The sequence below is a fragment of the Pseudomonas sp. GZD-222 genome, assembly GCF_049310525.1.
Taxonomy (GTDB): Bacteria; Pseudomonadota; Gammaproteobacteria; order Pseudomonadales; family Pseudomonadaceae; genus Aquipseudomonas.
In genome coordinates, this window is the sequence record NZ_JBMOWO010000103.1 from 1 (window position 1) to 56,896 (window position 56,896).

51 protein-coding genes, 1 tRNA gene and 1 pseudogene (1 of these 53 cut by a window edge) are annotated in these 56,896 nt (G+C 61.6%); 18 read left to right on the forward strand and 35 right to left on the reverse strand.

Annotated features, from left to right (window positions below; translation table 11 throughout):
* Positions 1-125: 125 nt before the first annotated feature.
* The 4 genes from creD to ACO6VD_RS19165 all read right to left on the reverse strand — a co-directional run bounded on the left by creD (position 126) and on the right by ACO6VD_RS19165 (position 4,092).
* The gene (gene creD, locus ACO6VD_RS19150; RefSeq protein ID WP_422421316.1) at positions 126-1,460 is read right to left on the reverse strand and encodes a cell envelope integrity protein CreD; all 1,335 of its coding nucleotides are present in this window, start codon (positions 1,458-1,460) and stop codon (positions 126-128) included.
* 95 nt (positions 1,461-1,555) lie between these two features.
* Positions 1,556-2,989, reverse strand: a complete 1,434-nt coding sequence (gene creC / locus ACO6VD_RS19155) for a two-component system sensor histidine kinase CreC (RefSeq protein WP_422421318.1) — start codon at positions 2,987-2,989, stop codon at positions 1,556-1,558.
* Positions 2,989-3,672, reverse strand: coding sequence for a two-component system response regulator CreB (gene creB, locus ACO6VD_RS19160; protein ID WP_422421320.1), 684 nt, complete (start codon positions 3,670-3,672; stop codon positions 2,989-2,991). The genes creC and creB overlap by 1 nt, the downstream gene beginning before the upstream one ends.
* Positions 3,673-3,786: 114 nt before the next feature.
* A complete protein-coding gene (locus ACO6VD_RS19165) occupies positions 3,787-4,092 on the reverse strand; it encodes a hypothetical protein (RefSeq protein ID WP_422421322.1) in 306 nt (101 codons plus the stop codon).
* A 407-nt stretch (positions 4,093-4,499) separates the two neighbouring features.
* Between ACO6VD_RS19165 and ACO6VD_RS19170 the strand changes: the two genes are divergently transcribed.
* Positions 4,500-5,210 (forward strand): LexA family transcriptional regulator, encoded by a 711-nt coding sequence (locus ACO6VD_RS19170; protein WP_422421323.1) that lies wholly within the window; start codon positions 4,500-4,502, stop codon positions 5,208-5,210.
* Positions 5,211-5,462: 252 nt separating this feature from the next.
* Here the strand turns inward: ACO6VD_RS19170 and ACO6VD_RS19175 are convergent, their stop codons facing one another.
* A complete protein-coding gene (locus ACO6VD_RS19175) occupies positions 5,463-5,699 on the reverse strand; it encodes a hypothetical protein (RefSeq protein ID WP_422421324.1) in 237 nt (78 codons plus the stop codon).
* Positions 5,700-5,825: 126 nt separating this feature from the next.
* On the opposite strand from ACO6VD_RS19175, the gene ACO6VD_RS19180 reads away from it, so the two are divergent.
* Positions 5,826-6,698 (forward strand): WYL domain-containing protein, encoded by an 873-nt coding sequence (locus tag ACO6VD_RS19180; RefSeq protein ID WP_422421326.1) that lies wholly within the window; start codon positions 5,826-5,828, stop codon positions 6,696-6,698.
* 55 nt (positions 6,699-6,753) lie between these two features.
* On the opposite strand, the gene ACO6VD_RS19185 is transcribed toward ACO6VD_RS19180, so the two are convergent.
* From ACO6VD_RS19185 to ACO6VD_RS19215, 7 genes are all read right to left on the reverse strand, one after another.
* Positions 6,754-7,596, reverse strand: coding sequence for a hypothetical protein (locus tag ACO6VD_RS19185; protein WP_422421327.1), 843 nt, complete (start codon positions 7,594-7,596; stop codon positions 6,754-6,756).
* A gap of 56 nt (positions 7,597-7,652) precedes the next feature.
* Entirely contained in the window at positions 7,653-8,081 is a 429-nt protein-coding gene (locus ACO6VD_RS19190; RefSeq protein WP_422421328.1) for an outer membrane protein assembly factor BamE, read from the reverse strand.
* A gap of 75 nt (positions 8,082-8,156) precedes the next feature.
* Positions 8,157-12,674 (reverse strand): YadA-like family protein, encoded by a 4,518-nt coding sequence (locus ACO6VD_RS19195; RefSeq protein ID WP_422421330.1) that lies wholly within the window; start codon positions 12,672-12,674, stop codon positions 8,157-8,159.
* Between the two features lie 575 nt (positions 12,675-13,249).
* Positions 13,250-13,894 (reverse strand): response regulator, encoded by a 645-nt coding sequence (locus ACO6VD_RS19200; protein WP_422421331.1) that lies wholly within the window; start codon positions 13,892-13,894, stop codon positions 13,250-13,252.
* A gap of 70 nt (positions 13,895-13,964) precedes the next feature.
* Positions 13,965-18,296: an ATP-binding protein gene (locus tag ACO6VD_RS19205; protein ID WP_422421333.1), complete on the reverse strand. Its 4,332-nt coding sequence runs from the start codon at positions 18,294-18,296 to the stop codon at positions 13,965-13,967.
* 104 nt (positions 18,297-18,400) lie between these two features.
* A complete protein-coding gene (locus ACO6VD_RS19210) occupies positions 18,401-19,333 on the reverse strand; it encodes a carbon-nitrogen hydrolase family protein (RefSeq protein ID WP_422421335.1) in 933 nt (310 codons plus the stop codon).
* Positions 19,334-19,365: 32 nt separating this feature from the next.
* The gene (locus ACO6VD_RS19215; RefSeq protein ID WP_422421337.1) at positions 19,366-20,691 is read right to left on the reverse strand and encodes an MFS transporter; all 1,326 of its coding nucleotides are present in this window, start codon (positions 20,689-20,691) and stop codon (positions 19,366-19,368) included.
* A gap of 88 nt (positions 20,692-20,779) precedes the next feature.
* Here ACO6VD_RS19215 and ACO6VD_RS19220 point away from each other — a divergent pair, with 88 nt between their 5' ends.
* Positions 20,780-21,724, forward strand: a complete 945-nt coding sequence (locus ACO6VD_RS19220) for a LysR family transcriptional regulator (RefSeq protein WP_422421339.1) — start codon at positions 20,780-20,782, stop codon at positions 21,722-21,724.
* Here the strand turns inward: ACO6VD_RS19220 and ACO6VD_RS19225 are convergent.
* From ACO6VD_RS19225 to ACO6VD_RS19240, 4 genes are all read right to left on the reverse strand, one after another.
* A complete protein-coding gene (locus tag ACO6VD_RS19225) occupies positions 21,714-22,919 on the reverse strand; it encodes an RtcB family protein (RefSeq protein WP_422421341.1) in 1,206 nt (401 codons plus the stop codon). The genes ACO6VD_RS19220 and ACO6VD_RS19225 overlap by 11 nt on opposite strands.
* A gap of 255 nt (positions 22,920-23,174) precedes the next feature.
* The gene (locus ACO6VD_RS19230) at positions 23,175-24,380 is read right to left on the reverse strand and encodes an SGNH/GDSL hydrolase family protein (RefSeq protein ID WP_422421343.1); all 1,206 of its coding nucleotides are present in this window, start codon (positions 24,378-24,380) and stop codon (positions 23,175-23,177) included.
* A complete protein-coding gene (locus ACO6VD_RS19235) occupies positions 24,380-25,495 on the reverse strand; it encodes a DUF459 domain-containing protein (RefSeq protein WP_422421344.1) in 1,116 nt (371 codons plus the stop codon). Before ACO6VD_RS19235 ends, ACO6VD_RS19230 begins: the two co-directional genes overlap by 1 nt.
* Entirely contained in the window at positions 25,482-26,885 is a 1,404-nt protein-coding gene (locus ACO6VD_RS19240; RefSeq protein WP_422421346.1) for an MBOAT family O-acyltransferase, read from the reverse strand. The genes ACO6VD_RS19235 and ACO6VD_RS19240 overlap by 14 nt, the downstream gene beginning before the upstream one ends.
* A gap of 243 nt (positions 26,886-27,128) precedes the next feature.
* Between ACO6VD_RS19240 and ACO6VD_RS19245 the strand changes: the two genes are divergently transcribed.
* From ACO6VD_RS19245 to ACO6VD_RS19260, 4 genes are all read left to right on the forward strand, one after another.
* Complete coding sequence (locus ACO6VD_RS19245) at positions 27,129-27,371, forward strand: exodeoxyribonuclease VII small subunit (protein ID WP_045182568.1); 243 nt, start codon at positions 27,129-27,131, stop codon at positions 27,369-27,371.
* Positions 27,368-28,255, forward strand: a complete 888-nt coding sequence (gene ispA / locus ACO6VD_RS19250) for a (2E,6E)-farnesyl diphosphate synthase (protein ID WP_422421348.1) — start codon at positions 27,368-27,370, stop codon at positions 28,253-28,255. Before ACO6VD_RS19245 ends, ispA begins: the two co-directional genes overlap by 4 nt.
* 139 nt (positions 28,256-28,394) lie before the next feature.
* Positions 28,395-30,293, forward strand: a complete 1,899-nt coding sequence (gene dxs, locus ACO6VD_RS19255) for a 1-deoxy-D-xylulose-5-phosphate synthase (RefSeq protein WP_422421350.1) — start codon at positions 28,395-28,397, stop codon at positions 30,291-30,293.
* Positions 30,294-30,372: 79 nt separating this feature from the next.
* Positions 30,373-32,253, forward strand: a complete 1,881-nt coding sequence (locus tag ACO6VD_RS19260; RefSeq protein WP_422421351.1) for a TonB-dependent receptor domain-containing protein — start codon at positions 30,373-30,375, stop codon at positions 32,251-32,253.
* Here ACO6VD_RS19260 and ACO6VD_RS19265 read toward each other — a convergent pair.
* The 12 genes from ACO6VD_RS19265 to nrdR form a co-directional block, all read right to left on the reverse strand.
* A complete protein-coding gene (locus tag ACO6VD_RS19265; RefSeq protein ID WP_422421353.1) occupies positions 32,231-33,040 on the reverse strand; it encodes a cobalamin-binding protein in 810 nt (269 codons plus the stop codon). The two genes, ACO6VD_RS19260 and ACO6VD_RS19265, sit on opposite strands and share 23 nt — an antisense overlap.
* Positions 33,040-33,459 carry an MFS transporter gene (locus ACO6VD_RS19270; RefSeq protein ID WP_422421354.1) on the reverse strand — a complete coding sequence of 140 codons (420 nt, stop codon included), beginning with the start codon at positions 33,457-33,459 and terminating at the stop codon, positions 33,040-33,042. Before ACO6VD_RS19270 ends, ACO6VD_RS19265 begins: the two co-directional genes overlap by 1 nt.
* Positions 33,456-34,073, reverse strand: coding sequence for a GTP cyclohydrolase II (ribA, locus tag ACO6VD_RS19275; protein WP_045182558.1), 618 nt, complete (start codon positions 34,071-34,073; stop codon positions 33,456-33,458). The genes ACO6VD_RS19270 and ribA overlap by 4 nt, the downstream gene beginning before the upstream one ends.
* Positions 34,074-34,171: 98 nt before the next feature.
* Positions 34,172-34,942 carry a substrate-binding periplasmic protein gene (locus tag ACO6VD_RS19280; protein ID WP_422421356.1) on the reverse strand — a complete coding sequence of 257 codons (771 nt, stop codon included), beginning with the start codon at positions 34,940-34,942 and terminating at the stop codon, positions 34,172-34,174.
* Positions 34,943-34,954: 12 nt separating this feature from the next.
* Positions 34,955-35,458 carry a phosphatidylglycerophosphatase A gene (locus ACO6VD_RS19285; protein ID WP_038606274.1) on the reverse strand — a complete coding sequence of 168 codons (504 nt, stop codon included), beginning with the start codon at positions 35,456-35,458 and terminating at the stop codon, positions 34,955-34,957.
* Positions 35,455-36,420, reverse strand: coding sequence for a thiamine-phosphate kinase (gene thiL / locus ACO6VD_RS19290; RefSeq protein WP_422421358.1), 966 nt, complete (start codon positions 36,418-36,420; stop codon positions 35,455-35,457). The genes ACO6VD_RS19285 and thiL overlap by 4 nt, the downstream gene beginning before the upstream one ends.
* 18 nt (positions 36,421-36,438) lie before the next feature.
* Complete coding sequence (gene nusB / locus ACO6VD_RS19295; RefSeq protein ID WP_400171241.1) at positions 36,439-36,939, reverse strand: transcription antitermination factor NusB; 501 nt, start codon at positions 36,937-36,939, stop codon at positions 36,439-36,441.
* The gene (ribE, locus tag ACO6VD_RS19300; RefSeq protein WP_043861893.1) at positions 36,936-37,412 is read right to left on the reverse strand and encodes a 6,7-dimethyl-8-ribityllumazine synthase; all 477 of its coding nucleotides are present in this window, start codon (positions 37,410-37,412) and stop codon (positions 36,936-36,938) included. The genes nusB and ribE overlap by 4 nt, the downstream gene beginning before the upstream one ends.
* Before the next feature lie 91 nt (positions 37,413-37,503).
* On the reverse strand, positions 37,504-38,595 hold the full coding sequence (gene ribBA, locus ACO6VD_RS19305) for a bifunctional 3,4-dihydroxy-2-butanone-4-phosphate synthase/GTP cyclohydrolase II (protein WP_400171240.1): 1,092 nt from the start codon (positions 38,593-38,595) through the stop codon (positions 37,504-37,506).
* 18 nt (positions 38,596-38,613) lie between these two features.
* Positions 38,614-39,279 (reverse strand): riboflavin synthase, encoded by a 666-nt coding sequence (locus ACO6VD_RS19310; protein WP_400171239.1) that lies wholly within the window; start codon positions 39,277-39,279, stop codon positions 38,614-38,616.
* A 42-nt stretch (positions 39,280-39,321) separates the two neighbouring features.
* Positions 39,322-40,452, reverse strand: coding sequence for a bifunctional diaminohydroxyphosphoribosylaminopyrimidine deaminase/5-amino-6-(5-phosphoribosylamino)uracil reductase RibD (gene ribD, locus ACO6VD_RS19315; RefSeq protein ID WP_422421361.1), 1,131 nt, complete (start codon positions 40,450-40,452; stop codon positions 39,322-39,324).
* Between the two features lie 2 nt (positions 40,453-40,454).
* The gene (nrdR, locus tag ACO6VD_RS19320) at positions 40,455-40,919 is read right to left on the reverse strand and encodes a transcriptional regulator NrdR (RefSeq protein ID WP_038606259.1); all 465 of its coding nucleotides are present in this window, start codon (positions 40,917-40,919) and stop codon (positions 40,455-40,457) included.
* A 107-nt stretch (positions 40,920-41,026) separates the two neighbouring features.
* Here nrdR and ACO6VD_RS19325 point away from each other — a divergent pair, with 107 nt between their 5' ends.
* Genes ACO6VD_RS19325 through trxA form a run of 3 tightly spaced genes read left to right on the forward strand, consistent with a single transcriptional unit; the run spans position 41,027 to position 43,036 of the window.
* Positions 41,027-41,473, forward strand: a complete 447-nt coding sequence (locus ACO6VD_RS19325; protein ID WP_422421363.1) for a hypothetical protein — start codon at positions 41,027-41,029, stop codon at positions 41,471-41,473.
* Complete coding sequence (locus ACO6VD_RS19330; RefSeq protein ID WP_422421365.1) at positions 41,473-42,132, forward strand: class I SAM-dependent methyltransferase; 660 nt, start codon at positions 41,473-41,475, stop codon at positions 42,130-42,132. Before ACO6VD_RS19325 ends, ACO6VD_RS19330 begins: the two co-directional genes overlap by 1 nt.
* 31 nt (positions 42,133-42,163) lie before the next feature.
* On the forward strand, positions 42,164-43,036 hold the full coding sequence (gene trxA / locus ACO6VD_RS19335) for a thioredoxin (protein ID WP_422421366.1): 873 nt from the start codon (positions 42,164-42,166) through the stop codon (positions 43,034-43,036).
* A gap of 94 nt (positions 43,037-43,130) precedes the next feature.
* Here the strand turns inward: trxA and ACO6VD_RS19340 are convergent, their stop codons facing one another.
* Positions 43,131-43,478: a hypothetical protein gene (locus ACO6VD_RS19340; RefSeq protein WP_422421368.1), complete on the reverse strand. Its 348-nt coding sequence runs from the start codon at positions 43,476-43,478 to the stop codon at positions 43,131-43,133.
* A gap of 132 nt (positions 43,479-43,610) precedes the next feature.
* Here ACO6VD_RS19340 and ACO6VD_RS19345 point away from each other — a divergent pair, with 132 nt between their 5' ends.
* From ACO6VD_RS19345 to ACO6VD_RS19365, 5 genes are all read left to right on the forward strand, one after another.
* Positions 43,611-44,174: a DUF2796 domain-containing protein gene (locus tag ACO6VD_RS19345; protein ID WP_422421370.1), complete on the forward strand. Its 564-nt coding sequence runs from the start codon at positions 43,611-43,613 to the stop codon at positions 44,172-44,174.
* Positions 44,175-44,187: 13 nt separating this feature from the next.
* Entirely contained in the window at positions 44,188-44,907 is a 720-nt protein-coding gene (locus ACO6VD_RS19350) for an ABC transporter ATP-binding protein (protein WP_422421372.1), read from the forward strand.
* On the forward strand, positions 44,907-46,172 hold the full coding sequence (locus tag ACO6VD_RS19355; protein WP_422421374.1) for an ABC transporter permease: 1,266 nt from the start codon (positions 44,907-44,909) through the stop codon (positions 46,170-46,172). The genes ACO6VD_RS19350 and ACO6VD_RS19355 overlap by 1 nt, the downstream gene beginning before the upstream one ends.
* 8 nt (positions 46,173-46,180) lie before the next feature.
* Positions 46,181-46,696: a DUF3299 domain-containing protein gene (locus tag ACO6VD_RS19360; RefSeq protein ID WP_422421376.1), complete on the forward strand. Its 516-nt coding sequence runs from the start codon at positions 46,181-46,183 to the stop codon at positions 46,694-46,696.
* A gap of 109 nt (positions 46,697-46,805) precedes the next feature.
* On the forward strand, positions 46,806-47,489 hold the full coding sequence (locus ACO6VD_RS19365) for an OmpW family protein (RefSeq protein ID WP_400171229.1): 684 nt from the start codon (positions 46,806-46,808) through the stop codon (positions 47,487-47,489).
* Between the two features lie 90 nt (positions 47,490-47,579).
* Here ACO6VD_RS19365 and ACO6VD_RS19370 read toward each other — a convergent pair.
* Positions 47,580-48,506 (reverse strand): annotated as a pseudogene (locus ACO6VD_RS19370) (NAD-dependent epimerase/dehydratase family protein); the annotation flags it as partial.
* Complete coding sequence (locus ACO6VD_RS19375) at positions 48,499-49,383, reverse strand: sugar nucleotide-binding protein (protein WP_400171227.1); 885 nt, start codon at positions 49,381-49,383, stop codon at positions 48,499-48,501. The pseudogene ACO6VD_RS19370 and the gene ACO6VD_RS19375, both read right to left, overlap by 8 nt.
* Positions 49,384-49,536: 153 nt before the next feature.
* On the opposite strand from ACO6VD_RS19375, the gene ACO6VD_RS19380 reads away from it, so the two are divergent.
* Positions 49,537-50,382 (forward strand): alpha/beta hydrolase, encoded by an 846-nt coding sequence (locus tag ACO6VD_RS19380; protein ID WP_422421378.1) that lies wholly within the window; start codon positions 49,537-49,539, stop codon positions 50,380-50,382.
* On the opposite strand, the gene ACO6VD_RS19385 is transcribed toward ACO6VD_RS19380, so the two are convergent.
* The gene (locus tag ACO6VD_RS19385; RefSeq protein ID WP_422421380.1) at positions 50,383-51,201 is read right to left on the reverse strand and encodes a helix-turn-helix domain-containing protein; all 819 of its coding nucleotides are present in this window, start codon (positions 51,199-51,201) and stop codon (positions 50,383-50,385) included.
* A gap of 176 nt (positions 51,202-51,377) precedes the next feature.
* On the opposite strand from ACO6VD_RS19385, the gene ACO6VD_RS19390 reads away from it, so the two are divergent.
* Positions 51,378-52,820: an alanine/glycine:cation symporter family protein gene (locus ACO6VD_RS19390; RefSeq protein ID WP_422421381.1), complete on the forward strand. Its 1,443-nt coding sequence runs from the start codon at positions 51,378-51,380 to the stop codon at positions 52,818-52,820.
* 1 nt (position 52,821) lies between these two features.
* Entirely contained in the window at positions 52,822-53,814 is a 993-nt protein-coding gene (locus ACO6VD_RS19395; RefSeq protein ID WP_422421382.1) for an asparaginase, read from the forward strand.
* Positions 53,815-53,818: 4 nt separating this feature from the next.
* Here ACO6VD_RS19395 and ACO6VD_RS19400 read toward each other — a convergent pair.
* The 3 genes from ACO6VD_RS19400 to selA form a co-directional block, all read right to left on the reverse strand.
* Positions 53,819-53,914: transfer RNA gene (locus ACO6VD_RS19400), tRNA-Sec, on the reverse strand.
* A 6-nt stretch (positions 53,915-53,920) separates the two neighbouring features.
* On the reverse strand, positions 53,921-55,840 hold the full coding sequence (gene selB / locus ACO6VD_RS19405; protein WP_422421384.1) for a selenocysteine-specific translation elongation factor: 1,920 nt from the start codon (positions 55,838-55,840) through the stop codon (positions 53,921-53,923).
* A protein-coding gene (gene selA / locus ACO6VD_RS19410; protein WP_422421386.1) for an L-seryl-tRNA(Sec) selenium transferase crosses the window boundary here: on the reverse strand, positions 55,837-56,896 show its 3' portion. 362 nt of this gene lie beyond the right edge of the window; the window shows 1,060 of its 1,422 coding nt (coding positions 363-1,422); its start codon lies off the right edge, out of view — the gene reads right to left on this strand; its stop codon occupies positions 55,837-55,839. Before selA ends, selB begins: the two co-directional genes overlap by 4 nt.

Below are 56,896 nucleotides of genomic sequence, written 5' to 3' on the forward strand. Positions count from 1 at the left end.
CTTCGTCGGGAGACAACCCTCCCCCCCCCTTTCCCCTGGGGGGAGCGGGCTTGCCCCGCGATGAAGCCAGCGCTCAATCCGCCTCGCCAGCACCGCCCCCACCCGCCGCTCTTCGCGCAAGCCACTCATTGCAGTTTCCCCGGGCCAACGCTGTACCAGTCCAGACGCCGGGTCAGGACCATGAACACACCCAACAACCCGAACAGCAACAGCGAGCCCATCAGCAAGGCATAGTCCTCGGCGCTGAGCAGGCCATAGAGCATGCCGTAGAGCACCGCCAGTCCCAGCGCAAAGCTCGTGGCGCGCAACAGGCTATGCAGCACATGGCACAGGTAGAAGCCGATCAGCAGCACACAGCCCCCGGCAGACAGCAGATAGGCCAGGCCAAAGCCCAGGTGCTCGGACAACGACAGCAACAGCAGGTAGAACAACGCCAGCGCCGCCCCCACCAGGGCGTACTGGATCGGGTGCACGCTGAGGTTCTTGAGGATCTCGAAGAGAAAGAAGCCTGCAAAGGTCAGGGCAATGAACAACAGCGCATATTTGATCGCCCGCTCACTCTTGAGGTACTGATCCACCGGGTCGACGAAACTGACACCGAAGGCCCGAGCACGGAAATCCTCGCAGTTGGCGTTGACCACACACTGGCTCATGGCGTCTTCCAGGTTGGTGGAAAAGAACGACGTTTGCCAATTCGCCGAGAAACCGGCCGCGTCGATCTTGCGGCTGCTGGGCAAGTAGTTACCGACAAAACTCGGGTGTGGCCAGTTGGCTGCCATGCTGACACTGGAGCTGCGACCGACCGGCAGCACATGCAGCTGGCCGGTACCCTGCAAGCTAAGGTCGAAGGCGTAATCGAAGCGGGTTTCAGCCTTGCCGTCGAGCGTGTTCAAGACCACATGCACACCACCGCCCAACCAGCTCAGGCTAGTGCCTGCCTGAAAGTCCAGGCGCTGATCGTTGAACTGCAGTTGCACACCTTTTTCGATGCCGCGGATATCACTGATGCCGACCGCGAGAAAAGCCGGGTCGAAGCGATAGTCCTCAAAATCTTCAGTAATGCCCCACTGCGCCGGCACCTTGAATTCGCCACTGATGTGGTTGTTGGCGTGAAACAGGCGCGTCTGGTAGATCCCGCGCGAGCGCAGTTCGGTGTCGATGCCAGACTTCAACTCGAAGGTTTCTGGCAGGAAGTACAGGTGACCGCTGACTTGTTTACTTTCCTGGTAGGTGTTGCCGTTATCGGTCTTCCAGCGCCGCTCGGTCTTGCGGTACGGCACCACCAGCACCGGGCCGCTGATCTGCTGGCTGAAGCTGGCGCTCTGGGCGATGTCCTGGACGACGTTGTCACGCAGCTGCTGACGCTCGCCAATCAGGCCGCCGATCATCAGCAGCGGGATCAGCAACAGCACGATCAGCAACGCGATGGTGCCAAGTTTGATACTCAAGGTTCGGTTCATAGGGCAGGACTCCGGTTTCGATTGGCAGAGTCTGCGCAATCAAAATGGAGCCCTTGGGGACGTATGTGGAGCCTGTGTGCAGAGTCTGTGAAGTTTCACACCAGGCGCTTGGCCGGTAACCACAAACGCACGCGCACACCGTCTTCAACGTTGGCCACTTGCAGCGAGCCGCCGTGCAGCTGCATCACTTCTTCGACAAAGTTCAGGCCCAGCCCGGTGCTCTTGCGCCCGCTGAAGGGCCGCGGTAGCGAGTAGAAGCGCTCGCTCACCCGCCCCAGGGCATAGTCGGGAATCGCCTCGCCCTGGTTGAACAGGCTCAAGGCCACACGAGCGCCCTGCTTCTCCAGCTCGAACAGCAGCATGCCGCCGGGCGGGGTGAAGTCCAGGGCGTTGTCCAGCAAGTTGGCGATGGCCTGGCGCATGAGGAACGGCTCACACAGCAGCCGCGTGCTGGCCGGCACCCGTTGACGCACCTGCAAGCGATTGCTTTCGATCCGTGCGCTCTGGGCCAGCAACAGTTCGTCGACCAAGGCCGCCAACGACACGTTCTGCTGTTCTTCCAGCGTTTGTAGCTGTTCGACCTGCGCCAGGTTGAGCAGGCGCTCGATCAACTGTTGCATGCGCGCGCTTTCGCTCTCGATGTTGTCGGCAAAGCGCTGGCGCTGCGCCTCCGGCATTGGCCCCTGAAGCAGCTCAGAGGCGCCGCGGATGGCCGCCAGCGGACTCTTCAGCTCATGGGTCAGGGTGTGCACATAGCGCTCTACATAGTCCTTGCCTTCCAACTGGGTGCGCATGCGTTCCACCGCCGCCGCCAGTTGCCCCAACTCACCACCGCGATAGTGCGGCAGTGCGGTACGCTCACCCTCACTGACGGCCTGGGCGTAGTGAGTCAGGCGCCGCAGCGAACGTGCCAGCCACCACGACAGTGCAGCACCGACCAGCAAGCCCAGACCGATCAGGCCCAACCCCAGGTACAGCAAACGCCGTTCGGAGCGATCGATATACGGCTGCAGGGACTTGTTCGGTTTGGCCACTGTGACCACGCCGATGATCTTGCCTTCATCGAGAATCGGTGCTGCCACGTGCATCACTGACGACTCAGGATCATCCGGGTCGCTACGGGTTGAACGCGCGCCATACTCACCGCGCAACGTCAGGTAGACATCGTTCCAACGTGAGTAGTCCTGGCCCACCGCCACACCGCTGGAGTCGAGCAGGACCCTACCCTTGGCATCGGTGACATAGATACGATGGTTGACCTGATTCTTCGACAGTCCCCAGATATCGGCATTCGGCTGACGCTGGCCGTAGGCGCGCAGCAGCTGCGGCAAGCGGCTCTGGCCGAGGGTGCCGGCCTTGACGTCATCGTGAAGGATCTCGGCAAGCAGGTTGGCGGTGTCGACCAGAGTTTCTTCGGTGGACTGACGCACACCGGGACGGATCTCTTCACGCACGGTGCTGAGAATAAAGTAGCCGGTCAGCCCGACAAACAGGAAGTACACCAGGAATATGCGGATGCCCAGGCGCATCAGCTGTGACTCGGGCTGTAGCTGTAACCCAGGCCACGGTGGGTCTGGATCGGCTCGGCAGTGGCGGCCACCTGGCGCAGCTTGGCGCGCAGACTCTTGATATGGCTGTCGATGCTGCGCTCATAACCGGCGTCGGCTGCCACGCCGACAGCATCGAGCAACTGCTCGCGGCTGAACACCCGCTCGGGTTGCTCAAGCAGACTCTGCAACAGGCGGAATTCGTGTCGGGTCAGGCTCAAGGACTGGCCGCGATAACTGATCTGCATGCGCAGGGTATCGACCTGAAACAACATCGGCGCGCTGCTCACCGGCTCGGCGCGCGGCGCCATACGCTTGAGGATCGCACGTACCCGGGCGGCGACTTCACGCGGGCTGAAGGGTTTGACCACGTAGTCGTCAGCACCGATTTCCAGGCCCACCACGCGATCGATTTCACCGTCGCGGGCACTGAGGAACATCACCGGCACATCACTGAAACGCCGCAGTTGGCGGCAAGTTTCAAAGCCGCTGATATCCGGCAGGCCGATATCGAGAATGATCAGGTCGGCTGGCCGCCGACGCTGCTGATCGAGCGCAGCGCTGCCCAGGGTCACCCACTCGGTACTGTGACCATCACCCTGCAAAGCAAAAATCAGGGTGTCGGCAATGGCCGCTTCGTCTTCGACAATGAGAATGTGGGGCATGGCATCCGGGCCTGGCATGGGAATGCTGAACTTGTAGGAGATTCCATGATACCTGGCAACTACTTGAAGTCGTGGGAGCCAATATATCCGCTCCCACAGTGGTTCCTACAACGCTCAGGTCGTTTTCAGTCCCAACCCCACGTCATCAACTCGCTCGGCTTGCAGCCTAGATAGCGCATGCTCGACCAACGCCCTGGCCATCTCGGCCGAATGCAGCACATTGACCAGCATGCCCTGCCCCGGCTCATTGAAGTGGGCACGGCAGAATTCGTCAGTGGTTTCGTGGATACCGCGCAGGAGTTCGCTGGCGAAGGCCAGGGAGTCTGGGGGGATCAGGTCGCTGTGGATGGAAAAATAAGGGGTTGTAACGAGGGGGACAGATTTCGAGGAAAGCGGAGGGTCGGGAACAATCTTTTTCATGGTTTAACTCCCAGTCGATTCAGGAGCCTCCACCTCAATCCTTCTCACGAGATTAGGGTGGCAGCCGTACGCGGGGTGAGAAACCGAGGACATAGGAAACTCGGCCAGACCGAAGTCTGCCCGCGCACAGCCGCCATAACGTGACTGCTTTAATGTCATCGGGTTTCTCACGCCCGGTCGCCAAAATGACGACCCTAGGAAATTAGCCCCGATGCATCTTCTCAACAACAGCGAAAAGGCGGCAGCGTGCGTAGGATAGTTCCGAAAGCCATTCAGGCTGAAATTATTTGGCGTGAAACCTCCTACGCAGTCCTAGGCAATGCCTGTAAAACCGGGCGTTTTCCTGCCCTGAAAATGAACCTCGCGTTTATTTCCCTGTGTGCAACAGGCCACTAGACTCGGACCTCATGAATACGTCCGGTGATCGTCTCAAAACCCTGCTGCACGAGTGCAGCCTCTCGCCTTCCGATTTTGCCGCGCAGCGCAAAGTTACGCCGCAGCACGTCAACAATTGGTTCAAGCGCGGCGTGCCCCTGGCCCGCCTCGATGAAATCGCCGAATTGCTGTGCGTATGCAGCAAATGGCTGCGAACCGGCGAAGGCCCCAAACACCCCAACCCCTTGCCGCGCCTCAACGCCGCGCTGCGCAAACCTGGCACAGAACCGCCAGAACCCAGCCTGCTCGCCGCCAACAGCCCCGATGACAGCCAGCTACCCTTCCACAGCATGCAATCGCGGCAACTCAAACCCATAGCCGAGCGCTACCTGCACCTGCCCCACCGCGCCCTCGACGCCCTTGGGGTCGACCCGGACCGGGCCCTGTGCCTGAGCATGCCGTCCAACAATATGAGCCCCTTGCTGCCACGCGGCAGCACCCTGGCCGTCGACTGCAGCCTGACCCACATCGTCGAAGGCGAACTCTACGCCCTGCTGCACAATGGCCGCTTACGCATCCACAGCCTCAGCCAGCGCGCCAACGGTAGCTTGCGCCTGCACAGCCACGACAGCGACGAACACCCCACCGAAACCTACAGCCCGGCGCAACTCAAGAGCCAGAAGCTGAGCGTACTGGGTTGGGTGTTCTGGTGGGGGCACTTGCGCGACAGCCGCCCGGTGTGAGCGGCTGCGGGTGATTTTTTGCTGGGCATCCGGCGTAAGAGCCAGTATGCTACGCCGCACATTTCGCCCCGGCTGCATAGCACGCCAGCGGGCCTGGCGCGGCACACACTGCCTGTCGCCACCTCCCGGCCCCAGCGCCGGAGCAACGATTTTAAGGCGGTTGCGGCTTACCATAAATTAGCCAAGACCGTCCCCTAGGAGCCGGCCACAAGCCGGCTTTTTAATGCCTGACATCCCAGAGTCGTTCCATCCTCAAGAATCCTGCAGGCAAACCAACTGCCGTTTCAACTCTTCAAGTTGTGCGCGCTCCGCCCGCAAACTGCGCTTCAACTCCCGATTCTCACTCTCCCAGATCCGCGCCCAGCGCAGCGCCTCACGGCAGTTGCTGAGCCGCTGCCAGATCTCCCGCAGGCGCATGTACTGCAACAGCAGCACCAGCAAAATCACTCCGATAAGCCCCAACGCTCCTACTGCAATCCATTCGTTCATGCCCATTTCCTGTTGCTCCTCGCAGGGTCAATTTTCCCTGATGCCAGCAACACGATATGTAGCGTTTGATTACAGGTCTAGATTGTAGACTTATACAGGTAAAGTTATGGCTCACATGGAGGGGTCATGAAGCGCACACAATCCATCGCCCAGGTTCGTTGGGACCTGGCACTTCGCTATCGTTTGATTGAAACCGTAGCCTGGTGGGAAGGCCGCCTGACCACGGGGCACTTGATGCAGAGCTTTGGTATCAGTCGGCAACAGGCGTCGAAAGACATCAACACCTACATCACTGAGCATGCGCCCCGAAACTTGACATATGACAAGCAGCTCAAGGGCTACGTCCCGGCGAAAGCCTTCAAGCCGCGCTTTATCGACGATAGCGCCAGCGCTTATCTGCACTTGCTGTTTCAGAACAATGAGCGCGCCGAGCACGTCGAGGGGCTGAAGCTGGCGTATGCCCACACCCAGGTGCTGGAAGTGCCGGATCGCTCGATTCGCCCGCAGGTGCTGCGCCCGCTGCTCAAGGCGTGCCGCGAAGGGCTGAGGCTGGAAACCGAGTATGTTTCGCTGAAAAATCCTGAGCCCGAGATTCGTCTGATTGCCCCGCATACGCTGGTCAACACCGGGATGCGCTGGCATGTGCGGGCCTACTGCGAGAAGAACCGCGAGTATCGCGATTTCGTCCTCAGCCGCTTTCGCGGGGTGCCGGAGCTGCTCGACAAGACCGAGCACGGTATTGCGCTTGATGAGGTGTGGAACACTGAGGTGTCGGTGATCATCCAGCCCGATCCTCGCCTGGATGCCGCGCAGAAGGCGATCATTCAGACTGACTTCGGTATGGTCGATGGGCAGTTGGAAATTCCCAGTCGTCGGGCGCTGGTCAAATACGTGTTGCAGCGTTACCAGATCGACCACAAGAACATGGACCCGAAACCTGAGGCGCAGCAGATCGTGGTGAAGAATCTGACGGAGCTTAAGCCGTGGTTGTATGACTGAGCGCCTGTAATTGGGGGCTGCTATGCAGCCCATCGCAGGCAATGCCAGCTTTTCTTTACTTCGCCTCCGGCGCCAGCAACGTATTCACCGATTCAGGGAAGTAAGCCACTCGCAACGAATACTCCCGCCCCAACAACCTCCCCTGTCCGTACCAGAGAATCCCATTCTGGCGCAGCACCAGCCCTTCCCCGGAATACTCATAGTAAGCCCCGGTCGAACTGCTGAACGAAAAACGCTCAGCATCGAGCTGCGTGACTTTGTAGGTCACATTTGCCGAAGGCAGTTGCTGCTTGACCCGCTCCAGATAGGTCGGCGCCAGGCGTACGAACAGCACGACAGCTTGCTGACGGTATTCAGACACCGTCAGCCCCGGGCGACGCTCCAGCTCTGCCGCAATCAGGGCGAAAACATCAGCGTTTGCCCTCGCCTCGGCCACTTTCACCGGCAGCACCTCGTTCAACCGGGTGCTGTCGATCTGCTGGTCAGAGCTGATGATGTCTGTAACATCGACCGGGGATAGCACTGTAGTCGCAAGATGGGCGGCGCAAGCGGTGGTCTGGGAGGCTTTGTCGCCATTTACCAGCAACGAAAGCGGGCTGCCTTGCGTCGGTATCTGCAGAGGGTCGACCTGCTGTTTTGTCAGAAAGGCGTTCACCTGCTCCTGCCTCAGTTCGCCACTCGCCAGGCCACACACCTGCTCCATGATCCTGGAGTTACGCTGACCGTTGAAGCTGGGCGCCAGGGAAAACACCGCTTCCTGGATGATCGGCAGGGCCGGAATATCCAGCCAGTGACGCTGGACGCTAGCGCTACGCGTTTGCTGGCCTTGGTCACACCCACCGAGACTGAAAAGCCCCAGCAGAAGTACTGTCACTAGCGGTCTGGCGTTCATCTGCAAGTCCCTTCAAGGCCCTTCGTTGGCTATCCCATGCGAACCGTGGCCACTGGCTGAGCTTAGTCTCTGTGCGCGGTTTGATCGTATTGCTCTATGCAGTTCGCCGGCTTGAAGTAGAACGAGCGGGCCGTCATCTGCTCATCAAAGAGGATCTTGTACTGGCAGACCTTATCCGGCTGGCCTTCGGCCTGGCGGATTTTCAGTACGTAATCCCATTCACGGACATTGAACAGGCCTTCGGCGTAATGCGGCGGGCCGATCAGTTCGAACAGCTGCTTTTTGTCCATGCCTTGGCGAATCTTGCTCAGGTTTGCCAGGTTCACATAGCTACCGTCGGGACGGTTGGCTTGTTCGACTGTTTTGAAGATCGGTGTGTCGGTCTTGCCGTTGCTGTCCACGTTGCTCACGGTAGTGCCACAGGCGACCAGCAGGACCAGGGTGCAGCCGGCTAACAGGCTGCGAGTGAAGGCGTTGTCAGGCTTGAACATGATTGTCTCCAACGTTGCGAATTTGGCTGCAAAGGCCCGGCTGGATGCCAGGCCTTGTTGCTCAGGCGCGAAGCGTTACCACTGGTAGCCGACACCGACCGCCACACCCAGGTCGCCCTGAGTCGTGGTGCTGCCTTGCAGCTTGGTCACCCACTTGCCGTTGTCGGAGATGCGCGATACGCCGACGGCAACTGCGCCCTGCCCGCGGAAAGTGCTCGCGCCCGCAGACGCCATGCTTGCACCCGGCACATAAGGCTGCGGCAGGCTGGCCATGGCCATGGCACCGGCGATACCGGCACTGAGGACGTCGTCCTGCTCATCCAGGTCGTTCTTCAGTTCGTTGTAACGCTTGTCGGCATAGTCATTGGCAACGTTGGTGATGTCGCCCACGCTCTTGTTGAGCTGCGCCACGTTGACCGCATCGGTATCGGCGGTACCGGCGGCGACGTTGGTGATCTGCCGCTCAGCACCGGCGCTGCCCACCGATACGCTGTTGCTGCGATCGGCGACCGAGTTGTTGCCCAGTGCCACCGAGTTGTCTGCCGTTGCCTTGGCGCTGGTACCGATGGCCACGCTGTTGGCCGCAGAGGCCACCGCACCGGCACCACCGGCAACAGCGTCATGACCCGTAGGTTTAGGTTTGGCCAGGTTGCTGGTGTTGTTGGTCTGGAACATGCCATCGGTGCCGTTCTGAATGTTGCTGACGTCACCTTCGACCTTGGTCACGCGGTTGTCGACATGGGTAATTTTGTTATCCACGTTGACGATGCTGTTGTTCACCACACCGATCGAGTTGTCGGTGTACTGATTCGATTGGGCGACGGCACCATCGAGCTGGCGCAGGTTCACTCCATCGGTTGCCTCTTTGGCATCAGCGACGTTGCTGATGGTGCGGGTTTCACCGGTTGCCGCATTGCCTATCGAAACCGTACCGGCAGTGGCGTTCTGCGCACCGGAGTATTTGCCGGTGTACTGTTCTGCACCACGACCGTTGTCGCTTGCGCCTTCACCGATTGCCACACTGCCATCGGCACTAGCGACCGCACCCTGGCCAATGGCGGTGGAGCCATTACCCTGGGCCAAGGCGCCATCACCTAGCGCAATCGCGCTGGTGCCGGTGGCGACCGCAGCAGGGCCGACGGCGATCGAATCGCTGCCTGCGGCAATCGAATCGACTTTCGACGAGTTGGCGTGGAAGTACTTAACGCCGTTGGTGTAGATGTTGGTGGTGGCCTCGTTCAGTTGTTGCACGTTCACCGCATCGCTTGGGTCGATACCGTAGGCGACGTTGTTGATCCGGGTACCACCGGTTTTGGTGACGCTGTTGTAAGTATCGCCAGCCATGACCACGCTGTTGTAGTTGATGCTGCCGTCGGTATTGGTGACGTACTTCACCGCGCTCTTGTCGACGACATCAACGTTGAGGTTGAGGTTGTCGATGGCCTTGTTGGTTGCGAACAGCTGCGAACCGTTGATTGCATCCGTGCTAGTGGCTGCGATACGACCCGCCGCCAGATTGGTGATGGTCCGCTCGTGGCCTACCGAGCCCACGCTCACCGTGCTGACTGGCGCGGTGCCGGCAAAGCCGTAGTAATCGCCACGGATGGTCACACCGGCAGTGCCTACTGCGGCAGCGGTAACCGAACCTGCGCCCAGTGCCACGTCATTGGCATGGGTGGCGCTGGCCTCACGGCCCAGGGCCAGGCTGCTGTCGCCCAGCGAAGTGGCGTTGTAGCCCACCGCGGTGCTGCCCTGGCCTTCGGCCGAAGCGTCGCTTTTCACCAGACCGGCTTCATTGGTGCGGGCGTAACGAATGCCGGTACCGTGGTTGTCGATGTTGTAGGTGGTGGTATCGCCAGCAATGTTGGTGATGGTGTCGCCGATTGTGGTGACAGTATTGCCAAGGTTGGTGACGTTCACGTTGGTTTCGTTCAGCTGCGAACCGTTCACCGCATCGGTGCTGGTCGCCGACAGTTCACCGGCCGCCACGTTAGTGATAGTGGTGGAGCTGCCACCCGGGTTCAGGGTCACGCTGTTGTAGTTGATGCTACCGTCGCCATTGAAGTCGTACTTCACTGAGCCCTTGTCGAGGTTATCGACGTCGACGTTCAGGTTGTCGATCGCGCTGTTGGTCGCAAACAGTTGCGAACCGTTGATGGCATCGGTGCTGCTGGCAGTGATGCGGCCGGCGGCCAGATGGGTGATGGTCCGCTCATGGCCTGCCGAGCCGACACTCACGGTGCTGCTTGGTGCGCTACCAGCAAAGCCGTAGTACTCGCCTTTGATGCTTACCCCGGCGGTGCCTACCGCAGCATCGGTTGCCGAACCTGCACCCAGCGCTACGTCATCGGCATTGTTTGCCTTCGCCTCACGGCCCAGCGCCAGGCTGCTTTCACCCAACGACGTGGCTTCATAGCCCACTGCGGTGCTACCCATACCTTGAGCCGAAGAGTCGCTTTGCGACAGGCCGGCTTCGTTAGTGCGGGCATAGCGGATACCGATACCATTGGAGGAGGTGTAACTGTAGGAAGTGTCGCCAGCGAAGTTGCTTACGTTGTAGCTGAGATCACTCAGCGCACTGTTGGTTGCAAACAGCTCGGAGCCGTTGATTGCATCGGTGCTGTCTGGTGCGATACGCCCAGCTGCGACGTTGGTGATGGTCCGCTCATTGCCTATCGAGCCCACACTGACGGTACTGCTAGGGTTGCTGCCAGCAAAGCCGTAGTACTGGCCGTAGTAAGGGCCACCAAAACCTACCCCGGTAGTACCGACGGTGACATCAGTCACCGAACCTGCACCCAACGCAACGTCGCCGGCAAAGTTGGCCTTGGCTTCATGGCCGATGGCAACGCTATCGTTTTCACTGGCTGAAGCGCCTACGCCAGCAGCCAATGCGTTCAGACCAGTGGCACCATCGTTGTTGTAGTTACCGCCTGCCATGCCGCCATCGTTGACGCTGTAGTAGTGAGACTGACTGGCCTTCAACTGAGCCACGTTGACGGCATCGGTATCAACCGAACCCGCTGCGACGCTGTTGATCTGGCGAGTCTTGCCAGTGGCCACGTCACCGACGCTCACAGCGGCCAGCGTACTTTTCCAGGTGGGGCTGGCGTTGGTAGACGCCAGTTTTGTCAGAGAGTCGTAACCGGCGACGCCAGCATTAGTACTTGCCACGGAACTCAAGCCCAGTGCTACCGCCGAATCGACCGTTGCATTGGCCCAGAAGCCAAGCGCTGTGCCCTGACTCACTGCATTGGAATAACCACCTAACGCAGTCGCGCGCTCACCGCTGGATGTGCTGTAAGCGCCCAACGACATCGAGCCATGCGAGCCTGCGATTGCCGAAGTGCCGAGCGCAACCGTATCGGTGCCTCCGGAAGCGCTGGAGCGAGAGCCAATGGAAACAGCATCATTGTTGTACGCCTGTGCCTGATCACCTATTGCCACAGCGCCGGTCCAAACCAAGGTACTACGGCCAATTGCCACTGCACCGACGTTACCCTTGGCGCTGGCTCCGGAGCCAATGGCAACAAAGCCAGCAGCATTCGACGAGACGTTTGCACCGTTACCAATGGCAACGGCATCAGTACCAGTACCGTCGACCTTCGCGTTCAAACCCATTGCAATCGAACTGGCCGTTGCGGCTTGGGCGTTGACACCCGCAGCCAAGGCATTAGTGGCGCTCGCCTGCGACTTGCTGCCCATGGCCATTGCGCCAGTTGCTGCAGAGGTCGCACTGTTACCCAGGGCGATGGCGTTGATAGCGCCGGTCGAAGCCAAGGCGGCGTTACCAATGGCAATGGCGTTGGTGGCGCCGGTCTGGGCCTTCGCACTGGTACCGAAGGCAATCGAGCTGGTTGCCGAGGTAACGGCCTGATAGCCGATCGCTGACGAGTTGTCGGCGGCGGAATTGGACTGGTAACCAATAGCCACCGAGCTGCCTTTGGAGGCAGTGGAACCCAGACCCAGCGCAGTGCTGGAGGAGCCGCTGGCGGTGGCGTTATGGCCAAATGCAGAAGAGGCATCGCCGCTCGCCGTGGCGTTCGCACCCACCGCCAGCGAGTTGGAATTCTGCGCGATAGCAGCGGTACCAATGGCTATTGCATGGTCGCTCGACGCGTTGGCATTCAGGCCGATGGCGATCATGTCGCTGTGCGCCGAGTTGGCGCTCTTGGCGACTGCGTTGTGCCCCAAAGCAATGGTGTCAGTGTTTGTGGATTGCGCACCCTCGCCCATGGCATAGGAACTGCGGCCGCTGGCCAGCGAACCGATACCCGCCGCGAAGGCATTGATGCCACTCGCTGTTGCATTGGGCCCCATGGCGATGGCGTTCATGGTGGCGATCGCAATGCCACCATTGATGGAGGTGTTGCTGGCAATGCCGCCATCCAGCGCAGGGCTACTGGTACCTGTCTCCGCAACCCAGGCATTGGCCGGTTCGACGCCCGCCATCGCTCCGATCAATATGCCAGTACTGACCAGGGCCTTGAGCGCAAGGCCTCTACCAGCCTTGCCCTTTGCCTTGGCGAACTCACACGCAACTGTCCAAGCCTGAAGGGTCGAATTCCACACCAAACGATAACACTTGTTCATAAGTTGCTCCGTTGCACCTCGACGAGGTGCCATCAGTTGTCAGAGCGGTTAATGGGAGTTGGTGGCCAGCAGTGCTGAAGACTTGGTACTTCGTCGAACTTGGCGTATGAGTTCGTTGCGAACGTGCTGTCAAATACTTAGACAAAGGCACTTTATAAGTGCAGGTCAAACGTTAAAGACAGCGTCGTCAAATACGAGAGCCAAATGTGCCACACCTATACAGATCGTGGTTTCGAACTTCAGTGCAGCAGAAGCCCAGACGTGGGAGCTGCACCTTGGAGGGACCTGCGCTGTATTAAATCCATCCCAAACCGGATGATGCAACTATAGAGAGGGAGCACGGGTGCTTATATAAGAATTCTCTGATTAAGAGAATATACGAGAAGAGAGTTGTTATAGACTTATTTAAATAGAAATTTATATAAGAATCTTCTGATTCATAGCGCACAGCAAACAGCCAAACCTATATAACAAGTAGAAAAAACAAATATAGGAATCTTCTGATTCAGCGGCTATTCGAGGTGGAAAACAGACGTTTATCGACAACATGCACTGTTAGCCTCAGCCCTGGCCGTTCAAGCACGCAATCCCTGCTTCATCGCATAGTCATAGAGCTCCGCGTCATTCGTCAGCCCAAGCTTGCGCATGGCGCTTTGCTTCTGGGTACTGATGGTCTTGATGCTGCGATGCAGGTGCAAGGCGACCTCGGTCAAGGTCATGCCACCGACATACAAACGCACCACTTCCAACTCGCGCGAGCTCAGTGCGTGATCGAGTATCCCGTCAGGCGCTTCGGCCCCGGGGCGGCTGGGGTTCAACTGCGCAGCCGCGACGCGGTAATGGCGCCCTTGGAAGGCGGCAACAATGGCTTCGGGGAGTACGCTCAGCTCATAGCGTTTGTTGAGGATCGCCAGCGCGCCGGCATGCGCCATGCTGTTGAGCAGCCCCTGGTTCTCAAGCATGGTCAGCACCACCACACGCACCGTCGGGAACTTGCTGTGAATGCTGTTGAGCATCACCAGGCCATCCGGCTTTTCTTCGCACGGCATGGAGAAATCCGTCACCAGCACGTCGCACGGCACGCTTTGCAGCTTCTCCATCAGGACTTTCGGGTCCGATGCCTCTGCCACTACGGATATCCCCCCGGCCGCATTTAACGTATGCCGTACACCCAGAAGGATGGCGGGGTGATCGTCGGCCAGAATTACCCGAATTGTCATCTCTTCTGCCTCATGCAATGAATGACCAGAGCGTGAACAGTCAATCTGGAGGGTTTGGACATACCTGAGCTTAGCTATCAAGTATAGAAAAGAGCTGATCGTACATACGCAAAATGCCGCCGGCGGCGGCTTTGACGGTAGCGGGGGCTGGCGCCTGGGCCACGAGACGGTGGAACTGGTCCATCAATTGGTCGATACAGGGCTGGCCGAACAGGGACAACGCCCCTTTCGAGCGATGACACCAGGCGCGCAAATCATCGTTGGAGCCATTCTCCAGGCAAGCACACAAGGCTTGGCGGTCATCACGCAGGGATTTCCAGTAGTCCTGGCGCATTTTTACGTTCGCCAGCAAGCTGCTCAGAAATGCCTGTATTGCTCCAGCGTCTATTTGTGCGGGATCGAAGGATTCGCAGGCACTGGCCAGATCGGTCACAGGGGCATTCGCCTCGACCTCTTCGCTGGCGTCAGCCAGTTCTTCGGCAACCTCCGAAAGCGCTTTCTGCAACGACGCCAGCGTAGTCGGTTTGAGCACGTAGGTATTCATGCCGACTTCGAAGCAACGCAGCAGCTCCTCGCGGACCGTGGTCGCCGTGACACCGACCACCGGGATACTGCTCAGGTCGTTACGTGGGCTGGCGCGAATCGCCCGCGTCAGGTCGAAACCATCCAGCACCGGCATGTGGCAGTCGGTGATGACCATGTCGAACGTCTCGGTTTCCAGCGCACGCAGCGCTTGCTCGCCATTGACGACCACGGTTGCGACATAGCCAAGCAACTGCAGTTGCTGCTGGATCACCTCGCGGTTGATCGGATGGTCTTCGGCTACCAGTACTTTTCGTCGCGCCAGGGCAGCAGCCGATTGTGCTTCCGGCACCCCAGGTTTGACCTGTTCCTTCGCTTTCGACTGTTCTTCCAGCAACGCCTCAAGGGCACCGAGAAAGGCTGTCCAGCGCAGCGGATTGGTACTCAGGCGGACCGTTCCGGCATAGGCACGGAAGCCCAGCTGCTTGGGCACCGCGCTAACCAGAATGACCTGCCGGGCATCACCAGCATCTTCGGGATGGTCCATGTCGACGAAATGAATGGCGTCGATCGGCGAGCTACTGTCGTCATCCAGCACCTGCATACCCGCAACCCTGGCGTGGGCTGCCAGGGCTTCACGGGCCACCGCACCGCGCACGCGGATCACCACCGCACGCCCCTTGAGCAACGGTAACTCGTAGTCGGTATCCAGCACCGAGCAGGGAACCCGTAAAAAGGCGGTGGTGCCAACACCCTCCTCGCTCTCCAGGGTCAACTGGCCATCCATCATCTGTGCCAGCCGCCGCGAGATCGACAGCCCCAGGCCGGTGCCGCCGAAGCGCCGCGTTGAACTGCGCTCGCTCTGCACGAAGGGAGCAAAGAGCCGCTGAATGTCGTCTTTGGGAATACCGATACCGGTATCCGCGACCGTCACCACCAGGACGGCAGAATCGTCACCGTTCGATTCAACGCTGGCGTGCAGTGTCACGCTACCCTGTTCGGTGAATTTGATCGCATTGCCGAACAGGTTGAGCAGGATCTGCCGGACCCGGATGCCGTCGGCGAGGATCATCGCCGGCACATCGGCGCCGACGGTCTGGCGCAGTTGCAAGCCTTTATCGTGAGCCTGGGGCAGCAGCAGGCTCATCACGCTGTCGAGCAGTTCGCGCAGATCCAGCGGCGCGCGCATGATGCTCAGACGTCCGGCCTCGATTTTGGCGTAGTCGAGGATATCGTCAAGGATCTGTGCCAGCGCCAGCCCCGACTCCTGGGCAAGGGCCAGCATGCGGTGCTGCTCCACCGAAAGGTCAGTGTTCTGCAGCAGTTCGACCAGACCCAGCACGCCATTCATCGGCGTGCGAATCTCGTGGCTCATCATCGCCAGGAAGCCTTCCTTGGTGCGCAGCGCCGCTTCGGCGCCTTCCTTCGCCACCAGCAGCGCTTCCGCTTGCTGGTGCTTGCCGGTCACATCGGAAAACACCCCGCTCCATACCGTGAAGTCCCCTTCGCGCCTGGGCATGGCACGGAACTGCGCCCAGCGCTCGCCCAGGTCTTTGGACAGTTTCAATTCCAGCTCTATCGGTGCCGGTACATCGCCGGCCTGGGCCAGTGCTTCGCGTATGCGCAGAAAGTCATCCCGCTCCAACAAGCGGCTGGCGATGTTCAGGTCATGCATCAGCGGGGGCGCCTTTGCGCCGAAAGTCTCCTCGGCATTACCGGCAAGATAGGTAAGTTCCCAGGGTTGACCCGGCGCACAGCGAATCTGCAGCACCACCGCCGGAAGACTTTCGGTGACATCCCTCAGTCGCAGTTCGACCAAACGTGCGCGCTGGCGGGCTTCGTGAATGTCGGTGACATCGAGATACATCGTCACTACGCCGCCGCCGCTGCCATCCCTGTTTCTGAACGGTACGGCCCAGGCAATCACAGTGCGCAACTGCCCCGTCGCATTTTCCAGGGGCAGCAGCAGATGACGAGCCTCCATCGCGCCCAGTGCCTCGTCCTGCAGCGTTGCCAGGGCTTCGATTGATGCATTGGGAAGTGGCCTGGGGCGTAACGTCGAACCGAGATAGTCCTCCTTGCGCACGCCAAAGAATTTCTCAAACGCAGGGTTGAGGGCGACGTAGCGCAGCTCGGCATCCTTGGCCGCGATCGGTTCCGGCAGACACGCCAGCAGCGCCTCTTTCAAGGCCAGCTCGTGCTCAAGGCGTGCCTCGCTCTCGCGGCGATGACGCACGTGCTGGCGCAGGCGCAGATGGCTGACAACCAGCGCCAGCAGCGCCAGGCTGCCCAGCAGTATCAACGACCAGTAGCGTGCCAGCAGCACTGTCCATGGTGTGTCGAACTGGTAGCCGACCAGCGTCCAGCGACGCTCGATGCGATTGCGCTCAAGCTCAGGTATTGCCGCCAGTGCACGTTCGAGGATGGCCAGTAACGGCGCCAATCTGACAGGCCCCCACAGGCCGAACTTCTCGTCGAATCCGACCGCCCCGCCAATTCTCAGATCGCCGCCATACTGTCCGCGTACCAGGGCATCCATGCTGGTCAGATTACCGATCATCGCGTCCGCACCGTTGGCCCTGACCAAGTCGAGTCCCTGGCGCATGTCGTCGACTGTCACCAGGTGCGTCACCGGCAAGTTGATACGTATCGCCGGTGTTAACGGATCACTGTCTACCACTGCCACCCGCTTACCCCGAACACCGTCCAGCGTGCTGATATAAGGCGCGCTGGTTGCGGTGACGATGACCAACGGCGCCGTGGCGTAGGTTCCGGCAGGTAGCAGCGGGGTGGCGAGCAGATCGCGCTTGCCGAGCGAGCCGGCGATCAGATCGATCTTGCCCTGTTGTACCCGCGTCAGCGCTTGCTCCAGGCTAACCGTAGGCACATAGGTTAAATCGATGTCGAGCAACCTTCCCAGGTAAGTCAGATAGTCGATGGTCAGCCCGCTCGGTACACCTCGCGAATCCTCTGTGGCGAAGGGCGGCTGGCTGACCGAAGTCACCGTGTAGCGAATGGTTTTCTGCGCACTCAGTACCTCATGCTCTTTGGCTGACAACGCCAGGCTGCTGGCACTGGCATCCTGGTCATCGAGTAACCAGTCGTCCCGTAGTCGCTCAAGCTCCACTTCCGGCAACAATGCCAGCCGGCGATCCAGTTCGCGGATTGTCCCGCTGCGGTTAACCGGTGCGGCGAAACGATAAGCGGTGTGCCCCAGATCGAGTCGCCGCAAGCTGTGTAAGCGCTCATTGCCCGGCTCGCGCAACACCCGGTTGAGCCGCGCCGCGGCACCAATGAATACATCGCCGTTGCCCGCCGCGAGCGTGGCCATCGCTTGGCGCACCGAATCCACTTCGATCAGTTGAATGTCAGGAAATTGCGCCTTCAGCTCGCGGCCCCACGGCGCCCCGCTTTCGGTAATGACAGTTGCACGGTCAAGAAATCCTGGCGCCAACGCCCGTTCATCGCCCATGCGTGCGATAACCAGCGCATTGCGTTCGAGGTAACCGGCCGAGTAGACCAGACAGTGCGCATACTCTGGAAAGGGTACCGCGCCCATCACCAGGTCCACCTCGCCGTCGCACGCTGCACGCATGGCGACATCACGCCGAGGCAGCGGCCGCGCCTCCAGCGCCACCCCGGATTTTGCCAGCAACTTGCTCAGCAGCTCGCCACTGAAGCCCGCCAGTCGACCATCCTCGACGCCTTCCAGCGGCTCGGCGTCCTCGACCACCGCAACCACAAGGTGCGCGGGCAAGCCACTGCTCTGCGCACCCAGGCTGGCCTGAAACGGCGCATGCAGCAAAACAACGGCGACCAACAGGCGTTTGATCGACCTCAGAGGGCTATGGCTATTTCGTTTGCGTACGACGGCACTCATCGGCGGCTCGACAATAGACCCGTCCAGCGCCTTGTAGCGCTGGAACTCAATCTATTGTGGCAGACGAGGCGTTTAACGCTGGGCGCAAGCGCGATTTGGCGCTGTCAATCCGCGTCAAACACCACCGGCTTAAGCGCCGCCGTATTGACCTTCAGGGTAAACACATCCGGTCGCGCGTAATGCCCGCACACGTCGAAGTCGAGGTTACTGGCCTGCCCCACGGTCAAGTCGATCTCGGCATACAGAATCGTCTCCTGATCAAACACCGGCCCGGCCAGCACCTGCCCGGTAGCACTGACGATCATGCTGCCGCCGTGCATGATGTAGTCCCCTTCTACCGCCTCCAGGCCAAAGTCTTCCCGGTAGGCTGCCGGGTACTCGCCGAGGGTGATCGCCTGGCATGCCGAGAGCACCGGTACGCGCCCTTCCAGAGCGATATGGACCATGGACGCCGCCCAGGTCGGACGGTCGTCAGCGGTCGGCGCACAGTAGATTTCAGTGCCCTGGGCATACATCGCCTGGCGCAGTGCGGGCATGTAGTTTTCCCAGCAGATCACCGTGCCGAGCTTGCCGAACGGGGTGTCTACCGGGGCGATGCTCGAGCCGTCGCCGAAGCCCCAGATGATGCGTTCCTGGCCAGTCGGCATCAGCTTGCGATGGAAGCCTGCCACGCCCTTGCCCGGTGCCAGGGTAACGGCGGTGCAATACAGAGTCCGGCCCAGGCGTTCGATGATGCCCATGACCACATGGACGCCGGTTTCATTGACCACTTCACAGAGCTTGGCCAGCTCCGGACCGTCGAGGCTGACGGCACCCTGGACATAGCGCAGGTACTGCGCGCGGCCGACATCACTACGGCTGCCGACGACGGTGCCAAAGGCGGCGCCTTTGGGGTAGCCACCAAGAAATGCTTCGGGGAATACCGCGAGTTCCGTGCCGCGCGCTGCGGCATCGCGAATCAGCCCGGCGGCCTTCTCGGCACTCTGCTGCGGCTCGAACGGAATGGATGAAGCTTGAACAACAGCAACCTTGATCATGAGTCTTCCCTTGATGAATGTGTGGATCGGCATCAACCGCGGGTGATGTCCCGGTCTTTGGTTTCCGGCAGCAGGAACCAGAGCACGATGAAGCAGATCAGCGACACCGCTGCCAGGTAGGCCGCAGGAATGTTCGGGTTGTGGGTGGCCTGGATCAGTGCCACGGCGATGAACGGTCCGGGGCCTGCCAGCAGCGCCAGGGCAACGTTGTGGCCAACGGCGGCACCGGTCGAACGGATCGAGGCCGGGAACACTTCAACCAGCAGCACCACATCCATCACTGCGGTGATCGCCACCAGCGCCGCCATGATCACCAGTCCCAGCAGGATCGCGGCGAAGCTGCCGGTGTTCATCAGCAGGAATACCGGATACGCCAACAGGGTCAGGCCGGCGGCGGCAGTCAGTACAAACGGACGACGGCCGAAGCGATCGCTCAGGCGACCGACCAACGGGTTGAACAGGGTGTAGAGCACCAGAGCCAGGCTGCACAGGACCAACGCGGTCGATTTGCTCAGGCCTACGGTCTGGGTCAGGTGGGTGTTGGCGTAGGTGATGAAGTAGTACAGCGACACCCCGAACAGCGCGGAGAAGGCGAACGAGACCACGAAGGCCCGTTGTTTGGCCCCTCGCGACACCTGCTCCAACCCACCGGTGGCACGCTTGTGTTGCAGCGCCTCGTAGACCGGGGTGTCACCCAGTTTGCGGCGGATGTACATGGCGACACCGGCCATGATGATCGAGGCCACGAACGGTACGCGCCAGCCCCAGGCCATGAGGTCCGCGTCCGACAGGGTCGCGGTGATGATCGCGGCGATGGCCGTACCACACAGGAATGCCGCGCCCGCAGTGCCGGTGATCACGCTGGCGGCGGTTGCCCGGCGGTTGGCGGGGGCACTTTCGACGATGTAGATACCGGCGCTGGACCACTCTCCGCCGACCATCATGCCCTGCAGAAAGCGCAGCGCGATCAACAGGATCGGTGCGGCAATGCCGATGGCGGCGTAGCCGGGCAACAGACCGATCAGGGTGGTGGCCAGACCCATGCCGAACACGGTGATGATCAACACCGCGCGGCGTCCCAGCTTGTCGCCAATCGGGCCCAGTACCACGGCGCCCAAGGGCCGCGACAGGAAGCCCACGGCAAACACCGCCAACGACGACAGCAGCGAAACGCCCGGTGCGCTGGACGGAAAGAACAGTTGCCCGATCACTGCGGCGAAGTAGCCGTAAATGGCAAAGTCGAACCATTCCATGAAGTTGCCAATGCCGACGGCAATAGCCCGTTTGCGCAGCTCTGCTGCGTCGTTTGATGAGACGGCGTGCTCACCCTGTTGCGATTGCACTATTGAATCTTGCATCCCCGGCCACCCGATTATTGTTGTGTTAGCACAGGGTCGAGATTAAGAATGTCGAGGCAAATTAATCAAACGAATACAAGAGATGACCATGATTAGTGTTGCTAATATCAGCAGGATCGACCTCAACCTGCTCATCGTTTTTCAGTGCCTGATGAACGAGCGCAGCGTGACCCGTGCGGCGGCGGTGCTGCATGTCACGCAAGGCGCGGTCAGCTCCTCGCTCAAGCGCCTGCGCGAACAGTTTCACGACGAGCTGTTCATCCGCACCAGCACCGGCATGGTGCCGACCCGCCGGGCGCTGGAGATCGCGCCGAAAGTCACTGAAGCGCTCAGCGCCGTGGCCTCCATCGTCGACAAGCGCCCGCAGTTTTCTGCCGAATCGTCGACCCGGGTGTTCAACATTGCGCTGTCGGATGACATCGAAAGCTACGTGTCGCCACGCCTGGTCAACGAAGCAAAAGCACGTGGGCTTTCGGTCAAATTTGCCTTTCACCAGAGCAACAGCTCGCTGTGGAAAACCTCGCTAGCCGACCCCGACATCGACCTGGTCCTGTGCTCCGAACCCAAGGAACTGACTTCGCATTACAGCTCACAGGTGCTGTTTTCTTCGTCCTACTCATGCCTGTACGACGGACCACGATTGAACCTGAAAAGCCCGCTCACCCGCGATGAATACCTCATGCATGAGCATGTGCGGATTTCCTTTGACGGGCGCCGGGGGTTCGTGGATGACCTGCTGGAGAGCGAAGGCGTCGCCCGGCGCGTGTCGGCATCCTTCACCCATTTCAGTGGCGCTCTGGCGACCCTGGTGCACAGCGACGTGATCGCTACCCTGCCCACCTTTGCGGCACTGTCCTATGCGCGGATTGCGCGTTTGACCGTCAGCCCGGTGCCGATTTTCGTCCCGGCCTTTCGCGTGTTCATGGTCTGGGACGTGGAGCACAACGACGACCCGCACAACCGCTGGCTGCGCAGCTTCATTATCGACACCACCCAGGACCTGCAGCGCGGATCGGGCGCCCTCAGCCTTTGACGCACACCACCTGGCGCAAGGTGTGCACCACCTCCACCAGCTCCTTTTGCGCCAGCATCACTGCATCGATGTCCTTGTAGGCCATGGGAATCTCATCGATCACGTCCTTGTCCTTGCGGCATTCGACATGCGCGGTGGCGCGCACCTGATCCTGCAGGGTGAACTGCTTTTTCGCCTGGGTGCGGCTCATGGTCCGCCCGGCGCCGTGGCTGCATGAGCAAAAGGAATCTTCATTGCCCAGGCCACGGACGATAAAACTCTTCGCGCCCATGGAGCCGGGGATGATGCCCAGCTCGCCTTTCTGTGCGGATACCGCGCCCTTGCGGGTTACCAGGATGTCCTGGCCGAAGTGGCGTTCGCGCTGCACATAATTGTGGTGACAGTTGACCCCTTCCAGGCTGGCCTCGAAGGGTCGTCCGAGTACCTGACGGGCCGCTGCAATCACTGCGTGCATCATCAAGGCACGGTTCTGCCGGGCAAAGTCCTGGGCCCATTCGACCGCTTCGACATAGTCGGCAAAGTGGCGGCTGCCTTCTTCGAAGTACGCCAGGTCTTTATCCGGCAGGTTGGCGATGTGCTGGCGCATGTCGGCCTGGGCCAGTTCGATGAACAGGTTGCCAATGGCGTTGCCGACTCCGCGCGAACCACTGTGCAGCATGAACCAGACGCGGTCGGTTTCATCCAGGCAGACTTCGATGAAATGGTTACCGCCGCCGAGGGTGCCCAGGTGCTGACGGTTGTTGGTTTTATCCAGCCGTGGGTATTTGCCGGTGATCGACCTGAAGCGCGCCGCCAGATCCTTCCAGGCATGGTCGGCTTGCGCGGGAACAGTGTCCCAGGCGCCCTGGTCATGGCGACCGAAAGTCTTGCCGTGGGGCACGGCCTTTTCGATGGCACTGCGCAGCCGGTGCAGGTTGTCAGGCAGGTCCGCGGCAACCAGCGAAGTGCGCGCGGCGATCATGCCACAGCCGATATCCACACCGACAGCCGCGGGGATAATCGCGCCGAGAGTGGGGATGACACTGCCGATGGTCGAGCCCTTGCCCAGGTGCACATCGGGCATGACTGCGAGGTGTTTGAAGATGAATGGCATCTTCGCCGTGTTGATCAGTTGCCGGCGGGCCTCGTCTTCCACCGGCACGCCCTCGGTCCAGAGTTTGATCGGTTTGCCACCGGCCACTTCGAGCAGGTTCATGTCACACCTCTGGTGTTGACGCAGATGTATTTACAACCAGAAACACAATGCGTGCAGAAAAATTTACAGTACACCAGACAGCTACTAAGGTGTATTCAGAGGACCGAATCGCGACTGGCTGGGAGCCGGTCGGCACATGCTGAGCAGGTGCCTTCGGGTATCTGGATTGGCCTCTTCTTTCGAGGGCCGGGGAGACAACTCCATGGGGCGCCGCAAGCCAACCCGGAGTTGTCCCCGCCTCTCCTTTTCCCGCCCTTACTTCAACTTCAGCTGCGCACGCAGATAGTCATGCAGTGCGGCCGCGCTCTTGCGGTAGCCGTCAGCGCTCAGGTGCACCAGATCGCCGCGGGCCAGACCTTGCGCCTGCCAGGCGACAATCGAACACTGCCCGCCCATAAAAGCCTGCCAGTCCCAGAACAGGGCGTTGGCTTGCCTGGCGGCCTCACGCTGAATACGGATGACCGCTGCCAGTTGCTGAGGCTGACGCGCCGCACAGCTGCGCGCCTTGCGCTGCTTGATCGAGTCCGGCGGACCGACGATCAACACCACTGCCCGTGGCAGGTCGCGGCGCAGGCGCTCCAGGGTCTGCTTTAACTGGGTCTGGTAGAGATTCAGGTCAAGGGTATCGTCGAAGGCTTCGTTGGTGCCGTAGGCGAGGATCACCAGGTCCGGGCGCAGGGCCTTGAGGCTGTCTTGCCAGCCGGGCTGCCATTTGTCTTGCACCTCAAGCCGGGCGCCATTGATGCCCAGAGCCGAGTAGATCACACCCGCGTTCTTCTGCCCCTGCAGGTACCAGCCGCCGAGGACGGTACCGGGGCGGCTGTCGAGGGTCAGGTCCAGTGGCAGGCCGAGATTGTTCACCACCGGGCCGAAGCGCCATTGCCCAGCGGTAGCAGCCAGCAGCCGACGGTTCTGGCCACGGGGGTCGCGCAGCAGCAGGCTGGTGCTCTCCTGTGCCTGGTACAAGGCCGATACCCGGTAGCGCTGGGCACTGGGCTGACGCGCCTCGATACGCACACTGGGCTTGGCCACCAAGGGCACCGACAGATAGCCGCCGAGGGGAAACTGCGTGCTCTGCTGATTGCGTGCCGACACCAACTGCCATTGGCGCTGGGCGGTCTTGAGGATGACCTGGTCATAACGCGTGCCGGGCACCGGTGTGGCAGACACCAGGCCAATGCCGCCATCGCCATACCGCGCCTGCAGCAAGCGGCGCATCTCGCCGCTGAAGAGGTCGGCGGCGGTGTGCGAATCGCCAAACTGCACAACTGTGACCGCCGCACGACTGGCGCTCTTGAACTTGTTGGCCAGTACGCTGAAATTGCCGTTGCTCTGGCTGGAAGCTTGTTTGGCTGGCGCATTGACCGGCTGCGCCGCAGTGTTGACTGCCGCCACCGGACTGCAGCCCGGCAGCGCACAGATCAGCAGGATCAAGCCCAGAATATTGTGCAGTCGGCGCATCAGTGTCCCGTTACCGTAAGGCCCGGAAAGGCGATCATCGACAAGATCTGTTCGGCGATCAGCTTCTGTCCGGTGATTGTGAAATGAATACCGTCATCGACCCGGGTCTTGACCCGTTTGCCTTGGCTGTTCTGCAAGGTATAGGAGAACTCGTCGTCCTGGTAACCCAGCACCGGGTTGGCCGAAAGGTAATGTTGCCGGTACAGCCCGGCTTGCTCCTGGTACAGGCCACTGAGGTAGGCCATGGCCGTGGAGAGTCGCGGCTTCTGCATGTTCGGCGGCCCGACCCAGATCACTTGAACCTGGTGCTCACGCGCCTGTTCCAGAATCGCATCGATGCGCTGGCGGTAGGCCGCTTCCCAGTCCGGTGACTTGAAGCGCAAGAACGGCTTGCCCTTGCCCTGGGGCATGTCCCAGGGGTCATTGGGACCGAGGAAGATCACCATCAGGCGGATGTTCGGTGAGCTGTCCAGGGTTTGCGCCACCGTTCGCGGCCAGTTGAAGAACCCTGGATACGCCAGCCCGGTGCTCTGTCGGCTGAGGTTGACGCTCTTGATCTGGTAGCGCTTGCGCAGGCTGTTGGCCAGGTGCGGCGCAACGCCTTGCATCAGGGAGTCGCCCACCAGAAATACCTCGTCGCCCGCCGCCAGGGAGACCACGGTGGCAGTCGGCAACGGGCTTGGGGCAATGGCTGCGGCAGGCTCGACCGGTGCTGCGGCCTGCGTCGGGGCAGCCACCTTGACCGCGACCGGCTTGCTCGCCACCACCGGTGGTGCGGTATGGGGGGCATCCAGATTCACTGAAACCACCGGTATCGACGCGGGTAGCTCGACGGTATCGACCTGCGCCACAGCCGTGCGGCTTTGCTCCAGGCTGGCGACAAAGCTGTCGCGGGCTGCGCCCAGGGCCTGGGTCAGCTCGCCACCCAAGCGCCACGCCGGGCTTTGCCCAAGCACGGGCAATTCGCAGCTTTGATGGTACTTCTGCTGGCAGTACAAGCTGATCGAGTCCTGATTCAGCCAGAACAGCAGCGCAGTGGTCAGCACGATAGCGTAGAAGGCTTTGGCCGCATTCAGTTGCACGCGCAACAGTTGGCCGGCGTTAAAAGCTTGCATAGATGAACCCCGGCACGCCCGACTGCGAAGCAAAGATAACCAGCGACACGAACACCCCGAGCGGAATCGGATAGAACTGCCAGGGCAAACGGCTCGTCGCAGTAAAGAATTTGCGCAGCAAGGCGAGCAGCTGCGGGTACACCGCCACATACAGCACGCTGGCCAGCAACAGCCAGCCGGTCGACGAGAACAGGCCATCCAGACTCAAGCCGCCGAGACCGGCGAGCATGTCCATGGCTTCGTCCAGGCTCGCGCTTCGGAAAAAGATCCAGGCAAAGGCCACGTAATGGAACGTCAGCAGGCGCGCTGCCAGCCCCGCCCCAGGCCAGCGCATCGGTTGCGGCAAGAGGTAAGTAGACGCCTTGTACAAGGCCAGGCCGATACCGTGCAGCGCGCCCCAAATGATGAAATTGAGGCTCGCCCCATGCCACAGGCCGGAAATCAGCATGGCCAGCAGCATGTTCAGATTGCCGCGCCATACGCCCCGGCGATTGCCACCCAGCGGGATGTACACGTAGTCGCGAATGAACAGTGACAGGCTGATGTGCCAGCGCGCCCAGAATTCCTTGAGGTTGTGTGCGGCATAAGGCGCGTTGAAGTTCTCTGGCAGACGGAAGCCGAGCAGCAGAGCAATGCCGGTCACCAGGTTGGTGTAGCCACTGAAGTTGAAATAGATCAGAAAACTGTAGCCATAGACGCTCAGCAGGATCTGTTCCGGCGAGTAGCTGCCAGGCGTTTCGAACACCGGGTCGACCCATTGACTGGCCAGCCAGGCACTGCAGAAAAACAGCTTGACCACCGCCAGGGCAATCAGCCCCAGCGCCCGCTGCGGCTCCAGCACCTGGCGCATGGCCTGCGGGCGGATCTGCGGCAACATATGGGCGGCGCGGTTGACGGGGCCGGCGATCAGGCTGGGAAAGAATGCCAGGTACAGGGCCAGATCCGGCAGGCTCGCTGAAGGCATCTCGCGGCGATTGATCGATACCAGGTAGCTGACCGAGTGAAAGGCGTAGAACGATAAGCCGATCGGCACCAGCACTTGCAGTACCGGCAGCGATACATCAATGCCGGCACTTGTCAGCGCGCCCTGCACGCCACCGACAAAGAACTCCTGGTACTTGAACAGATAGAAGCTGCCCAGCACCAACAGCCCTACCAGCAGATAGCTGAAGCGCCGCCCCGGATAACGTTCACCGAGCAAGCCCAGCAGATACACCAGCGCGCTATAGCCGAGCAGCACATACAGGGAAGAGAGGCTGAAACTGGCCACCAGGCCGTAACTGGCTGCCAGCAGCAGCAAGTTCTGCAGGCGCAGGTTCCAGCACAAACTCCAGTAAATAAGGAAGAACAGGGTGAAGCTGAGGCCAAACTCGATCGAAAGGAAGCTCACAACGTAGTCCATTACGTAACGTCAGAAAAAAGCGGCCCACCGGCGTGAATCCCGCGAGATAAAGCGGTCGCGATTATGGCAGAGAGCCACAACCCCCCACAATGCGAGCCTTGCAGGAAAATCAAGGCTTAACCGCCGGTCTTTATGCAACAGAATGCGACGAAAGATCCGCCCTATCGATTTGCTCCCCCCGCCCCGCTCTGCTAGTGTCGCGCCGTTTATACCGCCACCGAGACAGCCGCCATGGCCCGAAAAAAAGCCTCTATTGATTTCGAGCAATCCCTCGCCGACCTGCAAGCTCTGGTCGAGCGCCTGGAGAACGGTGAGCTGTCGCTGGAAGACTCGCTGACCGCCTTCGAACAGGGCATCAGCCTGACCCGCGATTGTCAGAGCGCTCTGGTCCAGGCCGAGCAGAAAGTCCAGGTACTGCTGGAGCGCGACGGCGAACTGAAGGCCGAACCTTTCGACGCGGAACAGGCAGAATGATTGCCCACTACCAGGCCAGCTGCCAGGCACGCGTCGATGCCGCCCTCGAACAGTTGTTCGTCCCGCCTTCGGTAGAGCTGACCCGCCTCTACGCCGCCATGCGCTACAGCGTGATGAACGGCGGCAAGCGTGTGCGTCCGCTGCTCACCTACGCGGCCTGCGAAGCTCTTGGCGTTGTCCCCGAACAAGCCAACGGCGCCGCCTGCGCCGTCGAGCTGATCCATGCCTACTCGCTGGTGCACGACGACCTGCCGGCCATGGACGATGACGACCTGCGCCGTGGTCAGCCGACTACCCACAAGGCCTATGACGAAGCCTGCGCGATTCTCGCCGGCGACGGCTTGCAGAGTCTGGCGTTCAACGCCCTGCTCGATCCGCAATTGAGCCCCCAGGCTGACAGCGTCCGCCTGGCCATGGTCCAGACCCTGGCTCTGGCCGCAGGTCCGGCCGGCATGGTCGGCGGTCAGGCCATCGACCTCGGCTCGGTGGGCCTCAAGCTTGATCAAGCGGCGCTTGAGTTCATGCACCGGCACAAGACCGGCGCGTTGATCGAAGCCAGCGTCAGGCTTGGCGCCCTGGCCAGCGCTCGCGCCGACCAGACCCAGCTCAACGCCCTGCAGACCTACGCCCGGGCTATCGGCCTGGCGTTCCAGGTGCAGGACGATATTCTCGATGTTGAAAGCGACACCGAAACCCTGGGCAAACGCCAGGGTGCCGATATCGCCCGCGACAAACCGACCTACCCGGCCCTGCTCGGGCTGGACGCTGCCAAGGCCTATGCCCTGGAGCTGCGCGACCAGGCGCTGGAAGCCCTGCGGCCTTTCGACGCAGCGGCCGAGCCGTTGCGCGAATTAGCCCGTTATATCGTTGAGCGCCGTAACTAAACGCTGATCGCATCGCGGGGAAAGCCCGCTCCCACGGCATTCCGGTGGGAGCGGGCTTGCCCCGCGATTAGCGCAAATGGGCAGCCAATACCGCAATAAGGTAAACTGCCGCCACTTCATATCTATAACGATTCGCCTGATGCCCACGACGTTTCAAGAGATCCCCCGCGAACGCCCGGTCACGCCGCTGCTCGACCGTGCCGATACGCCCGCCGGCCTGCGCCGGCTGGCTGAAGCCGACCTGGAGAACCTGGCTGACGAACTGCGCCAGGAGCTGCTCTATACCGTTGGTCAAACCGGCGGGCATTTCGGTGCCGGCCTGGGCGTTATCGAGCTGACGATTGCCCTGCACTACGTTTTCGACACCCCGGACGACCGGCTGGTGTGGGACGTGGGTCACCAGGCGTATCCGCACAAGATCCTCACCGGTCGCCGCCAGCGCATGAATACCCTGCGCCAGAAGGACGGCCTGGCCGCCTTCCCGCGTCGCGCCGAGAGCGAGTACGACACCTTTGGCGTCGGTCACTCCAGCACCTCGATCAGCGCAGCGCTGGGCATGGCCATTGCCGCCCGCCTGCAGAATGATCCGCGCAAGTCGATCGCCGTCATCGGCGATGGCGCGCTGACTGCCGGCATGGCCTTCGAGGCGTTGAACCACGCCCAGGAAGTCGACGCCGACATGCTGGTGATCCTCAACGACAACGACATGTCGATCTCGCGCAATGTCGGTGGTTTGTCCAACTACCTGGCCAAGATCCTCTCCAGCCGCACCTATTCGAGCATGCGCGAAGGCAGCAAAAAAGTGCTCTCGCGTCTGCCCGGCGCCTGGGAAATCGCTCGCCGCACCGAAGAGTATGCCAAGGGCATGCTGGTGCCTGGCACCCTGTTCGAAGAGCTGGGCTGGAACTATATCGGCCCGATCGACGGTCACGACCTGCCAACCCTGATCACTACCCTGCGTAACATGCGCGACCTCAAGGGGCCGCAGTTCCTGCACGTGGTGACGAAAAAGGGTAAAGGTTTCGCTCCGGCTGAAGTCGACCCGATCGGCTATCACGCCATCACCAAGCTTGAGCCTGTCGATGCACCGGCGGCCGCGCCGAAAAAGGCTGGCGGTCCGAAGTACTCGGCGGTGTTCGGCCAGTGGCTGTGCGACATGGCCGCGGCGGATCAGCGTCTGGTCGGCATCACCCCGGCGATGAAGGAAGGCTCTGACCTGGTGGCGTTCAGCGAACGCTATCCCGAGCGCTACTTCGACGTCGCCATCGCTGAGCAACACGCGGTGACCCTGGCCGCCGGCATGGCCTGTGAAGGTGCCAAGCCAGTGGTAGCGATCTACTCGACGTTCCTGCAGCGCGCCTACGATCAGCTGATCCATGACGTCGCCGTGCAGAACCTCGACGTGCTGTTCGCCATCGACCGTGCAGGCCTGGTCGGTGAAGACGGCCCGACGCACGCCGGTAGTTTCGACCTGTCGTTCTTGCGCTGCATCCCCGGCATGCTGGTGATGACCCCGAGCGACGAGAACGAGCTGCGCAAGATGCTCAGCACCGGTCACCTGTATAACGGCCCTGCGGCCGTGCGCTACCCGCGTGGCAGCGGCCCGAACGCGGCCATCGAGAGCAACCTCGAACCACTGGAAATCGGTAAAGGCATCGTTCGCCGCCAAGGCAGCAAGGTTGCCCTGCTGGTGTTCGGCGTACAGCTTGCCGAAGCCTTCAAGGTTGCCGAAAGCCTCGATGCCACCGTCGTCGACATGCGCTTCGTCAAACCCCTGGATGAAACCCTGGTACGCGAAATGGCAGCCAGCCATGAGCTGCTGGTGACCATCGAAGAAAACGCCATCATGGGTGGCGCTGGCGCTGCCGTCAGCGAGTTCCTCGCCCGCGAAGCCGTGCTCAAGCCAGTGCTGCATCTGGGCTTGCCGGATGTCTATGTCGAGCATGCCAAGCCTGCGCAGATGCTGGCCGAGTGCGGGCTGGATGTTGCCGGTATCGAAGCGTCGGTGCGTCAGCGGATGCAACTGCTCGGTCTTTGAGGCCTAATCGCGGGGCAAGCCCGCTCCCACCAGATTGCTGTGGGAGCGGGCTTGCCCCGCGATAGCAATGGAACTGCCCATGAAGCTCTATCGCCTTACCCCGCTGCTGTTCTGCCTGCCTACCTCTCTGCTGGCCGACCCCATCGATCGCGACAGCGCCCTGAAGCTGCCCAACACCTTGATCAGCGCCAACCGCCAGGTTGAAGACCGCACGCAAACCAGTGCCGCCAACACGGTATTCACCCGCGACGACATCGATCGCCTGCAGCCCTCCAGCGTCACTGACCTGCTGACCCGCGTGCCGGGGGTTCAGGTCGCACCTACCGGTGGACGTGGCAGCGTGCCCGGCATCTACATCCGCGGCAGCAAGACGGCACAAAGCCTGGTGCTGGTGGACGGCGTGCGCATTGCCAATGCCACCTCCGGTGACAGTGGTCTGCAGTTTCTCAATGTCGACCAGATCGAGCGCGTTGAAGTGCTGCGCGGCTCACGCTCGGCAGTCTACGGCAGCGACGCGATTGGCGGCGTCATCCAGATTTTCACCCGCCGCAGTGCCCAACAGGGCTTGCAGCCACGCCTGCGCCTGGCGGCTGGTAGCAATCAGACCTGGCAGCGCAGCCTCGGGCTGTCCGGCGGCGATCAGGACACTCGCTTCAATCTCGGCGCCAGCCTCGATGAAAGCGCCGGTATCGACTGGAGCCATACCTCTTACCCCAGCGATGGCGACCATGACGCCTACCGCAACAAGTCGTTCAACCTGAGCCTCAGCCACAATTTCAGTGACAACGTTGAAGCCGGCCTCAACCTGCTCGACAGCCGCGGCCGTAGCGAGTACGACAACCCGTACGGGCGCTTCGACATGGACACCTTCCAGAGTTTTGGTCAGGCCCCCTACACCGACTACACAGTCAGTAGCCTGGGCAGTTACCTGGGCGCACAGCTCAACGAGCACTGGTACTCGCGCCTTGAACTTGGCCATAGCGAAAACCGCGACAAGAAGCGCGACAAACTCAGCAGCGACAGCAGCGAGTTCAACACCTATCGCGATTCAGCCAGCTGGCAGAACGACCTGACGTTCGATGAGCAAAACAGCCTGATGGTCGGCGCCGACTGGTACCAGGACCGCGTTCATGGCAGCACCAACTTCGACGAAGACAGCCGTTGGAACCGCGCAGCTTTTATCCAGCACCGTTTCAAGGGTGACTGGTTTTCCACTGAGCTGGGCTTGCGTCGCGATCAGAACCAGCAGTTCGGTGGGCAGAATACCTGGAGCGGCAGCCTGACCCTGCCGGTCAACCCGGACAACGACCTGCTGCTGTCCTACAGCGAAGGCTTCCGCGCCCCGACGTTCAACGACCTGTATTACCCGCAGTACAGTAACCCGGACCTCAAGCCTGAGCGCTCGAAAAGCTATGAGCTGCAGTGGCGCAGCCAATTGAGCGAAGACAGTCGCCTGGAAGCTTCGATCTACCGTACTGACCTACGTGACGCGATCATCTTCGGCGCGAATTCGATCCCGAGTAATGTGGCCTCGGCCCGGATCAACGGCTTCGAGGCCGCCTTGCACCAAACCTGGTTTGGCTGGCAGAGTAATCTCGGCCTGGCGATGATCGATCCGCGCGATCGCGACAGCGGTCATACCCTGGCCCGCCGTGCCCGGCGCACCCTGAGCCTGGATCTTGACCGGCAATTCGAGCAACTGGGTCTGGGCGCCAGCTGGCAAGCGGTGAGCAGCAGTTACGACGATGAGGCCAACAGTAATAGCCTGGGCGGCTATGGCCTTCTCGGCCTGCGCAGCAGCTGGACCTTGAATCCTGAGATCAAGCTCGACCTGAAGGTCGATAACGTGCTGGACAAAGCTTACTCCCGTGCCCAGTACTCATACGAAGGTACCCAGTACGGCTACCGCGAAGAAGGCCGCACCTGGCTTCTGGGCATCACCTGGACACCGGCGCTGTAGTCTCCAGCACCTGACACAAGCGCGCCGTTGCCTCGACCATCTGCCCGCTGGGCCGCTCCAGGCCCTTGTCCGGCACTAACAGCAAGCGTCCATTGCGTACGGCATCAACCTGCGGCCAGGCCTTCCAGGCGTCGAGCTGGGCCTGTTCGCTGGCGAGGATCACCTGAGGATCACGCAACAGCACCGATTCAAGGTTTACCTGCGGCGCTGGCAGCTTGAGCTCGGCGAATACATTGCGTGCACCACACACCGCCAGGGCATCGCTGACGATCTGCCCGCCACCGACCGTATACAGGGGCTTGTCCCAGACCTGATAAAAGACCCGTAGCGGCTGTTCTCGATGATAGCGTGCACGCAGCGCCTGCAAGCGCTCGCGCAGTTGCTGCGCCAGTGCTCTGCCTTGCGTCGCTCGCCCGATCTGCACGCCGATGGCCTCGATCTGTTCGATCATTTCATCGATGCCCTGAGGTTCGGCAGTGAAGGTGGCGATGCCCAGGCGTTTGAGTTGATCCCGCTGGGCGGCGGGCACACTGCCCGGCCAGAGCAGCAGCAGGTCAGGCTTGAGGCTGAGCAAGCGTTCCATATCGATCTGGCCGTAGCGCCCGACCGAGGGCACCTCGGCCAGCTCAGCAGGGCGTTCACCGCCGTCGAGCATGCCGACCAGTAGATCGGCAGCCTGCAGCTCAACGACAATTTCCGACAATGAAGGCGCCAGGCTGACCACCCGGGTGGCCGCCGCGAGCGGCGCGGCCAGTATCAGCAATACCAGCAGCAAAGCGCCGCGCATCAGCCCAGCTGACGCGGAATACGGTAGAGGTAGAGCAGCACCAGGCTGGAGATGAGCAGGAGGATCTGCGGCACCGTTTCCAGACCGACAAACACCGACAAGGCCGATACCCACGCCGGCAGGCAGGCAAACAGCATGCCCCGGCGCCGCACAGCGGCTAGCTTGTTCCAGGCCGCAGGCTCGGCGTCGCTATTCAGGGCTTTTTCTGTGGCGATCAGTGCGTGCTTGTAGGCATGAAAGCGCCGCAGGCTGAGGAACATTGTCGCCACGCCGACAATGAACACCGCCATGGTCACAGTCGGGATCAGCGCCTGGCTACCACCGAAGGCCCAGCCCAGCACCAGCAAGGGTGCCACTGCCGCGCCAAGGTACTGCCACCAGGACACCGTCAGACGGCGACGAACCTGGCCGCGGGTCACGCCCGACCGGCCTCGCCCTGGTGCTCGTTGCCCATCATGTGGCCGAGCTTGCCGGCCTTGGTGGCCAGGTAGTGTTTGTTGTGCGGATTATGACCGGTGTGCAGCGGCACCCGCTCGGCAACCGGGATGCCCATGCCGGTCAGCGCCTTGACCTTGCGCGGGTTGTTGGTCATCAGCCGCAGCGACGTAACCCCCAGGTGCTCAAGCATCGGCTGGCACATGCCATAGTCACGCTGGTCGGCGGCAAAGCCCAGGCGCTCGTTGGCCTCGACGGTATCGGCGCCGCCATCTTGCAGCTCATAGGCGCGAATCTTGTTCAACAGGCCGATGCCACGGCCTTCCTGACGCAGATACAGCAGCACGCCACGGCCTTCACGGGCGATGGCCTGCAGGGCAGCCTCAAGCTGGGAGCCGCAATCGCAACGCTGGCTGAACAAGGCATCGCCGGTCAGGCATTCGGAATGCAGGCGCCCCAGCACCGGTTGCCCATCGGCAACATCACCGAGGCTGAGCACAACGTGCTCGCGGCCCGTGGCTTCATCGAGAAAACCATGCATGGTGAAAGTCGCAAACGGGGTAGGCAGCTTGGAAGCGGCAACAAAGACGACGGGCACTTTGTGCTCCTGATTTGAAAGCTTGAAGAATAAAGTGAGCCGATTGTATCAGTATGTGGAGGAGCTGCTCAGGTCGAATGTTTGTTCATTCCTATCGATCAGTGCGATTTTACCTGCTCCTGGCGCCCCTTTTCATCGAACGGATAGGGCTGCTCCCAGTGACTGAAGATCGCGCGCAACTCGCCACTGGCGACCAGTTTGTCCATGCGCTGGTCAAACAGTTCTTGGAGTGCACGGGCTTGAGAGGTCTTGCCAAAGGCCAGGTACAGCGGCAGTTCGGCAATGTGCGTGCTGCGAAACCTGCGGCGTTCGCCGGCTGCGGCCTGGTTCAGCACGTATTCGACTTCAGTCTGCGCATCGATGTAGAAATCCACGCGCCCGCGCTCGAGCATCGGCAAGATCCCTTCGCGCCGCTGCACCTCACGGTACTCACCGACATTGGGCAGGTAATCCTGATAGTCGTAGCCGCGTACCCAGGAAAGCTTGAACTGCTTCAGGTTCTCCGGGGTCGGCACGGGTTTGCTGTTGAGGCTCAGGGCGTAGATATGATCGGTGTCGAAATTCCACCGCGGGTAGATATTGTCGGTGCTTTCTTCGTGATAGGAACCAACCCAGGCATCGGCTTCGCCGCGCTTGACCAGGCCGATTGCACGGCTGTACGGGACGCTGAGCACCTCTACCTTGACGCCCGCAGGCTCAAACACCTTGCGCATGATATCCCAGGCAATGCCGGTGCCGTCGGCATTGGTGTAGTCCTCCCAGCGCTCGCTGGCCAGGCGCACCTGCTTGGGTACTTCGATGGTTTCGCTGGCGTGAACACCGCTGACGGCCAGCGTCAGGATCAACAGGACTACTCGCCATCCACGCATTGCACCACTCCCTTAAGTGACACTCCATACAAGCACCTGCATGCCCAACCAAGCGAAGACGCCCGCCAGCACATCGTCAAGCATAATACCTACGCCGCCGTGCACGTGGCGGTCAACCCAGCGAATCGGCCAGGGTTTGAGTATGTCGAAAAAGCGGAACATCAAAAAGCCCGCCAACAGCCATTGCCAGCCTTCCGGAACCAACCACAGGGTGATCCACATGCCGACCATTTCGTCCCAGACAATGCCTTCATGGTCGTGCACACGCAAGTCATCGGCCACCTTGCCACACAGCCAGAAGCCGAACAGCATGGTCAGGCCAAGCATCAGCCAGTAGCCCCAATCGGGCAACATCTGCCACAGCGGAATAAAAGGTAGAGCTACCAGCGAGCCCCAGGTTCCCGGCGCTTTGGGCAAGGTCCCGGAGCCGAAGCCAAAGGCCAGAAAGTGCCACGGATTGCGCCAGACCGAAGGCGGAACGTTCTCCGCAGGCACCTGATTGGGGTGGTCGGTCACGGTTGCTCCCTAAAATGTTGATAACCCCGGGTTTCCGGGGTGATGTCCTGCCCCTGGCTATCCACCAGCGTGACGCCTGCGCCTGTGCCTGCACGTCCGACCACATGGATCGGCCAACCGGCGGCCAGCAGTGGCGCCAGTTCGGCCTCGGGCAAGGTGAAGGCCAGTACATAGTCGTCGCCGCCAGTCAGTGCGGCGTGCCGGGCACCTTCTTCGCCGAAGAACGCGCGCAGCGCAGCCGACAACGGTAGACGATCGCGCTCCACCTGCAGCGACACCTGCGAGGCTTTGGCAATATGCCCGCAGTCGGCCAGCAAGCCATCGGAAATGTCCAATGCCGCTGTCGCCTTGCCCCTTAGTGCCTGCCCCAGGGCAAATTGCGGCTGCGGCGACCAGTAGTGGGCAAGCAAGGGTTCGGCTACGGCCGGGTCGGCCTGGCGCTCTTCAAGTACCAGCGGCAAGGCGCCGGCGGCATTGCCCAGGTCACCGCCCACACACAGCAGGTCACCCGCACGGGCACCACTGCGGGTCAGCGCCTGGCCAGCCGGCACACGACCGAACACGGTCATGGTCAGGCTCAACGGGCCGCGGGTGGTATCGCCACCGATGAGGCTCAGTCGGCACGCCTGGGCCATCTGGTTGAGGCCATGGGCATAGGCCTGCAGCCAGTCGGCACGCACCTCTGGGAGGGTCAGGGCAAGGGTAAAGCCGATGGGTGTGGCACCCATGGCAGCCAGGTCACTGGCAGCAACGGCCAGCGAACGCTGACCGAGCAGAAAAGGGTCGCAGACAGCCGGGAAATGCACCCCGGCCACCAGCGTGTCGGTGGAGATCGCCAGCTGTTCGCCAGGCGGCAGGCTGAGCAAGGCACAATCATCGCCAATGCCCAGCGCCACCGCTTCGCCGCCTTGCGCGCAGGGCGCAGCGGCGAAGTAATGGCGAATCAGCTCGAACTCACCCATTGGCAATCAGCGCCGCAATCAGCGCTTGAACGCCTTTACTTCGGCTTCACGCAGCCGTGGAGCCAGCTTGTCGAGCACACCGTTGACGAACTTGTGACCGTCGGTAGCGCCGTAAACCTTGGCCAGCTCGACGCCTTCGTTGATCACTACACGGTACGGTACGTCAACGCGCTTGATGAACTCCCAGGTGGACAGGCGCAGAACCGCCAGTTCAACCGGATCGAGTTCTTCAAGGGCCAGATCCAGGCAAGGGACCAGCGCCTTGTCGATTTCTTGCACCATGGCCGGAACCCCGTGCAGGATTTCGCGGAAATAGGCACCGTCGACATCGGTGAAATCGTTATCGACCCGGAACTGCGCTTCGATCTCGTTCAGCGAGTGCTTGGCCATGTGCCATTGGTACAGGGCCTGAGTCGCGAGCTGACGGGCTTCGCGACGCTTGGCGCTTTTCGATGGCTTGCCAGCATCCGCAGGTTTTGGATCGCGCGGGTTGAAACGATCGCTTTCGTCGCTAATCACTTGGCCTCCAACTGCGCCAGCAGGCTGACCATTTCCAGGGCGGACAGGGCAGCTTCAGCACCCTTGTTGCCGGCCTTGGTACCGGAACGCTCAATGGCCTGTTCGATCGAGTCGACGGTCAGGACACCGAAGGCAACCGGTACGCCGAACTCCATGGACACCTGGGCCAGGCCCTTGGTGCATTCGCCCGCTACGTACTCAAAGTGCGGGGTACCGCCACGGATCACGGCGCCCAGGGCGATGATCGCGGCATATTCGCTTTGTTGGGCGACCTTCTGTGCCACCAGCGGGATCTCGAACGCACCCGGAGCACGGATGATGGTGATGTCGCTTTCGCTCACGCCATGGCGAACCAGGGCATCAACGGCACCGCTTACCAGGCTTTCGACGACGAAGCTGTTGAAGCGGCCAACCACCAAAGCATAGCGACCTTTGGGGGCAATGAAGGTACCTTCGATGGTCTTCAGGGACATTGCGGGGTTCTCATCTTAAAGAGCCAGGCCGCAACGGTGCGGCCTGTAGGAGTTTTGTTCCGGATCATTAGCGGGGGAAAAAGCCCCTGCTTTATTCGGAGGGCACGTATTCTACAACTTCCAGATCGAATCCGGATATCGCATTGAACTTCATTGGCGAACTCATCAGGCGCATTTTGCGTACGCCCAGGTCGCGCAGAATCTGCGAACCGGCACCGACGGTGCTGTAGGTGGTCGGGGTTTTCGCCTGGGAGGCCTCGGCGCTTTCACGGATATGCGCCAGCAGCACGTCGCCATCCAGCGGGTGACCGAGCAGCAGCACCACGCCGCTACCGGCCTCGGCAACCGCGCTCATGGCGGCGCGCAGGCTCCAGCGGCCCGGTTGCTTGACCATCAGCAGGTCGCGCAGCGGGTCCATGTTGTGCACCCGCACCAGGGTCGGTTCTTCAGCGCAGATGTTGCCCAGGGTCAGGGCCATGTGCACGTCGCCTTCGACCGCGTCACGGTAGGTCACCAGGTTGAAACTGCCCAGTTCGCTGTCCAGCGGCTGCTCGGAAATCCGCTGAACGGTACGTTCGTGGATCATCCGATAGTGGATCAGGTCGGCGATGGTGCCGATTTTGATATTGTGCTCGGCCGCAAAGGTTTCCAGCTCCGGACGACGCGACATGGTGCCGTCGTCGTTCATCACTTCGCAGATCACCCCGCTCGGCTCGAAACCGGCCATGCGCGCCAGGTCGCACGCCGCTTCGGTGTGGCCAGCACGGGCCAGGGTACCGCCAGGCTGGGCCATCAGCGGGAAGATGTGGCCAGGGCTGACGATATCTTCGGCCTTGGCATCACGGGCTGCAGCAGCCTGCACAGTGCGCGCGCGGTCGGCGGCAGAGATACCGGTGGTCACGCCTTCGGCGGCTTCGATCGAAACGGTGAACTTGGTGCCGAAACCCGAGCCGTTACGCGGCGCCATCAGTGGCAGCTTGAGCGTTTCGCAGCGCTCGCGCGACATTGGCATGCAGATCAGGCCACGGGCGTGCTTGGCCATGAAGTTGATGTGTTCGGCCTTGCAGCACTCGGCGGCCATGATCAGGTCGCCTTCGTTCTCGCGGTCTTCGTCATCCATGAGGATGACCATTTTGCCCTGGCGGATGTCTTCTACCAGTTCTTCGATGCTGTTGAGCGCCACGCGGCACCCCCTTTCAAATCAGGATTTCAGGTAGCCGTTGGCGGCCAGGAAACTTTCGGTAATGCCGCTGCCGTTGCTCGGCTCGGCGGCTTTGTCACCCAGCAGCAGACGCTCCAGGTAACGGGCCAGCAGGTCGACCTCAAGGTTGACCCGACGACCAGGACGGTAGTCGGCCATGATGGTTTCGGCCAGGGTATGCGGGACGATGGTCAGTTCGAACTCGGCGCCATCGACAACGTTCACGGTCAGGCTGGTGCCATCGACGGTGATCGAGCCTTTGTGGGCAATGTACTTGGCCAGCTCCTTGGGTGCACGAATGCGGAACTGGATGGCGCGGGCGTTATCGCTGCGCGACACCACTTCGCCGACACCGTCGACGTGACCGCTGACCAGGTGGCCGCCCAGGCGGGTGGTCGGGGTCAGGGCTTTTTCCAGGTTGACCCGGCTGCCGCTCTTGAGGTCGTTGAACGCCGTGCAGTCCAGGGTTTCGCGACTGACGTCGGCCCAGAAGCCATCGCCAGGCAGTTCGACCGCGGTCAGGCACACACCGTTGACGGCGATGCTGTCGCCGAGTTTGACGTCGCCCAGGTCGAGCTTGCCGGTTTCGACATACACCCGCACGTCGCCGCCTTTGGGGGTCAGGGAGCGGATGCTGCCTATGGATTCGATGATGCCGGTGAACATGAGTCCTCCTCGAGAACAGGGCTGCGCGTGGCTAGCCTGGAATTATACGCCGGGTACCGGCACTGGTATCGCAGTGACTCGCCAGTCATCGCCTACTGCGCGCATTTCAGTGATTTTCAGCTGCGCCGCCTCACTCATGTGGTTCAGCGGCCAGTCCAGCAACGGCCGGGCGCTGGAGCCCAGGAACTTGCTGGCAACAAAGATCTGGTATTGGTCGATCAGGCCATACTGGGCAAAAGCGCCGACCAGGCTGGCACCCGCCTCAAGCAACACTTCGCTGGCACCCCGGACAGCGAGTTCACGCAGCAGCGCTGGCAGGTCGACGCGACCGCCCTCACCCGGCAGGCTCAGCAGCTCATGGCCGGCTTCGGCATAGCGTGCATCCATCGCCGCAGCGGTCACCACCAGGGCGGGACCTGCCTTGAAGAACGGCGCATCAAGTGGCAGACGCAAACGACCGTCGATCACCACGCGCAACGGTGGGCGCGCGAGGGCGAGGGCCGTGGTCTGCGGATCGAGGCCCAGTTCTTCACCACGCACCGTCATCCGCGCCTTGTCAGCCAGCACGCTTTCGGCACTGGTCAGAACCACGCTGGAGCGCGCCCGCAAACGCTGCACTGCAGCACGCGCAGCCGGTCCGGTGATCCACTGGCTCTCGCCATTAGCCATGGCCGTGCGACCATCCAGGCTCATCGCCAGCTTGGCCGTTACGAACGGCAGGCCAGATTCCATACGCTTGAGGAAGCCCGGATTGAGCGCACGCGCTTCGGCTTCGAGCACCCCGCTGGCAACCTCGATACCGACGTCGGCCAGGCGTTTGAGACCCTGTCCCGCCACTTGCGGATTGGGGTCCTGCATGGCCGCAACCACACGGGCCACGCCCGCCTTGACCAGCGCGTCGGCACACGGCGGCGTACGCCCATGGTGGCTGCAGGGCTCAAGGGTGACGTAGGCGCAGGCGCCGCGGGCCAGCTCGCCGGCCTGACGCAGCGCGTGCACTTCGGCATGCGGCTCGCCGGCACGGACATGCCAGCCTTCGCCGACAATCTGGCCATCGCGAACAATCACACAACCAACGCGCGGGTTCGGATGGGTCGAGTACCAGCCTTTACGAGCCAGTTCCAGGGCCCGGGCCATGTAGTGGGCGTCGAGTACCGCGCGTTCGTTGGACATGCTCACTCTTTAGCCGGCTCACGAGCCAGGCGGTCGATTTCTTCACGAAACTCGTTGAGGTCCTGGAAGCGCCGGTAGACCGAAGCGAAACGGATATAGGCGACTTCATCGAGCTTCTGCAGCTCGTTCATCACCAGCTCACCGACCACCAGCGATTTGACTTCACGCTCGCCGGTTGCCCGCAGCTTGTGCTTGATGTGCGCCAGCGCCGCTTCCAGGCGCTCGACGCTGACCGGGCGTTTTTCCAGGGCGCGCTGCATACCGGCGCGCAGTTTTTCTTCGTCGAAGGGCTGGCGGCTGCCGTCCTGTTTGATCAGGCGCGGCAATACCAGCTCGGCGGTTTCGAAGGTGGTGAACCGCTCGCCGCAGGCAACGCATTCGCGCCGACGGCGCACTTGCTCGCCCTCGGCAACCAGTCGCGAGTCGATGACCTTGGTGTCGTTGGCACCGCAGAAGGGACAGTGCATGGTGGCAGGCAACAAAAAAAGGGAGGGCCATGGTAGCGCATCCCACTGGCAAGACAAGCCAAAGGGGTTACCATCCACTCAGGAAATATGCCGCGAAGGAATTCCCCATGCCATTTCGAGCGCTCGTTGTGCTCAGTTTTGCCGCCTTGCTGGCAGCCTGCAGCAGCGACAAACCCCAGACTGCACCGGCCCCAAAAGCCCCGGTAGCGAGTAAAACCGCAAAATCCCTCGGCCCGTTGCCGGCCTATCAACGTGAATTGAGCGGAACCTTGCTCAATGTTCCAGCCGGTGCCGAAGTCGAGCTGGCCCTGCTGGTCATCGATGACCGCGGTCGTCCGCAGAACCTGCTGGCCAGCAGCACCCTCAGCAGCAACGGCCTGGATCTGCCGTACCAACTGCGCTTCAACCCCGAGGCCTTCCCGGCTGGGGCCCGGGTCGAACTGCGCGGTCGCGCAAGCAAATCCGGGCAACTGATTCTGCACCTGCCGCCCGTACGGATTTTCCAGGCGCAATCCCAGGCCACCGGCCCGCTGCGATTCGAAAAGGCGCCATGATGGCAACCGCGCCGTTGCAACAGGCCCTGGGCGAACTGCTCGGCGATGCCCGGCTGGTGATCAGCGACCTGCCGGAATGTGCGCTCAAGCTTTGGCTGATCGACGCCGAAAACATGGACCGCGAGTTCAGTTCCGAAGAAACCCGGCGCATCCTCCACGAGCCGCCGTACTGGAGCTTTTGCTGGGCCAGCGGCCTGGCCATGGCCCGATACCTCGACCAACACCCGCACTGGGTGAAGGGCAAGCGCGTGCTGGACTTTGGCGCCGGTTCCGGGATCGCCGGGATCGCAGCTGCCCGCGCGGGTGCCCTTGAAGTCGTGGCCTGTGATCTCGATCCGCTGGCCCTGCAAGCCTGCCGGTCCAACGCCGAGCTCAATGGCGTGGAACTGAGTTACTCCGAGGACTTCTTCCAGGAAGCCGACCGTTTCGACCTGATTCTGGTGGCCGACGTGCTCTATGACCGGGCCAACCTGCCGCTGCTCGATGAGTTTCTTACCCGGGGTCAGCAGGCCCTTGTCGCCGACTCGCGGGTGCGCGACTTCAGCCATCCGCTGTACCAGCCTTTGGGCGTGCTTGAGGCCCTGACCCTGCCAGACCTGGCCGAGCCCCACGAATTCCGCCGAGTCAGCCTGTACCACGCCAGCCGCCAGCCTTTATAGTGATGCCATTCACGGATTTTCGAGAGTCGCGATGAGCCAAGACACACCTTATGTTTTCGATACCAGCGCTGCCGATTTCGATCAGCTGGTCATCGCCAACTCCCACCACAAACCGGTGCTGGTGGATTTCTGGGCCGAGTGGTGCGCGCCCTGCAAAGCGCTGATGCCGCTGCTCGCGCAAATCACCGAGAGCTACCAGGGTGAACTGCTGCTGGCCAAGGTCAACTGCGATATCGAGCAGGACATCGTCGCCCGTTTCGGCATTCGCAGCCTGCCGACCGTGGTGCTGTTCAAGGACGGCCAGCCGGTCGATGGTTTTGCCGGTGCCCAGCCTGAATCGGCGATTCGTGCGCTGCTCGAACCGCATGTGCAAATGCCGCCGCCCGCAGCGGCTGACCCTCTGGAGCTGGCTCAGGCATTGTTTGCCGAGGGTCGCTTCAGTGAAGCAGAAGCCACGCTCAAAGCCTTGCTGACCGAAGACAACAGCAATGCCGGTGCGCTGATCCTGTATGGCCGCTGCCTGGCTGAGCGTGGTGAACTGGGTGAAGCCCAGACCGTGCTCGATGCGGTCAAGAGTGACGAGCACAAAGCGGCATTGGCCGGTGCCAAGGCTCAACTGACCTTCCTGCGCCAGGCCGCAAGTCTGCCGGAAGTCGCTGACCTCAAGGCGCGTCTGGCGCAGAACGGCGAGGATGATGAAGCGGCTTATCAGCTGTGCATTCAGCAGTTGTCGCGCCAGCAGTACGAAGCGGCGCTGGACGGCATGCTCAAGCTGTTCATGCGCAACCGTGGCTATGAAGGCGGTCTGCCGCACAAGACCTTGCTGCAGGTGTTCGACCTGTTGGGCAATGATCATCCGCTGGTAGGGACTTACCGGCGCAAGCTGTTTGCTGCGTTGTACTGAGTGATTTTTTCGCGGGGCAAGTCGAACCGTCGCACCGCCGCTCCCACCGGATTCAACACTGCTCGGTGGGAGCGGGCTTGCCCCGCGATAGCATTCACCCAATCCAGTGATAAACCGGCGCATCCGCCCCGCTTTCCACCTTCACATCGGCACTGTGACGCAAACGCACCAGCAAGCGTTTACCTGCCGCAGTATTGCCCGCCAGCCCTTCCAGTTGCTCAAGCAGCTCCGGTCCATTGAGTTGCCCGGCCTTGCGCAACACGTCGCGTGCCGCCAGCCAGAGCGCATCGTCCGGCCTGGCGCTGGGCACTGATGCCACTGCCGCTGCCGTCGCAACCGGTGCCACCGCACTCAATTGGCCACCCAGGTGCGCCCATTCCGCAGGGTCCAGCTCCAGGGTCAGATCCACCGGCCAGTCGCCGATATGTCCACGAATTCGCACGGTTGTTTCCTCTGCTCAGTGACGGGCTCCATGCTCCCACGCCGACGATCAGTCGCCAAGCACACTGGCACCCACAGAACAAGTTGTTATAACATAACTAAACATTTCCTGTGCCCTCGTGGAGTCTTGCCCATGCGTCGCCTGTTCCTTGCCTTGCCGTTCGCCTTGCTGCCTCTGGCCGTTGCTCACGCCCATGAGGACCACGACCATGATCATGACCACGCGCATAGCAGCCTCGCCGCCCATGAACACGGTGTCGCCCGTCTGAATGTGGCACTTGAAGGCAAAGTGCTGGAGCTGGAGCTGGAAAGCCCGGCAATGAATCTGGTCGGCTTTGAGCACGCGGCTACCAGCGACAGCGACAAGGCCAAAGTCGCCGCCGTGCGTGAACAACTGGAAAATCCCCTCGCCCTGTTTGCGCTGGCCAAAGCCGCCAACTGCAGTGAAAGCTCCCAGGAACTGGAAAGTCCACTGTTCGGCGATAAGCCGGCGTCAGCAAAAGATGAACATGGCCATAGTGAAATTCACGCTCACTACACCTTCGACTGCGACAAACCTGAGCAGCTCACCTCGCTTGACCTGAGCCCGCTGTTCAAAGCCTTCCCCGCTACCAGCAGAATTCAGCTACAACTGATCGGACCGAATGGCCAGCAGGGCATTGAAGCCACTGCCGCCCACGCCTCAATCCCTCTCTGAAAGCCCCGTCACCATGAGCCAGGCACTGATTGAACTGACCGACCTGGGCTTTGCCTGGCCGGGCCAAGCCCCTCTGCTGGATATTCCCGCCTTGCGCCTTGAGGCGGGCGAATCGCTGTTTCTCAAAGGCCCCAGCGGCAGTGGCAAAACCACCCTGCTCGGCCTGCTCGGCGGCGTACAGCAACCTGACCGAGGCAGCATCCGCCTGCTCGGCCAGGACCTGAGCGAGCTGAAACAAGCCGCCCGCGACCGCTTTCGGGTCGATCACACCGGCTACATCTTCCAGCAGTTCAACTTGCTGCCGTTTCTTTCGGTGCGGGAAAATGTCGAGCTGCCTTGCCGCTTCTCACGCAGCCGCGCCCAGCGCGCTGTAGAGCGCCACGGCAGCATCGACCAGGCCGCCGTCGGCCTGCTCGCCCACCTTGGGCTGAAGGATCCGGCGCTGATCGCCCGCCGCGCCGACAGTCTCTCGATTGGCCAGCAACAACGCGTTGCCGCTGCCCGCGCCTTGATCGGTCAGCCCGAGCTGGTGATCGCTGACGAACCGACTTCGGCCCTCGACGCCGACACTCGCGAAGCGTTCATCCGCCTGTTGTTTGCCGAATGCCGCGACGCCGGTTCCAGCCTGCTGTTCGTCAGCCATGACCAGAGCCTGGCCACGCTGTTCGACCGTCAGTTGTCACTGGCCGAACTCAACCGCACGGCGCTGCCAGCCAACGACCTGGAGGCCTGATGTACCTGCTCCGTCTTGCCCTGGCGAGCCTCGCCAACCGTCGCTTCACCGCCTTTCTTACCGCCTTTGCCATCGCCCTGTCGGTGTGCCTGCTGCTGGCGGTAGAACGGGTGCGTACTGAAGCCCGCGCCAGCTTCGCCAGCACCATCAGCGGCACCGACCTGATCGTCGGCGCCCGCTCCGGCTCGGTCAATCTGCTGCTGTATTCGGTGTTCCGGATCGGCAATGCCACCAACAACATCCGCTGGGAAAGCTACGAGCACTACGCCAGTGACAAGCGAGTGAAATGGGCGATTCCGATTTCACTCGGCGACTCCCATCGCGGCTATCGGGTGATGGGTACAAACAGCAGTTACTTCGAACGCTATCAGTACGGCCGTAAACAGAATCTGCAACTGGCCGAAGGCCGCGCATTCGCCAGCGACCCGTTCGAAGTGGTACTCGGCGCCGAAGTCGCCGAGGCCCTGCACTACAAGCTCGGTGACAAACTGGTGCTGGCCCATGGCGTTGCCGCCATCAGCCTGGTCAAGCATGACGACAAGCCCTTTACTGTGGTCGGTGTGTTGCAACGCACCGGCACACCGGTGGACCGCACCCTGCATATCAGCCTCGGCGGCATGGAGGCGATTCACATCGACTGGCACAACGGTGTACCGGCCCGTGGGGCGGGACGGATCAGCGCCGAGCAGGCGCGCAACCTGGACCTCACGCCAAAAGCCGTTACCGCCGTATTGCTGGGCCTGAACAACAAGATCTCGACCTTCAGCCTGCAGCGCGAAATCAACGAGTACCGCAACGAGCCGCTGCTGGCGATCCTCCCGGGTGTAGCCCTGCAGGAACTCTGGAGCCTGATGGGCACTGCCGAGCAGGCTTTGTTCGTGGTGTCGTTGTTCGTGGTGCTGACCGGGCTGATCGGTATGCTCACGGCGATCCTCACCAGCCTCAATGAAAGGCGCCGGGAGATGGCCATCCTGCGCTCGGTCGGTGCCCGTCCGTGGCACATCGCCGGGCTGCTGGTGCTTGAGGCACTGGCGCTGGCCGTGGTCGGCATCGCGGCGGGTCTGGGCCTGCTGTACCTGGGTATCACCATTGCGCAGGGTTATGTACAAGCCAACTACGGACTGTTCCTGCCCCTGGCCTGGCCAAGCGCCCACGAATGGAGTCTGCTGGCGATTATTCTCGGCGCTGCGTTACTGATGGGCAGCGTGCCCGCCTGGCGTGCCTATCGACAGTCCCTGGCCGATGGCCTGTCCATTCACTTATGAGACTCGTGATGCCTCGTGTTCTGCTGTCGATAATGCTGCTGGTAGCCACGCCGTTGTGGGCGGCCGAGCCGCGCACCCTGGAGTGGCCGCAGTTGATTCCCGCCGGTGCGCCAATCGTCCAGCCGCAGATCGCACCGCTGCACGACCTGTCGCAATTGAGCGATGCCCTGGCCGCCGAATCGGCCCCGGCCGCCCACCAGCAAGTGCCCAACGCCCCGGTGGTCAAAGCCCTCGATGGCCAGCAGGTGAAGTTGCCGGGCTATATCGTGCCGCTGGAGGTCAGCGAAGAAGGCCGCACCACCGAGTTTCTCCTGGTGCCCTACTACGGCGCCTGCATCCACGTACCGCCGCCACCGTCGAACCAGATTGTGCATATCGTCAGTGAGATGGGAGTCAGGGTCGAAGACCTCTACCAGCCCTACTGGATCGAAGGCCGGATGCAGGTGAAAAACACCAGCAGTGAGCTGGCCGACGCCGGCTACCAGATGGAAGCCGAGAAAATCTACGCCTATGAACTAGAATGATTGGCCCCACACAATGGCTTTGACGCTTTCATTGAGCTGGGTCAAATCGCGAAAATAATGGCTCTTTACCATTGGACGTACCAATTCTAAACGTCCTCTGGGAGCTTCCATGAACAAGTCCTTGCTCAGCGCCTCGCTTTTCGCCTTGGCGCTCGCAGCCCCTGTTGCCCACGCCCACCAGGCTGGCGACTTCATCGTGCGTGCCGGCGCAATCACTGTTAATCCCAACGAGGACAGCAGTGACATCAAGCTCGACGGCACCAAGGTGTCCGGCACCAAGGCGACTCTGGATAGCGATACCCAACTGGGCCTGACCTTCGCCTACATGCTCACCGACCACATCGGTCTGGAGCTGCTGGCCGCCACGCCGTTCCACCACACTGTCGGCGTCAAGGGCCTGGGCCCAGGCCTGGATGGCAAGCTGGGCGATATCAAACAACTGCCACCGACCCTGTCGCTGCAGTACTACCCGATGGAACCAAGCTCGAAGTTCCAGCCGTATGCCGGTATCGGTCTGAACTACACCATGTTCTTTGACGAAGACCTGGACAGCAACCGCAAGGCCCAGGGTTTCAGCAACCTGAAAGTCAAAGACTCGTTCGGTCTGGCCGGTCAGCTGGGTATGGACTACATGATCAACGAACACTTCCTGGTCAACGCCGCGGTCTGGTACGTCGACATCGACACCAAGGCCACCATGGACGGTCCGAGCGCCCTGGGCGTCGGCAAGACCAAGGTCGACGTAGACGTCGATCCATGGGTCTACATGGTCGGTGTGGGTTACAAGTTCTGAAGTAACATTTGAGGTACATCGCGGGGCAAGCCCGCTCCCACAGGAATTGTATGATCCCTGTGGGAGCGGGCTTTCCCCCCAATGCTTTCCGCGCCCCAACAACCAGGCCAGCCCCTCGGCCAACGGCGTCGGCGCGGGAAAGTCAAAGCGCGTCAGCAGCCGCTGGTTGTTCGCCCGTGAGTGGCGAATATCACCAGAGCGCGCTGGCCCGTATCTGATCGCTGGCAAGTCGCCCAGCACTGACTTGAGCGCAGCCAGCAACTGGTTAAGCGAAGTGGCCTGGTTCAGGCCGATATTGATTGCACCCTCTTCAACCTCCGGCAACGCCAGGGCCTGGACCATCACCGCGACCAGATCGCCGATGTAGAGGAAATCGCGAGTCTGCTCGCCATCACCGAACAGGGTAATCGGCTGCCCGCTCAGGGCACGCTCGCAGAAAATGCTGATCACCCCCGAATACGGCGAGGACGGATCCTGGCGTGGCCCGAAGATGTTGAAGAAGCGGAACACCACCGGCTCCAGACCATGCTGACGACGATAGAAGTCCAGGTATTGCTCACTGGCCAGCTTGTCCACGGCATAGGGTGTAAGCGGCGCCTTGGGCGCGTCTTCTTCGATGGCCAGGCCTTCGCCGTTGTTGCCATAGACTGCCGCGCTGGAGGCAAACAGCACACGCTTGATGCCATTGACGCGCATGGCCTCGCAAACATTCAAAGTGCCGATGAAGTTGCTCTGGTGGGTTTTCACCGGGTCATCCACCGAAGCCTGTACCGACGCAACGGCGGCCAGGTGTACAACGGCCTGGCAGCCTGCGGCCGCGCGCTTGACCAGCTCGCCGTCGGCGACATCGCCTTCGATCAGCTCAAGCCTTGGGTTGTCCATTTGCAGGTTGGCAGGCTTGCCGGTGGACAGATCATCGAGGATCCGTACCGCATAACCTTGTGCCAGTAACGCATCGCTCAGGTGTGAACCGATAAAGCCCGCGCCACCGGTGATCAGAATGGGGGAATCAGCCATGACGATAGAATCGATCCAGTAGAGGTGGCAAACCCGAACGCCAGGCGCGGGGTTTGATACCGAAAGTGTGCAGAATTTTCTTGCAGGCCAGCACCGCATGCTGCGGTTCTTCACTGGCATCCGGGCGCGCGGCATGGGCCTGCGCCGTCGGCGCGGTGACCGCCAGTTTGTGCAGCTGCGCCGCCTCACTGAGGATAGCCTGACCAAGCGCCAGCGGCGTCGTGGCTTCGTTGCCGGCGTAGTGATAGGTGCCCCACAGCGGCGCGGCGCAATCAAGCTGTTTGAGCACCGAAAGAATCACCCGGGCAGCGTCGTCTACCGGCGTCGGGTTGCCGCGGCGGTCATCGGCCAGGAGCAATTCCTGAGGCTGTTCGGCACGGGTCAGGAAGCGCCCGAGCACGCCATCGATGCTCTCGTCGAGCAACCAGCCGAAACGCAACATGACATGCTGTGGGCAGGTCGCGCGGACGCTCTGTTCGATCCGCCAGAGTGCCTGGCCGCGCAGGCCCAGGGGTACCGGCTCGTCCTTTTCGCTGTAGGCCGTGGCCCGCGAACCATCGAATACCCGGTAGCTCGACGGCTGCACCAGGATAATGTTGTGGTGCTGGCACAACTCAGCCAGGCGCTCTACCGAGCGTTCCTGCTGCGCCAGGCGCTTTTCGCTGACGGCTTCGGCCTGGAACCAGTCAAAGTAGTACGCCAGGTTCACCAAGGCGTCGGGGCGGGTGTCATCCAGCAACTGGGTGAGGCTGGCCGGATCCCAGCCGTGCTCTGGCGGACGCGGTGCCAGAAAGCCGATATCTTCCTCGGCCCCGAGTCGAATCAGCGCTTGCCCGAGGGCACTTCCACCACCCAACAGCATCAGGCGCATTCGCATAGAGTCAACAGGTCCGATCAGATTGATTGAGGGCAAAGGCACATTTTGCGTTTTCCGGCTAGGGAAGTCCAACGCGGCCCTTATCTACGTACGTCGGCAAACGGCCTATAATGCGCCCGGTATGCGCATCCTCGGCTTCTCAAAGCGGTGTCCATGGAACTAGAAGCGGCTTCAACGCAACGATCAGCGTGGCAATACGATGAGCCCAGTCCTGGTACGGAACGGTTCATCAGCGAAACCTTCGACCACTATCAGCAACAGGCCCGACTGCTGGTCCCCGACGTAGAGCGCGCACCGCCGCTGTTTGTCGTTGGTGGGGCACAATCGGACTTCACCCGGCTCAATCCCCTGCTCTACCGGCTACAGGCGTCAGGTATCGGCTCACTGACCGCCAACCTGTCAGGCCACAGCCTTGCCAGCGAACCTGGTGCGCTGGAACCTTCGCTGCTCACCAATCTTGAAGAAGCCCGGCGCTTTCACCGGCATATCGCGGCGCGTTGCCAGACCTTGATAGGGCATAGCCTGGGGGCATCCATTGCCTTGAAGCTGGCGGCACAGCAACCGGCTGTGGATAAGCTGATCCTCATCTGCCCCGCGGTCTACCCGGATAGCGCCCACGTTGCGCCCTTCGGCCCGGCATTCAAGGCGGCCATCAGCAAGCCTTATGGTTTTATGGACTGTGACAGTTTTGAATTCCTGCGCCAGTTCCAGGGCCGTGTGTTGCTGGTACTGGGTGAGTTCGACGGGCTGAACTCGCAGACGCACGGCCAAGGTGCCGGCACGTCGGCTGGCACACTGTGGCTGGCAGGTGCGCAGCGCTACAGCCCGATCCCGGAAGAAGTCACCCGCACCCTGCTCAAGTCGGTTCCGCCCCCGCATCTGGAATGCCTGTTGCTCTCCAACTGCGACCACGGCATTGCCGCACACCTGCGCACGACACCGGTGGTAGCGGATCAGGTGGCGCAAACCATCACCGAGTTCATCATCGGCGAGCCGTGATCACTCGATCTCGAACAGGCCGTTACTGATAGGCCCGACACTCAGGCGCTCGCGCACATCGTCGTCGATGCGCGGATCGTCCGGGCGATAGAGCTTCACCTGGCGATAGGCGCTGATGCGGTTAATCTCGGTTCCGAGGAACTCCCAGACCACCCGGGTACAGGCCGGCGTGCGCCGGTCGCCGCTGGACACCCCTGTTTTCAGCCCGTTCAAGCGGGTGATGCGGTTCTTGAAGCTGGGGATCAGGATGGTCTGGCTCATCTCGTTGACCGTCAGTGACTCGTAGTCGATGAGAAACAAGCGGTCCTGCAACTGAAACGCCGCGCCCAAGTAACGACAACGCACCCAGTCTTCGGCCTGCACATCGGTGCTGCTGGAGCGTTCCTGACGCTCCTGGCGCTCGAACAGGAAGGTGCCGCGCTCCTCACGCAGGTGGACCAGCGACAGCAGGATCGAGCCGGGTACCGACATGCAGTTGGAGTACTCGAAGTAGTAACCGCAATACCGCGACAGGTTACCGCTCTGCTCGCGCAGTGGCCGCAGCAGTTCACTGAGCGGATCTTCTTGCGCGGTGGTGACGGTCGCCGGATTGCGCGCACCAATCAGCCGGGCGAACTGCTCAGGCGGCAGGCCAAGCTCGTAATCCTCGACACCGAAGAAATCACCGATGCGCTTGAGATTGAACGGCGTCGGCTGGCTTTGCCCACTCAGGTACTTGTTGAACTGTGCCCGGTTGATCGACAGCTGCCGGCAAACCTCTGAAATAGAGCGGTAGTGACTGCAAGCGAGTTTGAGGTTGGTGCCGAGATTTTCGCTCATGCGCGTCGTTCCAGGTGATGCGATAGGCGCCAGTTTAGCATCAAGTAGCATCAACTCAGAGCAACCCGCGAAATTGTAACCATATTTATCTTGGCCAACCATGCGCGCCAAGGATGCGGCGCACCGGCGCCGCTTCAGTTGTCTTTCATGCAAAGAATAAGAATCGAGGTCACTCCATGCTCGAAGCACTCAACGATTTCCTCTCGGGGAAACTCCTCATCGTGCTGATCGTCGGACTCGGCGGTTATTTCACTATCCGCTCGCGTTTTGTCCAGTTCCGCCATTTCGGCCACATGTTCAGCGTGTTCAAGGAATCGCTGCACGGCCAGGCTGGCCAGCTGAGTTCGTTCCAGGCCCTGATGCTGAGCCTGGCCGGCCGCGTCGGCGCCGGTAACATCGCCGGTGTCGGTATCGCCGTTACCCTCGGCGGCCCTGGCGCGGTGTTCTGGATGTGGGTCACGGCCCTGGTGGGCATGTCCAGCAGCTTTTTCGAATGCACCCTGGCCCAGGTCTACAAGCGCGCCGACGGCGACGGCCTGTACCGCGGCGGCCCGGCCTATTACATCCAGCACGGTCTGAAGCTCAAGACCATGGCCGTGGTGTTCTCCCTGCTGCTACTGGTGACCTACGGCTTTGCCTTCAACGGCCTGCAGTCCTACACCGTGACCCACTCGCTGCAGAACGCCTTCGGCTTCGCGCCTGAGCACAGCGGTATCGCCCTGGCCGTGCTGCTGGCGATCGTGTTCCTCGGCGGCATCAAGCGTATCGCTGCGGTTTCCGACCTGCTGGTGCCGGTCAAGACCCTGGCCTATATCGGCGTAACCCTGTACGTGATCGGCAGCCAGATCGAACACGTCCCGGCCATGCTGGAAACCATCTTCAAGAGCGCCTTCGGCCTCGATCCGGCCTTTGGCGGCCTGCTCGGCAGCGCCATTGTCATGGGCGTGAAACGTGGCGTGTTCGCCAACGAAGCGGGCCTGGGCAGTGCGCCGAACGTTGCCGCCGTGGCGGCGGTGAAACACCCGGGCGCGCAGGGCGTGGTCCAGGCCTTCAGCGTGTTCCTCGATACCTTCGTGATCTGCACCTGTACCGCACTGCTGATCCTGCTGTCCGGCTTCTACACCCCGGGCTTCGAAGGTGACGGCATCGTGCTCACCCAGAACTCCCTGGCCGCTGTGGTCGGTGACTGGGGTCGCCTGTTCGTCAGCGTGGCGCTGTCGCTGTTCGTCTTCACCTGCATCCTCTACAACTACTACCTGGGTGAAACGAGCCTGCAGTTCCTCACCCGCAACCGTCTGGTGCTGCTGGGCTACCGCGCCCTGGTCCTGGCGCTGATCGTCTGGGGCTCGGTGCAGAACCTGTCCACCGTGTTTGCCTTCGCCGACATCACCATGACCTGCCTGGCCTTCGTTAACCTGATCGCCCTGGCCCTGTTGTTCAAGATCGGCCTGCGGGTGATGCGCGACTACGACGAGCAACGCAAGGCGGGGATCAAGCAGCCGGTGTTTGATGCGTCGAAGTTCAGCGACCTGGATCTGGACCTGCAAGCCTGGCCAGCGAAACCGGCGACCGAGGCCAAGGCCGAAGTCAACGCTGCCACTGTGCAGCCGCAGAACTGAAATGCGCGCCGTAAAGAACCTGTTGGTGCTCTACACCGGGGGCACCATCGGCATGCTCGAAACACCGCAAGGCTTGGCGCCGGCCGGTGGTTTCGAGGCGCGCATGCGCGACTACCTGGCGACCCAATCACAGTCGCCGGGCATCGCCTGGCACATGCGTGAACTGTCGCCGTTGCTCGACAGCGCCAACATGCAGCAGGCCAACTGGTTGTCGATGCGCGATGCGATTGTCGAAGCGGTGAAACAGGATGGCCACGACGCCATCCTGGTACTGCATGGCACTGACACCCTGGCCTACAGCGCCGCAGCCTTGTCCTTCCTGTTGCTCGGGCTCGACGTACCGGTGGTGCTGACCGGCTCGATGCTGCCTGCTGGCGCACCGAACAGCGATGCCTGGGATAATTTGTGCGGGGCCTTGCGCCTGTTCGAGGCCGGTATCGACAACGGCGTGCACCTGTATTTCGCCGGCCAGCTGTTGCATGGCGCCCGCGCCAGCAAGTTGCGCAGCGAAGCATTCGATGCCTTTGCCGCGCTCCCTCGTCATCGTGAGGGGCAACGGGCCGGGCAGATTCCAGCGGTCCTCACCTATTGCCAGCCTCGCACACCGGTGAACCTGGCGGTGCTACCGGTATTTCCGGGGCTGCAGGCGGCGCATGTGCGAGCGCTGATCGACAGCGGTGTGATGGGCTTGCTACTCGAATGCTACGGCAGCGGCACCGGCCCGTCCGATGACGAGACCTTGCTCCAGGTCCTGGCTGATGCGCGCCGACGCGGTGTGCTTGTTGTCGCCATCAGCCAGTGTCCGCAAGGCAGCGTGATGTTCGATACCTATGCGGCGGGCAGTCGACTGCGCGATGCCGGGTTGGTGTCCGCCGGGGGCATGACCCGCGAAGCGGCGCTGGCCAAGTTGTTTGCATTACTGGGCGCCGGGCTGGATGCGGCGACGGCACAGCACTGGTTCGCCCTGGACCTGTGCGGGGAGCGGGTGCAGTAGAAAATGGCGGAAGGCAGCGGGAGTCGAACCTGCCCGGGAACGGCTGCCGTCCCCAACCGGGTTTGAAGCCCGGCCGCGCCACCGGGCGCGATTGCCTTCCTTGAACTCAGTGCCCTGGCGATTGTGCCAGGGCGTTGTCGGCACGCACCTGACGCCGGTCACCCATGCGTCGGGTCAGGCCGATACGGTCAAAATACTCCAGCACCTGAATGCTGCGTTTGCGGCCAATACCCAGCACATCACGAAACGCGGCTACCTGCACTACCGGATCGTCGCTGGCCAGCTGCAAGAGCATAGCTGCCATTTGTCGCAGAGTGGCTTCAGGATAGAACAGATCGCGGACCACCTGGTGCACCTGCCCCAAGCGCGCCAGTTTGCGCAGCAGCAAGCGTACCTGCGCCTCATCTTGCGCCACTGAACGGGCCATATCACGCACCCAGGGCGGATCGAACTGCCCCTGTGCAAGCAGCGGCTGCAACTGCAGCCACAGTGCTTCATCTTCCTCGCTAAGACGCACCTGATGATCAGGCAAGTGCAGCCAAGGGCCACTGCCCAGGATGTTTCCACTGGCAAGCAGCTCATCGAGCAGGCTGATAAACGCCGAACGCTCCAGGGGCAAGGCGGCAAAGCGGCGCAGCCGATCACGGTCGGGACCAAGCTGGTCCGGCTCCTGCTCATGAAATTGCGCCAGTTGCTCCAGCACTGCCTGCTTCAGTGCTTGCCAGCGAGCCGTGGTGAACAGCAACGGCCCCTGACGTGTGGCGACGACCTGCACATCGGCGGGCAGGTTCCAGCTGCTGCGCAAGCGATTGAACTGCCGCTCCAGGCGTTGCGGATCAAGCCCGCTCTCATCGTTGCTCAGCAGCGCGGGCAAGGCTTGCTCCAGGCTGTCACCACTGGCCAGCGCCTGCAACTGCGCCAGGCGCGCCTCGCTTCGACGTTGCCGCGCCGGGGCATACGGATCAAGCACCCGGCCACCGCCGAGGGTACGTTGTGCGCTGTGATCGCGCAGCACCAGACGGTCGCCGTGCACCGTCTGTAGCGGCGCATTGAGCTGCAACTGGGCAAACATGCGCCCACCGGGGAGCAGTAGCTCTCCCTGCAGCAAGGCCACCCGCGCACTGACATCCTGGGTACCCAGGTGCACATGCACCGGGCTGAAATGGGTAAAGCTGCGGATTTCACTGGCCAGCAAGTGCAGTTCGATATCCACCCGTTGCGTCGGCCCATGCAGCCACTCGGCGAGCAACCAGTCACCGCGGTGAATCTGCGCAAGCTCAAGGCGCTCGGCACTGATATTCAACGCCACCCGCTGCCCCGCCCACGCTTCGGCCACCGCCTGGTTCTGCGCATGCAGGCCACGGACCCGCACCGCTTTGCCGAGCTTGCCCAGCGCCAAGGTATCGCCCAGCTGCACCTGGCCATCGAGCGCGGTACCGGTCACCACGATGCCCGCTCCCGCCACCGCGAAAGCGCGATCGATGGCCAGACGAAAACCGCCCCGGCGGCTGCGCTCGCGGATCTCACCCTGGGCTTCAATCAATGCCTGACGCAGGGCATCGACGCCCGCGCCGGTGACGCTGGACAGCGGAAACTGCATCGCCCCCGCATAGGGACCGGCCGCCAGCAGGATGCTGACTTGCGCCTGCACCTCGCGCACCCGGCTTGCCTCTACCCGGTCGCACTTGCTGATGGCCACCAACGCCCGGGGAATTCCCAGCAACTGGACAATGGCCAGGTGTTCGCGGGTCTGCGGCATTACCCCGTCATCAGCGGCGACCACCAGAATCACCAGGTCGATACCCTGGGCCCCGGCGAGCATGTTGTGGATAAATCGCTCGTGCCCCGGTACGTCGATAAAGCCGGTCAACGGCGCCCCCGCTTCCAGGCTGGCGTAGCGATAACCGAGGTCGATGGTCATGCCCCGCTCACGCTCTTCCCGACGCTGATCTCCGACTTGACCGGTCAGGGCTTCGAGCAATGAAGTCTTGCCGTGATCGATGTGGCCTGCGGTGCCGACAATCACCTCAGCGCCTCCATCAACTGCAACGCGGGCAATTGCGCCAGCCAACCGGCTTCGTCATCCAGTTGGCGCAGGTCCAGCCACAGGGCATCGTCATCGATGCGCCCAAGCACCGGAACCGGCAACTTTCGCAGGGCCTCTTCCAGTTCTCTCAGGCTGCGACCGCGCAAGCGCCGTGAGAGTTGCGGGCGCAGGCACAAGGCGGCACTGGGTAAACGCGCGACAGGCTGACTGCCACTACCGATCATGCTCAGTGCCGGTACTGCCGTGACGTCCCACTGTGTGCCAACTACCTTTCTGAGTTCCGGCGCCAGGCGTTCGGCCTGGGCGAGGATGTCGGCCTGCGGCCGGGTCAGCAGGCGCAGGCTGGGCAAGCGGTCAGCCAGTTGATCCGGGTTGCGGTACAGCCCCAATACCGCTTCCAGCGCGGCGAGGGTCAGTTTGTCGACCCGCAGTGCGCGCTTGAGCGGGTTCTTCTTGATCTTGCTGATCAGTTCCTTGCGCCCGACGATGATGCCGGCCTGGGGGCCACCGAGCAGCTTGTCGCCGCTGAAAGTGACGATATCCGCCCCGTCGGCCAGCGCCTGGCGCACTGTCGGTTCAGCGGGCAGGCCCCAGCGGGTCAGGTCGAGCAGGCTGCCGCTGCCGAGGTCTTCAAGCAGGGGCAAGCTGTGGCGGTGCGCCAGTTGCGCAAGCTCGGCGGTCGCGACCTGGGTGGTGAAGCCCTGAATGCTGTAGTTGCTGCAATGCACGCGCATCAGCAGGCCACTGCGCGGACCGATGGCCGCTTCATAGTCGCGGGCATGGGTGCGGTTGGTGGTACCGACTTCATGCAGCTTGACCCCGGCCCGGGCCATGATGTCCGGTATACGGAAGGCCCCACCGATCTCGATCAGTTCGCCACGGGAGATGATGCCTTCCTTGCGCGCGCCCAGGCTGTTGAGCGCCAGCAATACGGCCGCGGCGTTATTGTTGACCACTGTGACCGCCTCGGCGCCTGTCAGCTCACGGATCAAGCCTTCAATCAGGTCATCGCGATCACCGCGCTTGCCGGTGCCC

What these genes read in the sequence shown, in the direction of transcription:
- ACO6VD_RS19380 (WP_422421378.1), top strand. Translation starts at nt 49,537, where the DNA reads ATGGAACTAGAAGCGGCTTCAACGCAACGATCAGCGTGGCAATACGAT.
- creC (WP_422421318.1), bottom strand. Translation starts at nt 2,989, where the DNA reads ATGCGCCTGGGCATCCGCATATTCCTGGTGTACTTCCTGTTTGTCGGG.
- ACO6VD_RS19265 (WP_422421353.1), bottom strand. Translation starts at nt 33,040, where the DNA reads ATGCGCGGCGCTTTGCTGCTGGTATTGCTGATACTGGCCGCGCCGCTC.
- ACO6VD_RS19390 (WP_422421381.1), top strand. Translation starts at nt 51,378, where the DNA reads ATGCTCGAAGCACTCAACGATTTCCTCTCGGGGAAACTCCTCATCGTG.
- ACO6VD_RS19180 (WP_422421326.1), top strand. Translation starts at nt 5,826, where the DNA reads ATGAAGCGCACACAATCCATCGCCCAGGTTCGTTGGGACCTGGCACTT.
- ACO6VD_RS19310 (WP_400171239.1), bottom strand. Translation starts at nt 39,279, where the DNA reads ATGTTCACCGGCATCATCGAATCCATAGGCAGCATCCGCTCCCTGACC.
- ACO6VD_RS19220 (WP_422421339.1), top strand. Translation starts at nt 20,780, where the DNA reads ATGATTAGTGTTGCTAATATCAGCAGGATCGACCTCAACCTGCTCATC.
- ACO6VD_RS19230 (WP_422421343.1), bottom strand. Translation starts at nt 24,380, where the DNA reads ATGCGCCGACTGCACAATATTCTGGGCTTGATCCTGCTGATCTGTGCG.
- ACO6VD_RS19280 (WP_422421356.1), bottom strand. Translation starts at nt 34,942, where the DNA reads ATGCGTGGATGGCGAGTAGTCCTGTTGATCCTGACGCTGGCCGTCAGC.
- ACO6VD_RS19375 (WP_400171227.1), bottom strand. Translation starts at nt 49,383, where the DNA reads ATGCGAATGCGCCTGATGCTGTTGGGTGGTGGAAGTGCCCTCGGGCAA.
- ACO6VD_RS19235 (WP_422421344.1), bottom strand. Translation starts at nt 25,495, where the DNA reads ATGCAAGCTTTTAACGCCGGCCAACTGTTGCGCGTGCAACTGAATGCG.
- ispA (WP_422421348.1), top strand. Translation starts at nt 27,368, where the DNA reads ATGATTGCCCACTACCAGGCCAGCTGCCAGGCACGCGTCGATGCCGCC.
- dxs (WP_422421350.1), top strand. Translation starts at nt 28,395, where the DNA reads ATGCCCACGACGTTTCAAGAGATCCCCCGCGAACGCCCGGTCACGCCG.
- ACO6VD_RS19345 (WP_422421370.1), top strand. Translation starts at nt 43,611, where the DNA reads ATGCGTCGCCTGTTCCTTGCCTTGCCGTTCGCCTTGCTGCCTCTGGCC.
- ACO6VD_RS19245 (WP_045182568.1), top strand. Translation starts at nt 27,129, where the DNA reads ATGGCCCGAAAAAAAGCCTCTATTGATTTCGAGCAATCCCTCGCCGAC.
- ACO6VD_RS19205 (WP_422421333.1), bottom strand. Translation starts at nt 18,296, where the DNA reads ATGAGTGCCGTCGTACGCAAACGAAATAGCCATAGCCCTCTGAGGTCG.
- ACO6VD_RS19225 (WP_422421341.1), bottom strand. Translation starts at nt 22,919, where the DNA reads ATGAACCTGCTCGAAGTGGCCGGTGGCAAACCGATCAAACTCTGGACC.
- ACO6VD_RS19215 (WP_422421337.1), bottom strand. Translation starts at nt 20,691, where the DNA reads ATGCAAGATTCAATAGTGCAATCGCAACAGGGTGAGCACGCCGTCTCA.
- ribE (WP_043861893.1), bottom strand. Translation starts at nt 37,412, where the DNA reads ATGTCCCTGAAGACCATCGAAGGTACCTTCATTGCCCCCAAAGGTCGC.
- thiL (WP_422421358.1), bottom strand. Translation starts at nt 36,420, where the DNA reads ATGGGTGAGTTCGAGCTGATTCGCCATTACTTCGCCGCTGCGCCCTGC.
- ACO6VD_RS19385 (WP_422421380.1), bottom strand. Translation starts at nt 51,201, where the DNA reads ATGAGCGAAAATCTCGGCACCAACCTCAAACTCGCTTGCAGTCACTAC.
- ACO6VD_RS19355 (WP_422421374.1), top strand. Translation starts at nt 44,907, where the DNA reads ATGTACCTGCTCCGTCTTGCCCTGGCGAGCCTCGCCAACCGTCGCTTC.
- ACO6VD_RS19200 (WP_422421331.1), bottom strand. Translation starts at nt 13,894, where the DNA reads ATGACAATTCGGGTAATTCTGGCCGACGATCACCCCGCCATCCTTCTG.
- ACO6VD_RS19190 (WP_422421328.1), bottom strand. Translation starts at nt 8,081, where the DNA reads ATGTTCAAGCCTGACAACGCCTTCACTCGCAGCCTGTTAGCCGGCTGC.
- ACO6VD_RS19365 (WP_400171229.1), top strand. Translation starts at nt 46,806, where the DNA reads ATGAACAAGTCCTTGCTCAGCGCCTCGCTTTTCGCCTTGGCGCTCGCA.
- nrdR (WP_038606259.1), bottom strand. Translation starts at nt 40,919, where the DNA reads ATGCACTGTCCCTTCTGCGGTGCCAACGACACCAAGGTCATCGACTCG.
- ACO6VD_RS19350 (WP_422421372.1), top strand. Translation starts at nt 44,188, where the DNA reads ATGAGCCAGGCACTGATTGAACTGACCGACCTGGGCTTTGCCTGGCCG.
- ribD (WP_422421361.1), bottom strand. Translation starts at nt 40,452, where the DNA reads ATGTCCAACGAACGCGCGGTACTCGACGCCCACTACATGGCCCGGGCC.
- ACO6VD_RS19325 (WP_422421363.1), top strand. Translation starts at nt 41,027, where the DNA reads ATGCCATTTCGAGCGCTCGTTGTGCTCAGTTTTGCCGCCTTGCTGGCA.
- creD (WP_422421316.1), bottom strand. Translation starts at nt 1,460, where the DNA reads ATGAACCGAACCTTGAGTATCAAACTTGGCACCATCGCGTTGCTGATC.
- creB (WP_422421320.1), bottom strand. Translation starts at nt 3,672, where the DNA reads ATGCCCCACATTCTCATTGTCGAAGACGAAGCGGCCATTGCCGACACC.
- trxA (WP_422421366.1), top strand. Translation starts at nt 42,164, where the DNA reads ATGAGCCAAGACACACCTTATGTTTTCGATACCAGCGCTGCCGATTTC.
- ACO6VD_RS19175 (WP_422421324.1), bottom strand. Translation starts at nt 5,699, where the DNA reads ATGAACGAATGGATTGCAGTAGGAGCGTTGGGGCTTATCGGAGTGATT.
- ACO6VD_RS19210 (WP_422421335.1), bottom strand. Translation starts at nt 19,333, where the DNA reads ATGATCAAGGTTGCTGTTGTTCAAGCTTCATCCATTCCGTTCGAGCCG.
- ACO6VD_RS19330 (WP_422421365.1), top strand. Translation starts at nt 41,473, where the DNA reads ATGGCAACCGCGCCGTTGCAACAGGCCCTGGGCGAACTGCTCGGCGAT.
- ACO6VD_RS19170 (WP_422421323.1), top strand. Translation starts at nt 4,500, where the DNA reads ATGAATACGTCCGGTGATCGTCTCAAAACCCTGCTGCACGAGTGCAGC.
- ACO6VD_RS19165 (WP_422421322.1), bottom strand. Translation starts at nt 4,092, where the DNA reads ATGAAAAAGATTGTTCCCGACCCTCCGCTTTCCTCGAAATCTGTCCCC.
- ACO6VD_RS19195 (WP_422421330.1), bottom strand. Translation starts at nt 12,674, where the DNA reads ATGAACAAGTGTTATCGTTTGGTGTGGAATTCGACCCTTCAGGCTTGG.
- ACO6VD_RS19360 (WP_422421376.1), top strand. Translation starts at nt 46,181, where the DNA reads ATGCCTCGTGTTCTGCTGTCGATAATGCTGCTGGTAGCCACGCCGTTG.
- ACO6VD_RS19395 (WP_422421382.1), top strand. Translation starts at nt 52,822, where the DNA reads ATGCGCGCCGTAAAGAACCTGTTGGTGCTCTACACCGGGGGCACCATC.
- ACO6VD_RS19260 (WP_422421351.1), top strand. Translation starts at nt 30,373, where the DNA reads ATGAAGCTCTATCGCCTTACCCCGCTGCTGTTCTGCCTGCCTACCTCT.